This is a genomic window from Mycobacterium pseudokansasii, assembly GCF_900566075.1.
GTDB classification, from domain to species: Bacteria; Actinomycetota; Actinomycetes; order Mycobacteriales; family Mycobacteriaceae; genus Mycobacterium; species Mycobacterium pseudokansasii.
Genome location: NZ_UPHU01000001.1, coordinates 1,095,759 through 1,152,760, shown reverse-complemented (window position 1 = coordinate 1,152,760; position 57,002 = coordinate 1,095,759). Strand labels below are relative to the sequence as shown.

Genomic DNA, 57,002 nt, shown 5'->3' with positions numbered 1-57,002 from the left:
AATGTGGCCGAGCCCTTGGGTGAGGGCATGATGACGATCACCGGCAGGTCGTCTTCGATCAGGGCGATCGGGCCGTGCTTGAGCTCGCCGGCCGCGAAGCCCTCGGCGTGCATGTAAGCCAGTTCCTTGAGCTTGAGCGCACCTTCCAGCGCCACCGGGTAGCCGACATGGCGACCCAGGAACAGCACCGTCGACGACTGCGCGAACCGGTAGGCCAGGTCGGCGACCGGCTTGACTCCGGAGATGACCCGGGCCACCAGATCGGGCATCGCTTCCAGTTCGCGGTACTCGCGTTCGACCTCGTCGGGGTACTTGGTGCCGCGAGCCTGCGCCAAGGCCAGACCGAGGAGGTAGTTGGCGGCGACCTGCGCCAAGAAGGTCTTGGTGGAGGCGACGCCGATCTCCGGGCCCGCGCGGGTGTACAACACCGCATCGCACTCCCGTGGGATCTGGGAGCCGTTGGTGTTGCAGATCGCCAGCACCTTGGCCTTCTGCTCCTTGGCGTGGCGGACCGCTTCCAACGTGTCGGCCGTTTCCCCGGACTGCGAGACCGCTACAACGAGGGTGCTGCGGTCCAAAACCGGGTCGCGGTAACGGAATTCGCTCGCCAGCTCCACTTCCACCGGCAGTCGCGTCCAGTGCTCGATGGCGTATTTGGCGAGTAGCCCGGAGTGATACGCCGTGCCGCAGGCGACCACGAACACCTTATCGATGTCGCGCAGTTCCTGATCGCTCAAGCGTTGTTCATCGAGCACGATCCGGTTGCCGACGAAATGCCCCAGCAGCGTATCGGCCACCGCGGTGGGCTGTTCGGCGATCTCTTTGAGCATGAAGTACTCGTAGCCGCCCTTTTCGGCGGCCGCCAGGTCCCAGTCGATATGAAACTCACGCGCATTCGCATCGTCGGGGTTGCCGTCGAAGTCGGTGATCCGGTAGCCGTCCGCGGTGATCACCACCGCCTGGTCCTGGCCGAGTTCGACCGCGTGACGGGTGTGTTCGATGAACGCGGCCACGTCGGAGCCGACGAACATCTCGCCGTCACCGATACCGAGCACCAACGGAGTCGAGCGGCGGGCAGCGACGATGGTGCCGGGATCGTCGGCGTTGGCGAAGACCAGGGTGAAGTGGCCCTCCAGCCGGCGCAGCACGCACAGCACCGAGGCACCGAAATCGCCGGCGGTGTCGCCCTGGTGATACGCCTGCGACACCAGGTGCACCGCGACCTCGGTGTCGGTGTCGCTGGCAAACTCCACGCCGGCCGTCTCCAGCTCCTGGCGCAGCATGGCGAAGTTTTCGATGATGCCGTTGTGGACGACGGCGATCTTGCCGGCGGCGTCGCGGTGCGGGTGCGCGTTGCGGTCGGTGGGACGACCGTGGGTGGCCCAGCGGGTGTGGCCCAAGCCGGTGGTCCCGGTCAGCTCCGACGGCGCCATGTCGGCCACCGCCGCCTCCAGATTGGCCAGCCGGCCGGCACGGCGGCGCACTGTGAGCTTGCCCTCACCGTCGACCACGGCCATGCCCGAGGAGTCGTAGCCGCGGTACTCCATCCGGCGAAGCGCGTCCAGGACGACCTCGCAGGCAGGACGCGGCCCCACGTAGCCGACAATTCCGCACATAGCAGACCAGGGTAGTGCAGCCGCCACCAAGACGACGGCTGCACGAGGCAGACCGAGGTAGTGCAGCCGCCACCCAGGCGACCCTATTGCCACGACCCCGGTGGACGACTGGACCCATCGTCAGAGTCACCGCTAACGTCGACGGGTGGCCCGCACCCGCACGCTCTTCGCCGCCCTCAACCGCCGTGGTCCCCACCGCGTTCTGCGCGGTGACCTCGCCTTTGCCGGCCTACCGGGGGTGGTGTACACCCCAGAAGCCGGACTCAACCTGCCCGGTATCGCCTTCGGCCACGACTGGCTGACCTCCGCCACCCGCTATTCGGGACTGCTGGAACACCTCGCGTCATGGGGCATCGTGGCCGGAGCTCCCGATACCCAACGGGGCTTGGTGCCGTCGGTGCTGAACCTGGCCTTCGACCTGGGTGTTGCGCTCGACATCGTGGCGGGGGTGCGGCTGGGTCCCGGCCAGATCAGCGTCCACCCCGCCAAGCTGGGGCTGGTCGGACACGGCTTCGGCGGCTCGGCCGCGGTGTTCGCGGCGGCCGGCATGCCCGCCAAACCATCAGCCGTGGCGGCGATCTTTCCGACAGTGACCGCTCCCCCGCCGGAGCAGCCCGCAGCGACACTCAAAGTCCCGGGCCTGATCATGAGCGCACCAGGAGATCCCAAGACGTTGACGTCCAACGCCCTCGAGCTGTCGCAGGTGTGGGACACTGCCACGCTGCGCATCGTCAGCAAAGCCAAGGCCGGTGGCCTGGTCGAGGGCAGGCGGCTGACGAAAGTGGTCGGGCTGGCCGGCGCGGACCGCAGGACGCAGCGTTCAGTTCGGGCGCTGCTCACCGGATATCTGCTGTACACCCTCGACGGCAACAAGGCGTATCGCGAGTTCGCCGATCCCGATGCGCGGCTGCCCAAGACGGACGCGCTGGATCCGGAGGCTCCTCCGGTGACCCCAGAAGAGAAGATCGTCACGCTGTTGAAGTGACGCGCTGCGGTGTGCTGACGCCCGGAGCCGGGTAGTTACGCACTATGCCGACTGTGCAAGTGCTCTACGGCCGCTGGATTACCGAACTCTGGGCCGGCCGCCGAATCGGCACCGAAATCGTGACCGAAGACTTCGTGGGTCATTGGCCAGGCCGCGACATCCATGGACCTGCCGAGCTTGAGCAGATCATCGATGAGACGCGAAACATGTTCGCGGACTTGAACTTTGCCATCGAAATCGGCCAGCTGTGCAACGGTGACTGGGTCGCCGGCCGCTGGGTGGGCACCGGCCACGGCCCGGGCGGGTCGGAGGTCTTCACCGGCAACGACATCTTGCGCCTCAGCGCCGACCGGCAACGGTTCGCGGAGTATTGGACGGGTACCTCGACAGGCTGAGCGCTGCGCCGTGGTAAGTGTCGTTGATGCGCATCGGCATTGCCCTGGACTACTCGGGCGGCTTTCACGACGCCGTCGACCGCGTCGTCGAACTGGAGAAGGCCGGCATCGACATCGCGGTGGTGGCGGAGGCGTATTCCTTTGACGCCGTCAGCCACCTGGGGTACCTGGCGGCCCGGACCACCCGCGTGGAATTGGCCTCCGGGGTACTTCCGATCTATATCCGCACGCCGTCGCTGCTGGCGATGACCGCCGCTGGCCTGGATTTCGTCTCCGACGGCCGCTTCCACCTCGGGATCGGCACGTCCGGACCGCAAGTGATCGAGGGCTTCCATGGCGTCGAATTCGACGCCCCGATAGGCCGTACCCGCGAGGTGGTGGAAATCTGCCGGCAGATCTGGCGCCGGGAGCGGCTGCACTACGCGGGCAAGCACTACCAGATCCCGCTACCCCCCGATCGCGGAACAGGTTTGGGTAAAGCCCTGCAGCTGATCAACCATCCTGTGCGGGAACGCATTCCGATATCGATCGCCGCACTGGGACCAAAGAACGTCGAACTGACCGCGGAGATCGCGGAGGGCTGGCAGCCGGTGTTCTTCTATCCGGAGAAGGCTGACGGGGTCTGGGGGGAAGCGCTGGCTACCGGCGCCGCCAAACGAGATCCTGCGCTGGGACCGCTGGACGTGATGGTCGGTACCTCGCTGGCGATCGGGGAGGATGTCGAGGGGCGGCTCGGGTGGACGAAACCGCAACTGGCCCTCTACATCGGCGGCATGGGCGCCAAAGGCCGCAACTTCTACCACAGCCTGGCCACCCGCTACGGCTTCGGGGCGGTCGCAGACCGGATCCAGGAGCTGTACCTGGCCGGCCGCAAACGAGAGGCGATCGACGCGGTTCCCGACGAGCTGGTGCGCGGGATCGCGCTGATCGGGCCGCGGGGCCACGTCGCCGAGCGACTGGCCGCCTTCGCCGACGCCGGTGTCACCACGCTGTTGGTCAGACCGGTGACCGCCGATTCCGGTGAAGCGGTGCGCTATGTCGAGGAACTGCTACGCCTACGCCCCTCCTGACCCGGTCACTGCCCCGCCTTCGGAAGTTCGTCCGCGGCGATCTCGCAGGGGGTCGACCCATTCGTGGCCGATTGCGATGGCGACCCGTTCACCGGAGCCGAGGCAGGCGGTGGTCCGCCGGTCCGCGGTTCAGTCACCAGCGGCCCGGCAGCCGGAGGTTCAGCGTCCGGCGCCGCACCGACGCCCGGCGGTTCGGCGCCGGACGGTAGTCGCGCGACCGGTGGCATTGCACCCGCGGCGCCAACAGTTCCGGTGCCAGACCCCGGCTCGCCGCCTTCGCCGGCCTCTCTGGCGTCGGCTATCTTTCCCGCCTCGTCTGGTTCGGCATCGTCGGCGACGTCGTCACCCATGGGATCGTCGGGCACGGCCGGACTCTCCGAAACCGCGGGGTCGGCAAGCGGTCCGGTCGCCGTCGCCAGCAGGTCCGCCATCGCATCGACAATTCGGCCGGCGAGTTCACCCAGCCCGCCGTCTTCCGCGAGTCCACCCGAACCGCCGAGCGGAGCCGCCGCACCATCGCCCATCGCGGCTCCCAGTCCCGATGGCGTCGGCGCGGTGGCCGGGGCTGCGGGGGTCGCCGGCGCAACCGCAGTCTGAGCGGGAGCCGGGTCCGACGGCACGGTGTCCAGCACGCCCGTGGCGGGTATAGCTGCCGCTTTCGGCGCGGTCGGCCATGCGGGCCGGGCAGGGCGCCAGCCGGGGCCGAGGTCCCCGGCAATCTCGAAGCACGTCCGCGGCGCGGCGGCCAGCCGGTCGGTGACCATGTCGTAGGACGCCGTCACCCCGGCCAGAGTCGAATTCATCGCGGTCAGCCAGTCGCCGCGAATATCGTTGTCTACGTATGGCATGACCTGGCCGCGAAGCACCTCCTCGGCACCAGCCCGGTCTCCCGCTCCGCTCAGCACTGTGCCGGCCGCGGCCGACCACAGCGACCGCTGTGCGAGAGTGCGATCGTCGATGGCGACGGCCGTCGCCACCTTGGCATCGATCAGCTGCCACAGGTTGTCACGCAGTGACTCGCAGCGTTGCGCGGCCGCGCGCACCTCGGTGGCCAGCGTGGTTGCGCCATCGCAGTGCCGCTGCAGAAAGCGCACGGCGGCGTCGGCTCCGGGTCCCGCCCACGCGGTCGCCAGCTCCAGCACCTGCGCACGCTGTATTCGCAGCGCTTCGCTGATCGCCGTACACGCGGCCCGCAGCTGCGCGCAATCGGAGTCCAGTGCGTGCAGGTCGAGTCCCTCTTCGCTGTCGTACCAGTCGCTGATCTGGGCGGGACGTGATGTCAGGTCCGGGTGGTGGTAGCCAAGCCGGCGGCAGGCCAGCAGGTACGTCTCGGTTCGCTCGACCGCGGGCCGTCCTTCCGCGAGGCGTTCGGCGACGTCTAGGCGATCAGCCACGATCAGGCGATCCGGCCGGCGGCGAACAGATCGGCATCGGCATAACGCTGGGCGCCGGCCCGCAGCGCGACGGCGATCTCGGCGGCAGCACGAGACCATTGCGACAACTCGGCGGCCAGCCGATCCAGGCCCGCACGCAACGCCTCACCGCGCTGCGAGTGCGCCCGGCCGGCGCAAGCACCGCCAAAAGTCAACCGGGACAAAAGGTCTACTGCTACGTCTTCGACGAGGTCGGCCGCGGCGCCAATCTTGTCGGCGACCGCAAGCACCGCCGTCACGTCAATAGCGCTGCCGGCTTCGATAGCGCTGCCAGCGTAGTTTGTTCCATGATCGAGTCTCATGCTTGGTTCGACGCCGAATACGGCGCCCGGGTTCCGCCGAAATTCAGCGCGCAGCGCTCACCGCATCGGCGACGCTGGCCGCCAACCGCCGAGCGACATCCTCGTCGGCCGCCTCCACCATGACGCGAATCATTGGTTCAGTTCCAGAGGGGCGCAACAGGATTCGGCCCGTATCGCCCAGTTCTGCCGCAGCCCTGTCGACGGCCGTCTGGACCGACGGCGCGGCGGCGGTGGCCTTGTCGGCAACCTCGACGTTGATCAGCACCTGGGGCAACGTCTGCATCGCCGATGCCAGGGAGGCGAGCGACGAGCCGGTCTGCACCATGCGGGTCATCAGCCGCAGCCCGGTGACGATGCCATCTCCGGTCGATCCCAGCGCCGGCATCACGATATGGCCGGATTGCTCACCGCCCAGGCTGTAGTCGCCGGCGCGCAATTCCTCGAGGACGTAGCGGTCACCGACGGCGGTGGTGCGCACGGTGACGCCGGCGGCGCGCATGGCCAGGTGCAGGCCGAGGTTGCTCATGACCGTGGTCACCAACGTGTCGGCGGTCAGTTCGCCGGCTTCCCGCATGGCCAGTGCCAGCACCACCATGATGGCGTCGCCGTCGACGAGTTCACCGTTGGCATCGACGGCCAGGCAGCGGTCGGCATCGCCGTCGTGCGCCAGACCCAGGTCGGCACGATGCGCAATGACCGCCGCGCGCAGACAATCCAGGTCCGTCGATCCGCAGGAGTCGTTGATGTTGACTCCGTTGGGTTCGGCGTTGATCGCGATCACTTTGGCCCCGGCGGCGCGATACGCGCGCGGCGCCACGGCCGAGGCGGCGCCGTGCGCACAATCGACGACCACGGTGAGCCCGTCAAGCGGCGTGGTGCTGGCCTTGCTCACCTGACGCAGGTAACGTTCCGCCGCGTCCTCGGCGTCGACGACACGGCCGATCCCGGCGCCGACCGGACGCAGCCCGGGACCGGATGCGACCAGGTTCTCGATCTGATCCTCGGTGTCGTCGTCGAGTTTCTGGCCGCCGGCGCCGAAGATCTTGATGCCGTTGTCGGGCATCGGGTTGTGCGACGCCGAGATCATCACCCCGAAGTCGGCGTCGTAGGCGCCGGTCAGGTACGCCACCGCCGGTGTCGGAAGCACCCCGACCCGCAGCGCGTCCACACCTTGGCTGGTCAGCCCAGCGATCACGGCGGCCTCCAGCATTTCGCCGCTGGCCCGAGGATCACGGCCGACCACGGCAACCCGCCGGCCCGGTTCACCCGAACTCGCCAGGTGCCGCGCGGCGGCGGCGCCCAGCGCCAGGGCCAACTCTGCGGTCAGCTCGCGGTTGGCGACCCCGCGCACACCGTCGGTACCAAATAGTCGACCCATGCGGACAAACCTCTCACAGTTAACGTCTTGCACCCAAAGGTGCCCATTTCTTTCTCGCCGAAACCGTGCCCGCGGGTACGCCGACACGCCGCACACGATGCATAAAAGGCACGGTTGCGGCCAGAAAGTGATGTTCGATCAGCGCTTGCTGTACTGAGGCGCCTTGCGGGCCTTCTTCAGCCCGTACTTCTTGCGCTCGGTGGCACGCGGGTCGCGGGTGAGGAACCCGGCCTTCTTCAGCGGAGGCCGGTCCTCCGGATTGGCCAGAATCAGCGCGCGCGCTATGCCGAGGCGTAATGCCCCCGCCTGGCCCGACGGGCCGCCGCCGTGGAGGTGGGCGAAGATGTCGTAGCTTTCCACCCGGTCAACCGTGACCAGCGGAGCCTTGATGAGCTGCTGGTGCACCTTGTTGGGGAAGTAGTCCTCCAGGGTGCGGCCGTTGAGGTCGAACTTGCCGGTGCCGGGCACCAGACGCACCCGCACCACGGCTTCCTTGCGGCGTCCGACTGTCTGGATGGGCCGTTCGAACACGAACGATTCGCCGTGGACTGGCTGGCTCTCGACGACGGGAGCCTCGCTGATTTCGGTCACTGCGCCACCTGCTTGATCTCGAACGGAACCGGCTGCTGCGCGGTGTGGGGATGCTCCGGCCCGGCGTAGACGCGCAGCTTGCGCTGGATCTGACGGCTCAGCTTGTTCTTGGGCAGCATCCCGACGATCGCCTTTTCCACCACACGATCGGGGTGTTTTTGCATCAGCTCGCCGATGGTGCGCTTGCGCAGGCCGCCGGGATATCCCGAGTGGCGATAAGCCATCTTGTGGCGCAGTTTGTCGCCGCTGATGGCGACCTTGTCGGCGTTGACGATGATGACGAAGTCGCCACCGTCGACATTGGGCGCGAACGTCGGCTTGTGCTTGCCGCGCAGCAGGTTGGCCGCTGCGACGGCAAGGCGGCCAAGCACCACGTCCGTGGCGTCGATGACGTACCACGACCTCGTGGTGTCACCCGCTTTGGGCGCGTATGTAGGCACAGCGCTTACCACACTTTCTCTCGGGCGGATCCCGGTGCGACCCGGGTGCCGGTCAGGCGTCGACGGTGAGCGTCAACGATGGGCTTGTTCTCGGCGACCGACATTGACCCGAGGCCCCGGCGTACCGCACGCCAACGGAGCAGCTTACCGACGGCGATCCCCGCAGGTCAAAATCGCCGCAGGTCAAGCTCTCCGCAGAGCAAACTCGCCGCAGTTCAAACTCGCCGCCGTTCAAAATCACTGTGCGGTCCCGACGGCTCTCCTCCGTCGGGACCGCACAGAGTTCAATGGGGCCTGCTCAACGCCCCCAACTACCGGCTGCCCGGCGGTCGGCTTGCGCCACCTCCTCGGCGCCGTCGCGGACGGCATTTCCCAAGTCGACCAGGATCTCGTTGAGGGCGCTGGCCGCCTGATGCCACCTGAGCTGCTCGAGTTGGTATGCGGCCGCCGCTTCCCGAGTCCAGAGTTGCTGCAACGGCGCGATGCGGGATCTCAGCTCCTCGAGCGCGGCGTTGAAACGCGCCGAGGTGGTGTGGATCTCCTGACGAACGCTGTATTCGATGGCGTCGAAGTTGTACGACAATGCGGTGTCTGTGGTCATATCCGCTGCTGGGTCCTCTCCCGTCACAGGTTCCCGCCGGCTGCGGCGATATGGTGGGCATGGCTTTGACCGGCATCACGCAGCATGGCCTCGTTGTGCCGAATGGTTTCGGCGATCGCGTGCAACACGTGGTACAGCCGCGTCGACTCGGCGTTCCAGCGCTCCACCACGTCTTTGAATCGCGCGGCCGCCATCCCGCCCCAGGTCGACGCCGGCACGCTGCTGATCCGGCCGATGAATGCCTGCAGCATCGCCCGGATTTCCTCGTTGCGCGCGTCCGTCGTGGCCGCGACCGACCGCAGCAGGTCGAAATCGGCATTCAGTGCGTTCGGGCTCACCTGTTCCATCTCCAATTGCTCCCCGGTTCTTGACACCATGTACGACTATCGGCGACGCGATTCGGTTCCGTCCGAATTTCCGCGACTCAGCCGACCACATGCGCGGACCGCACGGCACGTTCACAGACGTCGCGGACGGCGTCCTGCGCACCGCGTCTGCTCTGGCATCCGATGCTCATCCGGACGCCGCCGTCGAGTAACACCGTCCACCACACGTCATGTCCGGCGCGCAGCTCGCGGTAGGTCACCGCGGGCCGGCCGGCGCTGACGCCGGACGGGTTGAAGTCGACGAACACACCGGCTGGTTCGGCGTCGACGGCCCGTCGCAACCGTTCGACGGTCTGCGTCATCGTTTCCCCGGGCACCTGCGATTGGGTGATGTGCAGCGCCACCTCGGGATCTGTCGGCGACGTGAGCTGTACTCGAGCCGAACCCGGCCCGCCGATCACCCGCTGCGTGGGCCAGCCGGCGGGAACAGTGAGCGCGACGCGGCCTTCCACCAGAAACGTCGTCGGCGCCACCGGCACCGCGGTGGCGCCGTGACGCGCCGTTGCGGCCACCGCCAACACCGTCAAGGCGGCGCCGGCGGCCGCCAGTCCCGCGAACCTGCCGGCGCGAGCTCCCCGCTCCACCCACGGGGACCCACCCGAAGACCTCGACGGCTCCTCCGGCACGTTCTTCGCCAGCTGCGACAGTCGAGAATCATCGACCTCGGTGACGGCTTGGCGGCCGCGCAACGCACCCGCGATCGCCCTGGCAAGCGTTGTCGCGCCAGCGACGCTGCCCGGCATGTCGATGACCACCGCGGCCCCGGTGCCCCGGGTCATGCCGGCGACGACCCCGGCGACCTCGCCGGCCACCACCCGAGTCTTCGCCAAGCGCGGCACGGCGGTCATCACGTCGGAGTCGACGACGGCAACCAACCGATCCGCGATCTCCACCACGACGTTCTCCGCGGAGGCCGACGCGGCGGCCTCCGCGGCGGCTCGGGTGAGCAGCCACGACCGCGGCCGCACCACGAGCTCACCGGCAGTCACCGCCCGGGCCGCGCTGGTGACCACACCCACCCGCGCCACCGGCCACCACGACGGATGCACGAGGACCATGCCGTCGCCGTGGTCGCGCGCCAGTCTGCGCAAGGTGGCCGACCACAGCGTCGCGACGGCGACCGGCCGCTCACCGACCAGCGCCACCCGGTCGTCGATCGCATCCAGGGCAGCCGCGCGTACCTCGGCATCGGCGACAACACCTGCGCCACAACACAGTCGGCGGATGGAGTCGGGGCCGGCAGCGATCACCACCGGATGCGTGCTCATGACGGCGGACTCCACGCCACCTGGACCCGTCGCTCGCCACCGGTTCGGCTGATCAGGACACCGCGGCCCGCGGGCAACGGGCCCGGGCGGCTCGAGCCGAACAACGCGCCTTCCTCCGGACGTCCGCTCATCATCAACGCCATGCAACCGAAGTCACGCAGACCCGCCAGCAGTGGCTCGAACATGGCGCGTGCGGCTCCGCCGCTGCGTCGCGCAATCACCAGGTGCAGTCCGAGATCCGTTGCATACGGCAAGTATTCGAGCGCAGCCAGCAGTGGGTTGCCCGCAGCTGTGGCGACCAGGTCGTAGTCGTCAACCACCAGATAGATATCCGGTCCGGCCCACCAGGACCTGGCACGCAACTGCGCCTGGCTCACGTCGGCGGGGGGCATTCGTTGTTGCAGCAGCGATACCACGCCCGGCAGCATTGCCTCCAATGCCGGCACCGACATGGCATAGCCGCCAAGGTGTTCCGACTCGACAACACCGAGCAGGGCGCGCCGAAAGTCGACGATGAAAAGTCGGGCCTGGGCAGGGGTTCTGGCACGGACGACCTCCCGGCACAGCAGGCGGAGCGTGGCCGACTTGCCGCACTCGTTGTCGCCGATAATCACCAGATGAGATTGATGTTCGAAATCGATTGCAGTGGGCCGCAGTTCGCGCTCTTCGAGACCGATCAGGATGCGCTGGTCGCCTGCGATGCGCAGGACGCCGTCGTAGTCCACCCGCGCGGGCAACAACGGTATCGGCGGCGCTACCGCGTCACCGCGGTGGCGACACATATCGACTCCGTTCGGCCCGGGCAGGGCGACCATCATGTGCGAACCGTCGGGCGCAAGCCCACGTCCCGGTCGGTCTCGGGGCACCTGCTGCGCCTGCCTGCGGTCCACTTCGGAATCAGCGGGGTCGCCGAGACGCAGCTCGATCCGGGTGCCGATGTGGTCCTTGAGCGACGGCCTGATCTCCGCCCATCGCGACGCCGACACCACCACGTGAATCCCGAATGAAAGGCCCTGTGCTGCGAGCGCTGTGATCGGCTCCTCCAGGTCTCCGAATTCATGGCGCACCGTTGCCCAGCCGTCGACCACCAGAAAGACGTCAGCGGGCCGACCGCAGCTCCCGTTTTGCTCGCATGCCGATGACTCCCGCGACCGCAGCACCGACTCCAGCTCGGCGACCATGCGCCAGACCAACTCCGGGTCCGAGCGTCCAGCGAGCGCCCCGACATGCGGCAGGTCGCGGATCGCGGCCAGGGCACCGCCGCCAAAGTCCAGGCAGTAGAACTGGACCCGGCCCGCATCGTGGTTGGCTGCCAGTGCGGTGATCAGCGTGCATAAGGCCGTCGACTTGCCCGATCGGGTCGCGCCAACGACCGCGACATGTCCTGCGGCCGCGGACAAGTCGACAGTCAGTGGCGAGCGGGACTGGTGAAAAGGCCGGTCTACGACCCCGATCTGCACCATCAGCTCGCGCCGCGCATCGTCGGCCAACAGGGCATCCAGCGCCGGTGCCTCCTGCAGCGGCGGCAACCAGACTCGGTGCGCGGGTGGACCGTGACCGGCCAATCGGTCCAGCACCGCATGAAACACGCTGCGCGCGGTCCCGGCACTCGCCTCGGCGGCGCCCGTGACCGCTCCGGCATGCTCGGACGTGAACAGCCGCACCTCCTGCGGCAGGGCCGATCGAGCCCCAGCCCCGGGCGGCAGCGGTCCCGAAACGAACGCGGTCTGGAACCGGGTCAGCTCCCCGGTGGCCGTACGCAGCCAGCCGGCGCCCGGAGCGTTGGGCAACTCGTAGGCGTCGAGTGTTCCCAAGACGGCCCGTGAGTCGGCGGGGGACAACGTTTTCAGGCACACCCGGTAGGACAGGTGGGCTTCCAGTCCACGCAGCCTGCCCTCGTCGAGCCGCTGACTGGCGAGCAGCAGATGCATCCCCAGCGAGCGGCCGAGCCGGCCGATCGCGACGAATACCTCGGCGAAATCGGGGTGCTGGCTCAGCAGTTCGGAGAACTCGTCGACGATGATGAAGAGCGTCGGCAGGGCGACCAGTCGGGCGCCGCCGCGGCGCGCATTCTCGTAGGCTGCCACGCTGACGAAGTTGCCGGCCGTCCGCAGCAGCTCTTGCCGACGGTTCATCTCGCCGGCCAGGGCCTCCTGCATCCGGGCGACCAGCGGCGCCTCATCGGACAGATTGGTGATGACAGCGGCCACGTGCGGCGCCCGGGCCAAGTCGAGAAACGTCGCGCCGCCTTTGAAATCGATCAGCAGCAGATTCAGCACCTCGGGGCAATTGCGCGCCATCATGCCCAGCGCCACGGTGCGCAACAATTCCGACTTCCCCGAACCGGTGGCGCCGACACAGAGGCCGTGCGGTCCCATACCGTTTTCGGCGGGTTCCTTGATATCCAGTTCGATCGGGGTACCGTCGGCTCCGGTTCCGATCGGCGCGCGGAGCCGGTCCCGGGTGTTCTGGTTGCGCCACACGGCGGCCGGGTCGAAGGTATCGACCGCACCGATGCCGAGCGATGCGGGCCAATCTGAGCCGGCGGTAGGGCGGTCGCCCCGGTGGCTGGCACTGTACGCCGCCAGCCGGCGCGCGCAAACTAGCGCGTCAACCGGGTCCATCCGGTCGACACGGGCCGGCGTCTCGGCTGCGCCGCCATGCCGGAGCACCACGGCCGCACCATCGCGGCAGCGGCCGACCGCAAGGATCATCGCACCTTTGAACGGGGTACCGGCACGTTCGTCGGTGTCGACGATCACCACAGTCGGCAGCGCCCCGCCGCTGAGCGAGGCGTGTGCAGCCGCCCAAGTGGCATACACCATCCGAGCCGAGCCCAGCGAGTCGACACAACGTTGATGTTGGTTGTGCGGCAACCACTTCACCCAGTCCCAGTGTCCCCGATTCCGGTCGCCGGCCACCGCTGCGATCGACACCTGATCCGGCGGGTGCAGCACCGCGAGTTGACAGACCATCGCGCGGATCAGCGCACGCACCCGGGCCGCGTCGCCCTCGATGGTGATGGCCTCGCATAGCGAGATCACCAGGGGCGCATCGGTAATCGTCGAATGCGCACGGAGAAAGCGGCGTAGCGCGGTCACGGTGACCAGATCGGCTTGCTGCCCGGCCGGCAGCGGCGGAGCCACCAAACGGGTTGCCAGCGACCGGGTTCCACGGCCGACACGCACGCGGCAGAAGTCGGCATCGTCAGCGCGGCGCTCCCACATCCGCGGTCCACCGACCAGGGTGAACAGCACGTCGGGCTCAGGATGCGTCCAATTCAGTGAGGAATGCTGCGCCACAGCGATTTCGGTGGCGGTAGCGCGCAGGCCGGTCAGGTATCGGAGGTAGTCCAGGCGCTCGCCGTCCAGGCCGCCATCGCGGCCGCGACCGAGACCGGTTACCGCGGTGACGACCAGCGACGCCACCGTCATCGCCGGGAACGCCAGAAACACGGGGCTGCGGGTTGCCGACGATCCTGAAAGGAAGGCCACCGCCGTAATGGCCAGCATCACAACCGATACCGCAATCGGCGCAACGCGCACCAGCAGACCCGGTGACGCGGATCGCGGCACCTCTGGTGGCGGTGCGACCACCACTTCGGCTGTCACAGTGCGACGACGCTAGGCAGCGCCGCAACCGGCCGCAAGTCAGCTGTGCACAGCCGGATACGGCGCCGGTCCAATCCGGTTAAGGTGCCGCTGAACCGAACCCGAGGGGAGCCCCGTTGTTTGCAGCCGATCCGGGCCTGCGCCGCGTCGCCGTTCATGCCGGCACCACCGTCGTCGACCTGTCACTACCCGCAGCGTTTCCGGTCGCGGCGTTGATCCCGCCGATCATCGACATCCTGGGCGATCGCATCCCGCAGAACACCGCGACCCGCTACCAGCTGTGCATCCCGGGCGGGGAAATACTGGCATCGACGACGACACTGGCGGAAAGCGATATCCGCGACGGTGCCGTGCTGTTGCTCAGCCGGTTCCTTCCCGAGCCGTCCGTCCAACGCCACGACGACCTGGCCGAGGCGGTGTCGGCGATACTGGGCTCCGCGGCCCACCGTCCCTGCCGCCGCACAGCTCGGCTCACCGGTGCGCTGGCCGCCGGTGTGGTGACCGGTGCCGGGGCCCTGGCGCTGGTTCGGGATGCGTTGCGCGCCAGCGCTCAACATGGCGCGACAGCGGGTGTCGTGGCGGCAGCCGGCGTGATCGCTCTGCTGCTTGCAGGCCTGGCACAGCGGATCCACCGCGACCCGACCGGCGCACTCACGTTGAGCGTGATCGCCACGGTCTTCTTCGCCGTTGCCGGTCTGCTGGCGGTGCCCGGTGCCCCGGGCGTTCCCCACACCATGCTCGCCGCCACCGCTGCGGCCGTCGCGGCGGCGCTGGCGATTCGCGTAACCGGTTGCGGAATAGTAACTTTGACCGCCATAGGAGGCCACGCGACCGTCGTCGCGGTCGCCGCGCTGGCGGGGTTGATGACCGCTGCGCCAGTGTATGTCATCGGTTCGTGGGCCGCGTTGGCATCGTTGGGTCTGCTGGAAGTGTGCGGGCGGATGTCCATTGCGTTGGCGGGCTTGTCGCCGCAGCTGCCACCGGCGATCGACCACGACGACTCCTACGAACTGCCACCAGCCGATGTATTGGCCACCAAATCGATGCGGGCCGACAACTGGCTGACCGGCCTGCTGGCCACCTTCTGTGGCTGTGCCGCCATCGGGGCAATCCTCGCCGCACTGACCACCCAGCGCGCCGTCCCCCTGGCCACGACCACCGCCGCGCTGTTGTTGCTGCGCGCCCGCGCACACCGCCACCGGACCCGATGGCTGCTGCTCGTCATCAGCGGAATCGTCACTGGCACAATAGTGTTTCTCATCGCAGCGGCCGGCTGGATGCAGCACGGAGTCTGGGTCGCCGCGCTGACCGCGACACTGGCTGCTGCGGCGTTGTATCTGGGCTTTGCCGCTCCCGGGATGTCGCTCTCGCCCGTCGCCAAGCGAGGTGTCGAGGCTCTGGAGTTGGCGGCATGGGTCGCCCTGGCGCCGCTGGCCTGCTGGACATGCGGGGTCTTCGGCGCCATTCGGACCCTCGACCTGATATGAACACGACCACCGTGCGCATCACCCATCTGCTGGCGGCAGTGCTGACCACGACGCCGTTGTGCGTGACGCCGCCGGCGCACGCCGTGTCGCCACCGCGGGTAGACGAAAAGTGGCTGCCCGCAGCGGCATCACCGGCGCCGCCACAACCCACCGTGCAACGCGAGGTCTGCACCGCGGCCACAGCAGTATCCGGCCATGCCGCCGCCGCCGCGCAACTCGCGGATCTCGAGTTGCCACATCTCTGGCAGCTCACCCGGGGGGCCGGCCAGCGGGTCGCCGTCATCGACACCGGGGTCGCCCGGCACCGACGACTGCTGCATCTCGTCGGCGGCGGCGACTACGTGTCCACCGGCGACGGCACCCGGGATTGTGACGCACATGGCACCGTCGTCGCCGGAATCATTGCCGGCACAGCGGATTCCAGCGCTGACGGGTTCAGTGGCGTAGCACCCGAGGCCACCGTGATCAGCATCCGGCAGTCCAGCGCCAAATTCGCTGCGGTCACCGACCGCTCCGGCGCCGGGGTCGGTGACGTCGACACGATGGCGCAAGCCGTCCGCACCGCAGCCGATCTCGGCGCGTCGGTGATCAACATCTCGTCGGTCGCCTGCGTCCCGGCCGTACCCTTGCTCGACGACCGCGCTCTGGGCGCCGCGCTGGCGTATGCGGTCGATGTCAAGGATGCCGTCGTGGTGGCCCCGGCGGGCAACAGCGACGGCGGCGCGCAATGTCCGGCCCAGGGGCCCGACGTATCCCGGGACACCGTTACGGTCGCAGTCAGTCCGGCCTGGTATGACGACTACGTACTGACCGTCGGGTCGGTGAACCCGGCCGGTGCACCGTCGTCGTTCACTCTTGCCGGGCCATGGGTGGACGTCGCCGCCAGCGGCGAGGAAGTGACCTCGCTGAGCCCGGTTGGTGGCGGGGTGGTGAATGCCCTCGACGGACAACATGGCTCGGTGCCACTGTCCGGCACGAGTTTTGCCGCGCCGGTCGTCAGCGGGCTGACCGCCTTGATTCGCGCCCGATTTCCGGCGTTGACTGCCCGACAGGTGATGCAGCGGATCACCTCGACCGCCCATCACCCACCCGCCGGATGGAATCCCCTGGTCGGCAACGGCACCGTCGACGCCCTGGCCGCGCTGAGCACGGATTCCCCGCCGCCGGCGCCCGTGGCCAAGCCCGACATGGAAGCCGCGCCGATCACCGCCCCGACGGTGCCGGTGCCTGCCGATCACCGCAGCCGTGACGCGGCTTTGGGCGGGGCCGCCATCGGCCTGGTGGTGCTCGTGGCGGTTCTGGCCTCGTTCGCAGCCACCAGGCCTCGGCTAGGACGGTCCGGCCGCGACGGTGTCGTGGGCGACTGATGCCTGCTGCCTGCCGAGTTCGGGTCCCTGTGGCAGAGCCGCCAATATCGGCCACGGCGCCGGGACCGGCGCCGGCAGCCCGAGGTGACGTGCAGCGTCGTCGTCGCGGATCGCGAACCGCACGCCGGTGTCGGTGACGAGGTAGCGCCAAACCGTCCGGGTTTCCGCGCCGGACAAGCTCCGCACAGCCGCGTAGGCGCTGCGCCCCGGTGGCAGGTAGACCGCGTCCAGTGCGGGCCCGCGACCATCCGCCTGCGCCAGCGTTACCGGGACCGTCGCGGACGGCAACGGCAGGCCACCGCCGGTCAGGAAGGCGAGGTCGGGTCGACCCGACTGCGCGGCCAGCCACGTCACGCACAACGTGGTGTCGCTGTCGTCACGAGGGGTCGCCACCTCATCGGGAAACGTGGACACCGGCAGGATGTTCGCGATCGGAGCGGAGCGGATCGCATCGGGTGCCACGGCGACGATGTGAATGTTGCCGTGCGAGTCGCTGAACCGCAGCAGGTCCGCGGCGACCCGGCCGATCCTTTGGACACCCGTTTTCAGCACCACGTAGAACTCCTCGTTCTCGTCGCGTGTGATGCGCAGCACAGTGCCGACGGGAAATCCCGGTACTCCGGCCGCACTCGGCTCGCCAGCGTGGCTGATCGGCGGAGTCGTGATCGACGGGGCCTCCGGCACGGCGCTGAGCAAAGACTGCGAGACGACCCGCGGAGTCCGGCCCTCCAGCCGGAGCGCCCGCAGCACCGCGGAATCGGCAAGATCCACCACGGCCCGGCGGCCGTGGTACAGCAGATATGCCGGTGCACCGGACCCTACGGTGACCAGAAGCGTCTGCTCAGCGGTCAGCCGGCGAACCGACGTCTCGTCAACAGGACCGACCAGCACCGTGGTTGCCGCTTCCCGATCGGTGTCGCAGACGGTCCACCTCGACTCGGCGGCGGCCAGCCACGGTCCGATCAGCTGTGGTGCGCCCGGAATACCCAGCAGCGGGCCGCGTTTGGTGTGACGCAATTCGGACTCCCGCACCCGCCGGGGGTTGGCGTCCGACGCCGCGATCAACCGTGCCGAGGCCAGGTTCAGCACCGGATGCCAGGTATCGCCCACTCGCACGTACAGCGCCCCGGTGTCGCGGCCCATCACGATGCGCGCGTCACCGAGGCCCGGCTGCGGCCGCACCACGGCGCCCATCGCGCAGACCGCCGCCGCGACGGTCGCCAGCACGCAGCCGACCGCCAACCCCAGCGTGGGCGCCCGCAGTGCCCGATCACCATCCCGATGCAGCAACACACACTCGAGGCGTCGGAGCAGAAAGCGGTAGGCATTGACGTGTCGCCCCGCGCTCGATTGGCCGGGCATTTACTCCCCACCGTCCATGCCCAAACAGTAGGCCTTGAACAGGAGCTTCTTCAGTCACTCATCCACAGCCCGGAGCTTGTCGCAGGTTTTGTAGCGGTCGGCAGCGGGTAAAATCTCGGCGTGAACACGCACCCTATGGGCCTGCTGGCGGGCGCTGTGGCCGCCGCCGGCATGGTCCTCGCCCCGTCCGCCGTTCCGACCGCGATCCCGTCGGCCGCCGCCACCGACTGCCCGGACGCGGAGGTCATCTTCGCCCGGGGTACCAGCGAACCGCCCGGCATCGGCCGGGTCGGCGAAGCGTTCGTCGACTCGCTGCGCCAGCAAACCGGCAAGAACATCGGCGTGTACGCGGTGAACTATGCCGCGAGCCGCCTTCAGCTGCATACCGGTGACGGCGCCAACGACGCCATCGCACACATCAAATCCATGGCCTCGTCATGCCCGGACACCAAGCTGGTTCTCGGCGGTTACTCGCAGGGCGCCGACGTGATCGACATCGTGGCGGGAGTTCCCTTGGCGGGCATCAGTTTTGGCAGCCCGCTGCCCGCCGAATACGCCGACAACATCGCGGCTGTCGCCGTCTTCGGCAATGTGGCCGACCGCTCGGGCGGGTCGTTGACGACGCAGAGTGCGTTGCTGGGCGCCAAGGCGATCGACTTGTGCAATCCCGGCGACCCGATCTGTCATGCGGGCCCGGGTAACGAGTGGAGCGACCACACCGACGGCTACGTCCCCACCTACACCACCCAGGCGGCGAGCTTTGTCGCGGCCAGGCTCGCGGCCGCCTCCACGGCACCGGTACTGCAGTTGCCCGGCCCGGTTCCGCAGGCGCCCGGCCCGGCTCCGCAGGCGCCCGGCCCGGCTCCGCAGGCGCCCGGACCTGCGGCCGGGGTACCCGGATCGGTGGTGGGAGCACCCGGGTCGGTCGTGCAGGTTCACTGACGCCGTCAACGCATGTGCAATAAGCCCGTAAGATCGCGTCATGCGGCTTATCATCACGGGCAGAGCAAGACTCATCACCCGCCTGGTGGCCGCCGCACTGACGGCGGCCGCGTTGTCAGTTGCCTGGCCGTTGCCGCCCAGGGCTTCCGCGTCCTGCCCGGACGTCGAGGTGGTGTTCGCCCGGGGCACCAGCGAGCCGCCGGGACTGGGCCGCGTCGGCAACGCCATGGTCGCCTCGTTACGCCAGCAGACCGGCAGGAACATCGGGGCATACGGGGTGAACTACCCCGCCAGCAAAGACTTCCTGGCAGCCGCGGACGGCGCCAACGACGCCAGCGACCACGTGCAACAAATGGCGAACGGGTGCCCCGACACGAAATTGGTGCTCGGTGGGTACTCCCAGGGCGCCGCGGTCATCGACATCGTGACCGCCGCACCACTGGCCGCCCTGGGCTTCACTCAGCCGCTACCGGCCGAAGCGGCAGATCACGTCGCCGCGGTCACCCTGTTCGGTAACCCGTCTGGGCGCGCGGGCGGGCTCATGAGCGCGCTGAGCCCGCATTTCGAGGGCAAAATCCTCAACCTGTGCAACGAGGGCGACCCTATCTGCTCCGACGGTAACCAATGGAAAGCGCACACCGGCTACGTACCGGGACTGACCAACCAAGCAGCGAATTTCGTCGTGGGAAAGATCTGACTCGGCGGCCGAGTCACCGGAACCGCCAGACCAATCCCGCCGACCTTGTGAGGCTACTGAGCAACCGCTTCGATATCGCTGTGCCGGACCGCTTTCGGCTGGCACGCTCCCGAAAACCGGGGTTACGATCACGCCGGGTCGCAACGACGTTCACCGAACGCGTAGCCGCAGGAGTTCGCTTTCCCACTTTCCACGAAGGCAACTGCGTGGGCACACCATGGAATGCTGATCGCTAATTACCGTCAAATGCGCTGAGGAGGGCTAATGTCGGGCACCGAAGTCTACATCAAGCCTTCAGCGCCAAGTGATTTCGATCACATCACGGCTATCGGGGAGACGCTCGAAGACTACACGCTGCGCTTCGCACCTCGCGGCTACCGCCGATGGTCCCCAGCGGTGGTGGGAATCTCGGCCCTCGGCGGAATCGCCTACCTGGCCGACTTCGCGATCGGCGCCAATGTCGGTATCACCTGGGGTACCGCGAACGCCCTCTGGGGTATCGGGATTTTCGCCGTCGTGGTGTTCACCACCGGGCTGCCCCTGGCCTACTACGCGGCGCGCTACAACATCGACTTGGACCTGATCACCCGCGGTAGCGGTTTCGGCTACTACGGTTCGGTGGTCACCAACGTGATCTTTGCCACCTTCACGTTCATCTTCTTTGCGCTCGAGGGCTCGATCATGGCGCAGGGCCTCAATCTGGGACTGCATGTCCCGCTGTGGCTGGGATACGCAATCTCGACGTTGATGATCTTCCCGCTGGTGATGTACGGCATGAAAGTCCTGTCGCAGCTACAACTTTGGACCACCCCGCTGTGGCTGCTGCTGATGGTCGCCCCGTTCGGCTACCTGGTCGTCAGCCACCCGGAATCCATCGGAGAGTTCTTCTCCTACGCCGGGAAGGGCGGTGGCGGCGGCGTCACCGCCGGCTCGGTTCTCTTGGCAGCCGGTGTATGCCTGTCGCTGATCGCCCAGATCGCCGAGCAGATCGACTATTTGCGCTTCATGCCGCCACGAACGCCGGATAACTCGCGTCGGTGGTGGACCTGGACGCTGCTGGCCGGGCCCGGCTGGGTTGTCTTCGGTGCGCTGAAGCAAATCATCGGGTTGTTCCTGGCGGTGTATCTGATTTCCCACATGGCCGGCGCCACGGCGATCGCCAATCTTCCGGTGCACCAATTCATGCAGATCTACCGCAACGTCATGCCGGGCTGGCTGGCGCTGACGCTCGCCGTGATCCTGGTGGTCCTCAGTCAGGTCAAGATCAACGTCACCAACGCCTATTCGGGCTCGCTGGCGTGGACCAATTCGTTTACCCGCGTCACCAAGCACTACCCCGGCCGCATCGTGTTCCTCGCCGTGAACCTCGCAATTGCATTGATCCTGATGGAAGCCAACATGTTCGACTTCCTCAACACGATCCTCGGGTTCTACGCCAACTGCGGCATGGCATGGGTGGTGACCGTGGCCTCCGACATCGTCTTCAACAAGTACTTGCTGCGACTCTCGCCGAAGACCCCAGAATTCCGCCGCGGCATGTTGTATGCCATCAACCCGGTCGGCTTCGGCTCACTGCTGCTGGCTGCAGGGCTCTCGATCGTCGCGTTCTTCGGTGGCCTCGGCGAGACGCTGCGGCCCTACTCACCGCTGGTCGCAATCGTTATCGCGGTGGTGATGCCACCGATCCTGGCGATCGCCACTCGCGGCAGGTATTACCTTCGGCGCGGGCACGACGGCATCGACCTGCCCATGTACGACGAACATGGCAACCCCTCGGCCGAGCAACTCAACTGTCATGTCTGCCGCCATGATTTCGAGCGGCCCGACATGCTGGCCTGTCATACACACACCGCACACGTCTGCTCGTTGTGCGTGTCCACGGACAAGCGAGCCGAGCATGTGCTGAGAGCGTCGATGCAGTAGTTAACCGTTACACTTCTTGCTATAGTGTATAGTTGCAGTAGGATATGTTTGCTATTCCGTGGTGACCGGGCATTCCCACTGATCCTGACGACGGCGATGTCGCAGCAAGCTGACTTTACCGCTGTCCAGGAGGGTCGATGGCTTTTGAGATCCACCCGTCAGGGGGCGATGCCATCGGCGTCGCATCCCTCCCACCAGCGCCAATGCTCATCGACTTCGGCGCATTGCCGCCAGAGAGCAACTCCGGCCGCATGTACACCGGTCCGGGCTCGGGCCCGCTGATCGCCGCTGCGGGAGCCTGGGAAGCGCTGGCCGCAGATATCGGCGCGGCGGCCAGTGGCTACCGCACCGTCATCGCGGAATTGACGAGCTTGCGGTGGTTGGGCCCGGCATCGGCCGCCATGGTGGCCGCGGTCACGCCGTACGTGACGTGGTTGTGCGCGACGGCGGCACGAGCCGAGCAGGCGGGCATGCAAGCCCGGGCGGCCGCCGCCGCCTACGAAACCGCTTTCGCCATGACGGTGCCGCCACCGTTGATCGCCGCCAACCGAGTTCGGTTGATGGTGCTGCTGGCCACCAACTTCTTCGGCCAGAACACGCCCTTGATCGCGGTCGCCGAGGCGGAATATGCCGAGTTCTGGGCCCAAGACGCCACCGCGATGTACGCCTACGCCAGTTCCTCGGCAACCGCTTCGGTGTTAACGCCCTTTACTGCGCCGCCAAACACCGCCAGCCCAGGCGGCCCGGCCGAGCAGGCCCTTTCGGTCGGCAAAGCCGCAGCCCAGCAAGGCCTTTCAGAGTTGAAGCGGCCGTGGTTCCCCATCATCCCGACCCAGGACTGGAACGCGTTGATCAACACCTGGGGATTGACCTATTTCGGGGCCGGGATCGTTCAGCTGGTCACCTTGTTCGCCCAGCAGCTCATTCCCGAATCCGCGGCCGCCACAACGCCCATCGCCGGCGGAGCCGCGCCGGCGTCGGCTTTGGTGCCCTCGCAGCTGGCCGTCGCCCGTCCGGTGTCGGCCGTATTCGGCCAGGCGGACAGGTTGGGCTCGCTGTCGGTGCCGCCGAGTTGGGCAACGCCGCCGAATCCGGCAAAGGCCGGGGCGGCCGAGATTTCGCACACCGTCAGCACCGGCGGCCGTACGAATGCGCCCCGGGGCCTATTCCCGAATGTGCCGACGGGGAACGACCGCCGGGGCACGACCTTCGCCCGGCGCAGATACGGGATACGCCTGACGGTGATGTCCCGCCCGCCGGGCGCTGGATAGCGGAAACCCCTGAGCCACTGCCGTATTGAGGAGGAACAGAGATGTCAGTTGCAGCTACCCAGGTAAGGTGTTGATAACGATGGATTTCGGGGCATTACCGCCGGAGATCAACTCCATTCGTCTATATTCCGGGCCCGGTTCGACACCAATGGTGGCCACCGCGTCGGCGTGGAGCGGATTGGCCGCCGAGTTGACCTCGGCCGCCAATGAATACCAGACAGTGATCGCCGCACTGCACAGCGAAGGATGGGTGGGCCCATCGGCTGTGACGATGGCCGGTGCTGTCGCGCCATACGTGGCATGGATGCATGCCACCGCAGCGGCGGCTGAACAAGCCGCCGGCAAAGCACGTTTGGCGGTCGCAGCCTATGAGGCCGCGTTCGCCGCCGTGGTGCCGCCGCCGCAGATCGCGGCCAACCGCGCTCAACTGTCGACGCTGATCTCGACCAACGTCGTCGGCCAGAACACCGCCGCGATCGCTGCCACCGAAACTCAATACGGCGAGATGTGGGCACAAGACGCCGCCGCCATGTACGCCTACGCCGCTGCCTCGGCCACGGCGTCGGCGGTAACGCCGTTTGTTTCGCCGCCGCAGACCACCAGTCCCGCCGCGTCGGCCACTCAGGCCGCAGCGGTCACCAGTGCCGTCGCCACCGCGGCCGGTGCCACGCAGAGCACCCTGTCGAGCTTGCTTTCGGAGCTGCCCGGCGTGCTGGAAGGCCTCGCCTCGCCCTTGGCCTCTGCCGTCTCAGCGACAGCGGGTCCGATCGAGCGGTTCTTGGAGTGGTGGGCGCCGTTTGCGAACTTCCTCTATGACACCGCTGGGTTGCCGTTCTTCGGCGCCGGGATCGCCAGCTTCTTTGCGTCGACCGCAAAGACGATGGGTCTGATCGCCCCGGCGGCTGCCGCGCCGGAGGCTGCCGCGGCCGCGGCCGGTGCGGCCGGACTGGTGGGAGGCGGGCCGGTGTCGGCGAGTCTGGCCCAGGCCAGCGCCGTCGGCAAACTGTCGGTACCACCCACCTGGGCCGGAGCCAGCCCGGTAGCGACCCCGACCAGCACGTCGATGTTCGTCAGCGATGTGATCGAACCGGCGGACGTCGGGTCATCCGGAAACGTGGTCGGCGGCATGCCCATCGCCGGTTCGAGCCGGGGGTCGGCGGGTGTCGGTCCCCGATACGGATTCCGCCCCACCGTGGTGACCCGCCCGCCGTCGGCGGGCTAGCGCGAGCGCAGGTCCCGGGTGGTCGACGCCCGTAAGGCCAGCTGGTCGTCGGGCGGATAGTCCACCTGGACGAGCGTCAGGCCATGCGCCGGGGCGGCTGCGAAGTCGCTGGAACGGCCAGTCGCAGTGAGTAATTCGCGGCACCAGGAGGTGCTGCGACGGTGATCGCCGACGGCCAGCAAAGCCCCGACCAGGGATCGCACCATAGACCAGCAGAATGCGTCGGCGGTGACATGGGCGGTGACCAGGACGCCGTCACGTGCCCAGTCAAGCCGCTGCAAGTCGCGGATGGTGGTGGCACCGTCGCGATGACGACAGAACGCGGCGAAATCGTGTAATCCCAACAGATCTCGCGACGCAACCGCCATCGCCTCCACATCAAGATCCCGCGGCCAGGCGGTGACGTAGCGCGCCAGCTGCGGCACCACCCCATAGGGCGCCGTCGACAGCCGGTAGACATAATGCCGACGCAGCGCGGAAAATCTGGCATCGAAATCCGCTGGGGCGCGGGCTATATCGAGAACTCGGATATCTGAAGGCAGGAAGCGGCCCAGCCGTCTCAGCAGGGGCCGGAATTCGGGTTGGCCGGGGCGGGCCGAATACGAATAGGCGTTGGGCAATGCGTCGATGGGCACATCGGCATGGGCTACTTGTCCGCTGGCATGGACCCCGGCATCGGTCCGTCCGGCCGCGCGCAGCCGTATCGGCGTGCGAAATATCGTCGTCAGCGCCGCGTCGAGCACGCCGGCGACCGTACGCTGCCCCGGCTGCGTCGCCCAGCCTGCGAAGTCGGTTCCGTCGTAGGCGATGTCGAGCCGCAGCCGGACGTCCGCACTAATCCTTCGTGGCTCCTTCGGCGTCCTCGGTGGCCGCCTCGGCCTCTTCGGTGGCCTCTTCGGTGGCCTCGTCGGCAGGCTCGGCCCCTCCGGCCACTTCGTCGGCAGCCTCTTCGGCGACCTCTTCGGCGGTCGTTCCGACCGCGGCTTCAGGCTCGACCGCCGCCTGCGGCGCCGCCGCGGCCGCCACCGGGGTGTCTCCACCGACGGCGGCCGTCTTCGACGCCTTCACCCGCCGTGCCCGATCCGCCTCGGCCGTCACCGTCTTCTCCCGCACCAGCTCGATCACGGCCATCGGAGCGTTGTCGCCCTTACGCGGCTCGACCTTGATGATGCGGGTGTAGCCGCCATCGCGGTCGGAGAAGAACGGCCCGATCTCGGCGAACAGCGTGTGCACCACATCCTTGTCGCGGATTTTCTTGAGCACCTCGCGCCGATTGTGCAGCGTGCCCTTCTTGGCGTGGGTGATCAGCTTCTCCGCGTACGGGCGCAACGCCCGAGCCTTGGGCTCGGTGGTTGTGATCCGGCCGTGCTCGAACAGGGACGTGGCCAGGTTGGCCAGGATCGCCTTCTGGTGCGACGATGACCCGCCGAGTCGTGGGCCCTTGGTGGGCTTGGGCATTGCTGACGCTCCTGTCTAGATCGCGCTGAGTCCAATTGTCCGGCTCCTCAGCGGGCCGCTAGCGGCCCGCATCGTCACCGGCGCCATTCAGAGCTGTTCGGTTTCGGCGTAGTCCTGGTCGTCGTAGGAACCCTCCGTGGACCAGGTGCCGGTGGCCACGTCGTAGCCCGCGACCTCCGACGGGTCGAAGGTGGGCGGACTGTCCTTGAGCGACAGACCCAGCTGATGCAGCTTGACCTTCACTTCGTCGATGGACTTCTGACCGAAGTTGCGGATGTCAAGTAGGTCGGATTCGGTGCGCGAGACCAATTCGCCGACGGTGTGCACGCCCTCGCGCTTGAGGCAGTTGTAGGACCGTACGGTCAGATCCAGGTCGTCGATCGGCAGCGCGAACGAGGCGATGTGGTCCGCCTCGGCCGGCGACGGCCCGATCTCGATGCCTTCGGCCTCGACATTGAGCTCGCGTGCCAGACCGAACAACTCGACCAGCGTCTTGCCCGCCGACGCCAACGCGTCGCGGGGAGTGATCGAACTCTTGGTCTCCACGTCGAGAATCAGCTTGTCGAAGTCGGTACGCTGCTCGACCCGGGTGGCTTCCACCTTGTAGGTGACCTTGAGCACCGGCGAATAGATGGAATCGACTGGGATACGGCCGATTTCGGCACCAGAGGCCCGGTTTTGGACTGCCGGGACGTAGCCGCGGCCACGCTCGACGACGAGTTCCACTTCCAGCTTGCCCTTGTCGTTCAACGTGGCGATGTGCATGCCGGGGTTGTGCACCGTGACACCGGCCGGGGGCACGATGTCGCCGGCGGTGACCTCGCCGGGACCCTGCTTGCGCAGGTACATGGTGACCGGTTCGTCCTCCTCGGAGGACACGACCAGGCTCTTGAGGTTCAGGATGATGTCGGTGACGTCTTCTTTGACCCCGGGCACCGTGGTGAACTCGTGCAGCACGCCGTCGATGCGAATGCTGGTGACGGCCGCACCCGGGATAGATGACAACAGGGTGCGTCGCAGCGAATTGCCAAGGGTATAGCCGAATCCGGGCTCCAGCGGTTCGATGGTGAACTGGGACCGGTTGTCGGTGAGGACTTCCTCCGACAGGGTGGGACGCTGAGAGATCAGCATGGTGTTTTCTTCTTCTTCCTTTCGACGTCCGCCATATGACGTCTTTGGGGGGTACTCGGGGGCTGGTCTCCTGGGAGCCCCCGAGGGTGGGGTACTCGGGGGCGGTTCTCTTTCGAGCCCCCGAGGGGTTACTTCGAGTAGAACTCGACGATCAGCTGCTCGGTCAGGGGGACGTCGATCTGGGCGCGTTCGGGTAGTTGGTGGATCAGGATGCGTTGCCGCTCCCCCACAACCTGCAGCCAGCTCGGGATCGGCCGGTCACCCGCGGTCTCCCGGGCGATCTGGAACGGCACCGTGTTCAACGACGTGTCCCGCACGTCGATGATGTCGTACTGCGACACCCGGTAGCTCGGGACGTTGACATGCACGCCGTTGACGCTGAAGTGCCCGTGGCTGACCAACTGGCGGGCCATCCGGCGGGTGCGCGCCAGGCCGGCGCGGTAGACCACGTTGTCCAGCCGGCTCTCCAGGATTCTCAGCAGTTCCTCACCGGTCTTGCCGGGCTGCCGCACCGCCTCTTCGTAGTAGCGGCGGAACTGCTTTTCCATTACGCCGTAGGTGAAGCGGGCCTTCTGCTTCTCCTGCAGCTGCAGCAGATATTCGCTTTCCTTGATCCGGGCGCGGCCGTGCTGGCCGGGCGGGTACGGACGCTTTTCGAAGGCCTGGTCGCCGCCGACGAGGTCGGTGCGCAGCCGGCGCGATTTACGAGTGACGGGTCCGGTGTAACGAGCCATGGTTGTCTGCTAGACCCTTCTGCGCTTGGGTGGGCGGACGCCGTTGTGCGGCTGGGGGGTGACATCGGAAATCGCGCCGACCTCCAAGCCGGCGGCCTGCAATGAGCGGATCGCAGTCTCACGGCCTGAGCCCGGCCCCTTGACGAACACGTCGACCTTGCGGACCCCGTGCTCCTGTGCCTTGCGCGCGGCGTTCTCCGCGGCCAGCTGCGCGGCGAACGGCGTCGACTTCCGAGAACCCTTGAACCCGACATGACCCGACGACGCCCAGGCGATGACATTGCCCTGGGGATCGGTGATCGTCACGATCGTGTTGTTGAAGGTGCTCTTGATGTGGGCGGCGCCGTGCGGGACGTTCTTCTTTTCCCGCCTCCGGGTCTTCTGTCCCTTTTGACCCTTCTTGGCGGCGCCGCTTGCTGTTTTCTTGGCGGGTGGCATCGGTTACCTGGCCTTCTTCTTGCCTGCGATGGTGCGCTTGGGACCTTTACGGGTCCGTGCGTTCGTCTTGGTCCGCTGGCCACGCACCGGCAGCCCACGGCGATGCCGCAGACCCTGGTAGCAGCCGATTTCGATCTTGCGGCGAATGTCGGCCTGCACCTCGCGGCGCAGGTCACCCTCGACCTTCAGGTTCGCTTCGATGTAGTCACGCAGATGGGTGAGCTGGTCGTCGGTGAGATCCCTGGTACGCAGGTCCCGGTCGATGCCGGTGGCGGCCAGAATTTCGTTGGAGCGGGTACGGCCGATGCCGTAGATGTAGGTCAGGGCGACCTCCATCCGCTTGTCGCGCGGCAGGTCGACGCCGACTAATCGAGCCATAGGTGGCGTTTCCTCTTTCTCGGCGGAGGTGTGGTCCCAGTCCGTTCCCGCCAAACTTGCGGGGCCCGGCCTCCGTCCGGGCGTGGATGAGCTGGCCCATCTCTACAAATGCCAGCCGCTCATTGGTGCTGGGAGGTCTGCATTCAGTTGTCTGGTGTGCTCGGCCGGGTCCGGCGGACGCCTTGACTAGCCCTGCCGCTGCTTGTGGCGTGGATCGGAGCAGATCACCATGACCCGCCCGTGCCGACGGATCACCCTGCACTTGTCACAGATCGGCTTGACGCTCGGGTTCACCTTCACGGCAGTCTCGGTCCTGTTCTCTGGGTCTTTGGTCTCAATGCCAGTGCGGCTACTTGTACCGGTACACGATGCGGCCCCGGGACAGGTCGTAGGGAGACAACTCCACCACCACGCGGTCCTCGGGCAGGATGCGGATGTAGTGCTGCCGCATCTTGCCGCTGATGTGGGCGAGCACCTTGTGGCCGTTTTCCAGCTCAATGCGAAACATGGCATTGGGCAGGGGCTCTACCACGCGACCCTCGACCTCGATGGCGCCGTCCTTCTTGGCCATTGCGTTCTGGCGATCCTCACTTCTTGTCAGTGCACCGGGTTCGGCGCAGCACCTGCCCGACTACAAACGTGAGCCGGTGGTGGAAATTCCGCGAAGCGTTCCGAGAAATTTCGGGACTGGGCAGGCCAGAAGCCGGCACGGGCGCCGCACCGTTGGTCCACAATACTCGCATTGCCGCGTCCGACGCAAAACCCGACCGGAATCGACCGGAATCGACCCGAATCGACCGGAATCGACCCGAATCGACCGGAATAGCGTGCCCGGACCGGCGGGTTGGACCAACCGTGACCGATTCTGCTCCCAGTGCCCCCAACGCTCCCGAGGATCAAACCAGCTCTGCGGCCGGCAACCCGGACCTCGGCCGGTTCGGATCCTTCGGACGCGGTGTAACCCCCCAGCAAGCCAAAGAAATCGAAGCCCTGGGCTACGGGGCCGTCTGGGTGGGCGGTTCGCCGCCCGCGGAGCTGGCCTGGGTGGAACCGATTCTCGAGGCGACGACCACCCTGCACGTGGCCACCGGCATCGTCAACATCTGGTCAGCGGCCGCGAAGCCGGTCGCCGAGTCGTTCCAGCGGATCGACAGGGCCTACCCGGGCCGTTTCCTGCTGGGTATCGGCGTCGGCCACCCCGAGGCGACCGCCGAGTACCGCAAGCCTTACGACGCCCTGGTGCAGTACCTGGACCAGCTGGACGAGTATGGCGTGCCGGCCGACCGACGCGTGGTGGCGGCCCTGGGTCCCCGGGTGCTCAAGCTGTCGGCCGAACGCAGCGCCGGGGCCCACCCCTACCTGACCACTCCCGAGCACACCGCGCACGCCCGCGAACTGATCGGCCCGTCGGCGTTTCTGGCGCCCGAACACAAGGTGGTGCTGACCACAGACTCCGAGCAGGCCCGTTCGGTGGGCCGCAAGGCCCTCGATATCTATTTCAACCTCGCCAATTACCGCAACAACTGGAAGCGGCTGGGCTTCAGCGACGACGACATCGCCCGGCCTGGCAGCGACCGCCTGGTCGACGCAGTGGTCGCCCACGGCACCCCGGAGGCGATCGCGGCACGGCTCAAGCAGCACCTCGACGCCGGCGCCGACCATGTCCCCGTTCAGGTCCTGACCAAAGCGGAGAACCTGATCCCGGCGCTCGCCGAATTGGCCGGTCCACTCGGGCTCACACCGTCGTGAAACGGGTATAACCGGCTCGTGACGGACGCAGTTCCCGTCAAGCCCGGCCTGGGTCAGTTCGGTATCCGGCCATACCTGGGCCGATGTCTCCACGAACACTGCGGCTGGGAGACCGACGAGACGATATTGCCGGCACCCACCGAACTGGCCGGGACGCCGGGTCGACCCGTTAGGGTTTGGCCATGCGGCTGCTAGTCACCGGTGGAGCTGGCTTCATCGGCGCCAACTTCGTCCACAGCACCGTGCGCGAACGTCCCGAGGTCCAGGTCACAGTCCTCGATGCGTTTACTTACGCGGGCCGGCGTGATTCGCTGGCCGACGTCGCGGACGCGATCACACTGGTCGAAGGCGACATCACCGATAACGAGCTGGTGTCCCGGCTGGTGGACCATTCGGATGCGGTCGTGCATTTTGCCGCCGAAACCCACGTCGACAACGCGCTGGACGACCCCGAACCGTTCCTGCACACCAACGTGATCGGGACGTACACAATCTTGGAAGCGGTCCGGCGCCACGACGTCCGGCTGCACCACATATCCACCGACGAGGTCTACGGCGACTTGCCGCTCAACGACCCGCAGCGGTTTACCGAGTCCACACCGTATAACCCGTCGAGTCCGTACTCGGCGTCCAAGGCGGCCGGTGACATGCTGGTGCGGGCCTGGGTGCGGTCCTACGGCGTACGCGCCACCATCTCCAACTGCTCCAACAACTACGGGCCGTATCAGCACGTCGAGAAGTTCATTCCGCGCCAGATCACCAATGTGCTCACCGGGCGCCGACCCAAGCTCTACGGCAGCGGGGCCAACGTCCGCGACTGGATTCACGTCGACGACCACAACAGCGCGGTATGGCGAATTCTCGAAAAGGGCCAGATCGGCCGGACCTACCTCATCAGCGCCGAGGGCGAGCGCGACAATCTGACCGTGTTGCGCACCCTGCTGCGGATGATGGGCCGCGCCCCCGACGATTTCGACCACGTCACCGACCGAGTCGGTCACGACCTGCGTTACGCCATCGACCCATCCCCGCTCTACGACGAATTAGCTTGGGCGCCAAAGCACACCGATTTCGAAGAGGGATTGCGCACCACCATCGACTGGTATCGCGACAACGAAGCGTGGTGGCGACCGCTGAAAGACGCCGCGGAGGCCCGCTACGAGCAGCGCGGTCAGTGACATGAAGGTACGTGAACTCGACATCCCCGGCGCCTGGGAGATCAGCCCTACCATCCACGGCGATTCGCGCGGATTGTTCTTCGAATGGCTTACCGAGCGCGGCTTCAGCACCTTCGCGGGTCATCGTTTGGACGTCCGGCAAGCCAATTGCTCGGTATCGGCAGCCGGCGTCCTGCGCGGCCTGCATTTCGCCGAGCTGCCGCCGGGCCAGGCCAAATATGTGACCTGCGTGTCCGGCTCGGTATTCGATGTCGTCGTCGATATCCGTTTGGGTTCACCGACATTCGGACGATGGGACTCGGTAGTGCTCGACGACGTGGCCCGCCGGTCGGTTTACATTTCCGAAGGCTTGGCGCATGGTTTCCTTGCGCTCCAAGATAATTCGACCGTGATGTATCTGTGCTCGGCGGAGTACAACCCGCAGCGCGAGCACACCATCTGCGCGACGGATCCATCGCTGGCCATCGACTGGCCGTTGGTCGACGGTGTGGCGGCCAGCCTGTCCGACCGCGACGCAGCTGCCCCCAGTCTCGACGAGGTACGCGCCACGGGCGTTCTGCCGACCTGGGCAGCGACCCAGAAATTCATCGACGCGCTGCGCGGCGAGTAAAACGCATCTGTACGCCGGCTACGCCGCCATACATACTGCTTCAGAAGATCTGCCGGTATGGCAGGTGCAGACCTATCCGAAGGAGAACTTGGTGAAGCGTGAGTTGTTGATCGCCGTCGGGGCGGCGACCATCGTCGCGGGTGTGGCGGGATGCTCCAACGACAACAAGTCCGGACCATCATCCAGCTCCACCACGTCTCCGAGCGCCGCCTCGAGTTCGACGTCGGCGCCCGCATCGAGCAGCACCCCGGCCGCGTCGGGAGAAACCAAGGTCATCATCGGCGGCCAGCCGCAAAACGTCAGTGGCCCGGTGGTGTGCTCGACGAATGCCGGAAGGTTCTCCATCGCCGTCGGAGACATGGCAACGGGAATCATCGTCGGCTTGGAGCCGGACGGGTCGGTGGTCCACAGCGCCGGCTTGGGTACCGTCGACGGCGTGGTCATGAGCTTCACCGAGGGTGTGCCCGACGAGAACGCCAGCGCCACCAAGACCGGCAACAGCTACCACATCACCGGTGTGGCCAGCGGCGTCGACAACGCCGGTCAGCAGGTCCACAAGCCGTTCGAGGTCGACGTCACCTGCCCCTAGCAGGCGCATCGGCTACCTCGATGCCGTCACCGCTCCGAAGCCGGGTGAAGGATGGCGAATAACAGCACATCCGCCTGGTCCGCGACGTAAATTTACCTGCAGCGCAACCTCCAGGCCGCAGCGCGATCCGCCAGTTGTCGTTGTCTGGAGCTGCCGCGCCGAGCACGAAGCGCGACGACAGGCTGGAACGGATGACACTAGGGGAACAATTCGACCCGCGAAAAAACGCGCTGAATGCATTTCGGCTCGCCCTGGCGATCGCGGTGATCCTGTGGCACTCCTTCCCACTCACCGGCCGCGACGTGGGTGTCCCGGCGGTTCGTCAACTTCTCAGCTCGGTGCATGTCGACGGATTCTTCGCGATATCGGGATTCCTGATCACGTCGAGTTGGCTACGCAACCCCAAGGTCCGCGACTACCTGGTCGCCCGAGGACTTCGGATACTGCCCGCCTTCTACATCTGTTTGATCATCACCGCCTTTGTCATCGCACCGCTCGGTGTGGCGATTCAAGGTGGCCCGGCCGCGAGACTGCTTTTTTCGGCCGCGCCGATCGAGTACATCGTCAAGAACGGTGCGGTATGGGTATTCAAGGCCGACATCGGGGGAACACCGAGCGGGATCCCATTCCCGGGTTCGTGGAACGGCTCGTTGTGGACGCTTGGATGGGAACTGGTGTGCTACCTGGCCGTGGTGATACTTGGCGTCACCGGACTCCTCGGTCGGATGTGGCTGCTGCCCGCGGCGACAGCACTGGCAGTGTTGTGGTCGGCGGTGGTGGCGCCGACGACCTGGGAAGTCCCGAGGCCCGAACAGAATGCCGCACGCTTTGCCGTCATGTTTTTCGCCGGCGCGCTGATCTACCAATGCCGGAACGTGATACCCGCACGGTGGTCGCTGGTCGCGGTGAGTGTGGTCGTCGTCCTCGCCTGCGGGTTGCTGCCCAACTATCGGGTGATCGCCGCGGTTCCGCTTGCCTACGCCATCATCGTTTCGGGTGCGCTGATCAGCAACAGACACTTTTCCTTGCGTACGGATCTGTCATATGGCGTGTACATCTTCGCGTTCCCGATTCAGCGGTTGCTGGTTATCGGCGGGCTGGACAGCATGAACCCATTTGCGTTGTGGGGCATTGCGACCCTGGCCACGCTGCCGATAGCCGCGCTGAGCTGGTTCCTGGTGGAAAAGCCTGCGCTGTCTTGCAAAACCCGCTTAATGAAGGGGAAATCCGCTGCTCGCAGCCGGCCGCAGTACCGCGCTGATGCCCAGGCTGCGTTGCCGTAACGCGGATGTCCTGGCGTTTGCCGGATGTGAATTAGCCGCTAGCCGTTAGCTTCCGGGCGGCTTCGGGCAGCAGAAGAGGCCGCAGTTGCCCGGCGGCTTGCACACTCGTCGCCTCCCGCAAAGCGGGATGTCTGCGTTTCCCCAAGCTACGACCGCCGCAACGACCTTCGGCGGGCGGCGACGACGGCGACCCACAGCGCCACCGTCGCCAGTTCAGCTCCGGCACTAACCCCCGCGTGCGGTGCGGGATCCCAGCCACGTTCGGAAAAGCCGAAAGTCCCGACGGTCCGCGACAGGGCGAAAGCGGTCAACGAGCCCCCCGCCGCCGCGGCCGCTACCCAGCACAACCACCCAGGACCGCCGAACAGAATCAACACCGCGACTGCGAACGAGACGCCGGCCCCGACGAGAAACGCGGCGCCGATCACCGGGATGTGTTGGTATCCACGGACATACAGGTAGGCATGGCTGACGGCGCTGACGGCCACCGACACCGCGAAGCCGAAACGAAGCATCTTCTCCGTCGACGTCATTGCAGTGTTCGCTCTTTCAAGGCCAGCTGGTGCTCACCGTGGGTATAGCTCACCTCGCGGATGCCGAGCGCGTCACCGAGCCGACCGGCGGGCAGCGTAACCGGCCTGGGAGCCGACCCATCACCCGGACGTGGCAGCGGGTAGGCGGTCGTCGTACCGCTGCAAAACGTCACATTGCCTTCGACCTGGGAAAGAGTTGGTGCACATGACCATTGAGGCAGGTAACGGATGAGAACCGGCGTAGATAGTGCAGCGCCTGAGCGGCGTCGTCGGTGCCCCAGCCCCAGTCCGGGTACATCGCGAACAATGGGATGTGGCTGACCACGATGATCGGGGTATCACTGGACAGCCGCGCGACATCTCTTTCGATGAACTCCAGTTGCTCGACCCCCAGATGCCCGAGCTTGTTCATATTCAGCGTATTCACCAGGGCGATCACATGGACACCCGCGACGTCGAAGCTGTACCAGCCACCGCCGCGGGTTCCCGCGCCGAAGACGCTGCGGTAATTTTGCCCGGCATCGTCGACCGAGTCGTGCTCGCCGGGGACGGTAAAGACATGTGATGTCTTCAGGCCGCTCACCATCTGCTTCACCTGATCGAACTGGTCGAGAGTGGACAGGTGGGTGAGGTCGCCGGTGTGGATGACGAAATCCGTTGTGTAGCCGGCGGTGCCGACATCGCCGACAACCCCGGGGTCGCGTCCGCGCGGTAGCCGAACGTCGGCGCCGGTTGGCTAACGGGCCGCGAACCCGCGCACCCGGCCAGCGCCACGCTCAAAGCCACTGCGGTGACGTGATATCTGAGTAGCACCGGCGACATGGCACCTCCGTGATCGAGTGGTTGGGCCGAGCCCGTCGATGGTCACCAATGGATACGGCGGCGGGTTACGCCGGTCAGCCGGATTGGTCGTGGCGCACCGGCGCGAAGACCTCGATGAAACCGTCGGCTTCGCGAACCATCACTGCGGACACCGGCTTTGGTGCGATCGGCAATTGATGGGTGAGCACTTGCCCGGTCGGCGCGAACGATGTCGAGTGACACGGGCAGCGCAGCCGATCATCGGGTGCGTCGAACCACAGCCGGCATCCCTGATGGGTGCACACTCCGGATACGGCTTGGGGTTTGCCGTCGACGCGGCGGACGAACCCACTGATCGAGCCGAGATCGAACGGGCGCATGCGGTCGTCAGGACCCTCGGCACTGGCCGCGACTCGCTGCCAGCTTCCGTCGTTGGGGGTGAACCGTCCGGCGACGGCCGCGGGTCCGCCTGCCCGATCGCCGATTACGGCTCGATCGATGGCAACCGCGGCCACCGCGGCGGCGGCAGCGGCCGAGGTGCCGACGATGACGTGACGGCGCGTGGCGCTGTGCTGCGGTGCCGAATCCGTTGCGGCGCCTGCCATCTGCTCCGTAAGGCGTTGGTGCAGGTCGGCAAGGAAGTCCTCGCGCGGAGCGTCGGTTACCTCAGCTCCAGGCCGCGACCCGCGCAACTCGATTGCCGTGCGGATCTGCGCCGCTTCGAACTCGTCGGGCCGGAATGGCTTGGGCCGGCGGCCCTGGAGGAGCTCGTCGATGTAGCGGCGTACGTTGCGCGCGGTCATCGCCGGCCCTCTTCGTTGACCTGTGCCGCCAATCGCAGGGCGCGATGCTGCAGCACTTTGGCGTTGGCGACGCTTATCCCGAGTTCCGCGGCCGACTGTTTGATCGAATTCCCCTGCAGAAAACGCAATTCCAGGATTTGGCGATAGCGGTCAGGCAGGCCGTCGAGCACGTGGGCGACACGCTGCGGGGCGGTGCTGATCGCTTCCTCGCTATCGGGCGGTTGTTCGATGTCCTCGATCGAGGTTATCTCGCGGCCCAGCGTCTCTCGCCAGTGCGCGGCCAATACCGTGCGCGCGGTGGCACGCAGGTACGCGCGCACCTCCGCCACGCTCGCGGTGAGGCGCAGCGGTCGCAGCGCGGCGAGGAAGACCTCGGCGGTGAGGTCCTCGGCATCCCGGCCCACGTTGTCCTGGTACACGGCTTCCCAGTGGGGGTAGCCGTCGTCGGGCACCGCGCGCAGCGGCCGCGGGTTGACGGGCTCATACTGTGCCGTCACGTCCCTCCTTCACCGACCAATATCAGCCGGGGTTACAGCCAGGAGACAATGCCCCGCCAACCGCGGCACCGGATCGCCGGACGCCAGACGAAGCCCGTGTCGAACCGATCGTGGGCCGGTCTCGTCGTAACCCATATGGGTAACGGCCGTCACGCACAGGATGGTTCGAGCTCGCGGACCACGGTGGCCGGAACAGTCGACGCCACCGGATCGCCCATCCGCGAACTGACCATCGAACTCCGGGACGTAGCCCGCCGGTACCGGGCCGGCGGTCAAACCGTGCGCGCACTTGACCACATCAGCCTGGACTTGGCAGGCGGGCGGTTCGTGTCGGTCGTCGGGCCGTCGGGTGCGGGAAAGAGCACGTTGTTGCATGTGCTGGGCGCGTTGGACTCCCCAGACTCCGGGTCGATCATCTTCGACGGCGAGGAGATCGGCTGCCTCCGCGATGAGCAGCAGTCGCAATTCCGGCATCGTTGTGTGGGGTTTGTGTTTCAGTTCTTCAACCTGTTGCCGACGTTGTCGGCGTGGGAGAACGTGGCGGTGCCCAAGCTGCTCGACGGTGTCCGACTGGGTAGGGCCAGAGCCGAAGCGGTTCACCTGTTGGACCGGGTGGGGCTGGGTAACCGCGCCGAGCACCGGCCGTCGGAACTGTCCGGGGGCCAGATGCAGCGGGTTGCGGTGGCGCGGGCGTTGATGATGGACCCGCCGCTGATTCTTGCCGACGAGCCGACCGGGAACCTCGACTCCACCACGGGCGCTTCGATTTTGGCGCTGCTGGCCGAGGTGGCGCACGAACCGGGCCGAGGTCGGCTGGTGGTGATGGTGACCCACAATTCGGAGGCCGCGGCGACGACAGATCGGGTGATCACCCTGCAGGACGGCAGAGTCTGCTGCGACGCAGCGGTGGTGCCATGGTGAAACCGGGCTCGGCAATACCGGCTGCGGCGAGCCGGCTACGACTGTTCAGCCTGCGCGAGCTTGCCGTGCATCGCCGGCGCACCAGCGCCGTCATCGCCGTCATAGCAGTGGCGGCGATGTATCTGGTCGCGGTATTCGGAATCTTCGGTTCAATCACCGGATCGGTCAACCGGTTGGCCGACGGGGTCGCCGGCCTTGCCGCGCTCGAGGTGTCGGGCATTACCGACGCCGGTTTTCCCGACACGATCGCCGCCGACGTCGCGGCGGTCCCCGGTGTCGGCACCGCGGCGCCGATGATCCGGATGTCGGCGTCCACGGTGTCGGGTCCGGTACTGCTTTTCGGAGCCGACGCACGCTGCGCCGAGCTCAGCGGTGTCCTGAAAGATGCCTTCAAAAGTTTTGGGGCACAACCGTTGGACGTGCCGTCGACGACGCCCGGCGGAGTTCAGGTCGGGCCCGGTACCGGCTACGCGAAAGGCGACACGTTCCGGCTGGGCTCGGGCTCGGTCACCGTCGTCGAGGTGCTCGGAAGCCGGCGACTCGCCGAGCTCAACGGCGGCCATTATGTCCTGGCGCCAGTTGCCTTGGCGCAGCGCGTTACCGGGCGCCAAGGCCGGCTGGACTCGATACTGATCACGACCCAACCGGGTGCCGATCTGGCCGCGGTGCGCGCCGGTGTCGTCGCCGCGGTGAACGGCCGCGCGGTTGTGGCCTACCCGAGCATGCGGGCGACCCGGGCCGGCGACGGTGTGAAGCTGATGAACTACATGGCCCTGATGGGCGCAGGGGTTGCCTTGCTGGTCGGCGCATTCCTGATCTACACCACGATGACCATGGCGATTACCCAGCGGCGGCCGGTGATCTCGCTGTTGCGTGCGATCGGCGGCCGCCGCGTCACCATAGTCGGCGACCTACTCGCCGAGGCCGCGTTTCTCGGGCTGATCGGCGGAGCTATCGGAGCGTGCAGCGGAATAGTCTTGGGCCGCATGGCGATTGGCCGGCTTCCACCGGCAATGACCCAGGGACTGGAGGCCCGCGTCGAGTACTGGCTGCCCGGCTACGCGCTACCGGTCGCGCTGGCGACGACGATGCTCATCAGCGTGGCCGCGTCTGCGATGGCTGCCCGGCAGGTGTACCGGGTCTCGCCGATCGAGGCTTTGGCGCCGGTCGGGGTTTCGTCGGCAGATGTCGTGCCGCGCTGGCTGCGGGTCGCGAGCGGCTCTGCAGCCGTGGCGATGTTCGCGGCGTCCACCGTGGTCGTGGTCGACCACCGCGGCAGGTACGCCTTGGCCCCGATGCTTGCCCTGTTCGGCGCCGAGATCGCGCTGGGGTTTGCGCTCACCGCGCCCGTAGTCGGGGCCGTCGCCGCGACGGCACGAAGGTTCGGACCGGTGGGCGCGCTCGCGGCGGCGACCATCCAACGAGCGCCGCGGCGCGTGTGGGCGACCGTCATGACCGTGTTGATCGCGGTTGTCACCACGACGGTGATCACCGGCGCCAACTCCGACATGATCTCGTCCGCGCGGGAAATCTTCGCTCCGGTGGCCGACGTCGACGTGTGGGTGAGCGCAGATCCACCGGACAGATACCCTACCGGCCCACTGCCGCAAGGCCTTTCCGAACAGGTCGCCGCGGTGCCCGGCGTCGCCCGTGTTACCGAGGGAGCGGCTGCGTTTGCCGTGGTGGGCGGTACCCGGGTGCTGCTCGACGGGTTTTCCCCCGGAACCGCCGATTCGCTCTACCGCGCGCTGGATTTTCGGGTGCGCGACGAGGTGCTGGCCGGGCGGGGTGTGGTGCTCACCCGGAATCTGGGTGCGGCTCTGCGGGTGCGGGTCGGAGATGAGCTGCCGTTGGACACCCCGCACGGACGGCAACGGCCAACCGTGTTGGCGCTGGTACCGTACTTCTCCACCGTCATCGGCACGGTGGGGATGAGCCTCGATCAGATGCGGTCCTGGTTCGACCGGCCGGCGGCGACCACGCTCCAGATCACCGCGGCCCCGGGCGTTGATCGACATCGCTTGTCGGACACTGTGCGACGCGTGGTGCCGCCACCCGGCTACGTTTACGACGGTCGCGCGGCGCTGGCGGGCGCCGAAGCCCCACTGCATCAGAGTATGTTCATCGCCGACGCCGTCTGGATCATCGTGGTCTTCGTGGCCGCGGTGGCGCTGCTCAACACTTTGACACTGTCGGTGCTGGAACGGCGCCGGGAGATCGGGGTGCTGCGGGCAATGGGCTGCAGTCGGCGCTTCACGGCGCAGATGGTGTTGGCCGAGGCGGCGGGCATCGGTGTTGTCGGTGGGGTCGCGGGGCTTGCGTTCGGACTGACCGACCAGTGGCTGTACAGCCTCGTCAGCGCAGACGTCATGAATTTCGGGGTTGGCTTCCGGCCGGGCCCCATGGCACCCGTGTTGACGATCGGCGCGGTGGCGGTCAGCCTGCTTGGCTCGTTGCCACCCGCAGTGCGCGCCTCGCGGCTGAACATCATCGAAGCAGTCGGACTCGAATAGTCAGAAACCAAGGGGAAGAAGTGCCGTAAACAAAGGCGCCAAAGGATCCGTGACAGGAAGGGCGAGCGAACTGTTCAAGAAAGGCAAGACCGGGCTTTGAAAGGTGTTTATCGTCTGCCCGGGGGCGCCCAGACCTAATGTGGGCTCAAACCCGGAAGTCAATGTATTGGTGAAGAGTGGACTCGAAATAACGAGTCCGACGAAATCATTGTCGTCAGGGTCAGCAAGAGCCGTGCTGGTGAACAAGCCGAAATTGGTGGTTTGACTCATCAAATCGGGGTCGCCGGCCACGGGATTGGTGACCGGGCTGAGACCCAGGGTCGCGGCGAGCCGGCTTGCCAGATCGTGCAGCGATTGCAGCCATGGCTCCAGCTGCGCTGCTGCCGCCGCTGCGCCGGCATGATAGCCCGCCATCGCGGACACATCCTGCGCCCACATCTCCTCGTACTCGGCCTCGACGGCCGCGATCGACGGCGCGTTCTGCCCAAAGAAATTCGACAATATCAACTGCGCCAACCCGTTCCGGTTGGCCGCCACAGCCAGCGGATGAATCGTCGCCGTCCGCGCGGCCTCGAACGCGTCGACCACCGCCTGCGCCTGCACGGCCGCCCCCGTCGCCCGACCCGCCGCCGCGCTCAGCATCTCCGTATAGGGGGCCGCCGCGGCCGCCATCGCCGCGGACGCCGGACCCTGCCACGCCTGGCCCAACAGCCCCGCCGTCACCGACGAAAATGACGCCGCCGCACCGGCCAGTTCGTCTGCCAATCCATTCCAGGCCGCGGCGGCCGCGACCATTGGGGCCGAACCGGCACCAGAAAACAGCCGTGCCGAATTGACCTCCGGCGGTAACAGCGAGAAATTCATGATCACCGACCCCCTTTTTGTCGACACGTATTTCGGCGGCTGCCCCCACGCCAAGAAATTAGACCTTGATTTTATACCCCGGCAAGCGAAATGTTCAAGATGCCGACAAAATAAATGTGCGGCATTATTCGTCGGCCAGGGTGGCGAATCCTTGCAGATGAGGTGTGCAGGGCGGCGGCACCAGGGTCCGGGGAATGCTGCGCAGTCCGCTGGTGTCGAATCCGGCCGCGGCAATGGCGTCGATCGTTCGGCGGTTCGGCTCGCAGCCGCACGCCAACCGAGACCAGGGCATTGCGATCAGGTCCTGAAACCGGCCCATCGTGCCGTCACCGCGGACGTGCTCGAGCACCACCAACCTGCCCGCCGGTACCAGCACCCGCCGGATTTCGGCGAGCGTGGCGGCCACGTCGTCGACTGAGCACAGCACCAGGCCGATGTGTACCGAGTCGAAACTGTTGTCCGGGAAGGGAATCGACTCGCCAACCCCGTCGACGACGTCAACCGCGATGTGGTGGCGGCGCGCTAGCGCGGCAGCCATCCGCCGAAACGCCGCCACCGGCTCCACGGCGGCGACCGACGTCACCGCGGGCGGAATAAACCGCAAATCGGTTCCGGGACCGACACCGACCATCAGCAATCGGCCGACCGCGTGGCTCATCGCCTCTCGTCGATACCGGTTGTAAAACGTCCGGTCGAAGAGCGGCATCCCGAACCGATACACGTACGGAAACAACGAATTACCGTGCGTCAGCTACCACCTTGGTCCAGTCGGAACGGCGGATACTCGTCTCGCATCAACGAAACGTACACCGCAACCCGGTATCGCCACCGGACGATGCCCATCAGCAGGTCGAACATGCCCCGATGAATTACCCCGGTGCACAACAACCACACCGCCGAGACCACGCACAGCACCTGCAGCAGCGGCTCCATCGCCCAGCACAGCAGTATCTGCGGAAGCCCCAACAGCCACCACTTCACCAGCACACGCCACTTCCCCAGCCGCTGCGGATAATCCACCTCGAGATCCCCCGGGTACGCGGGCCGAGACGCAAGCGTGAAGGGTGGGTATTTGTCGGTGCTGTTCATCGGAAACCGGTAGTTCATGACCCGCCAGGACCAGCGCAGCACCCCGACGTTGAAGTCGAAGATGGGGCGCGGATACCGTCCGGTGAAGAGGATCGCGACGCCGGCCACGACCGTCAGCACCGGATAGACCGCATACAGCACTATCAAGACCGGGTAGTGGGGGACGGCCAGTACGCACCATTTGAACAGCCACAGCCAGCGCGAGGGCGCATCGATCGCACCTCGTACCCGTACCGGGTCGGCCGCGTTCATCGCACCGCACACGACGCGGCGGCCGCGACGGCGCCGAGTTCCTTGGTGATCTGCATGGACATCCGATGGTGGCTCGTCCTACTCAAAAACGTTGTCAACGCCCAGGTGTGGAGACTGTCGGAGATCATTGCCGCCGGCCTGAGCACGGATTCACGATGCGACACCGGTAGCGACGCCACCCGCGACACCGCCATCAGCTTGCGGCGTCTGGTCTTTTCGTACCAGCGCAGCGCGGCGGACACATCGCCGCGGTCGAGGTCCCACAGCGCTTTGCGCAACACCATCGTGTCGAGCAGCGCCTGATTAGCCCCCTGCGCGAGAGTGGGCGGCATCGTATGCGCGGCGTCGCCGAGCAATGTCACCGCGCCACGGCCCGGAGGCGGGATGGGATGGCGAAAATGCGGGTAGGGCGAATGGACAAGGTCGTCATCGGTCAGCGCGGCCAATACTCGATCGACCGAGCCGGACCATCCGGCGAATGTGGCCCGGATCATCTCGGTCGGACGTCGCGGCCTGACGAAGTCGTACGACCACGGCAGGTCGAACCACCACTGCACATCGCAGCCGCCGGCAGGCCACAGGCCGGTGTTTCCGCGGTCGCCGATGATGACCTGCGCGACGTGCTTGTCGGCGAGATCTGGCAAGCTGACCAGCCCCTGCCAGCTACACCAACCGGTCGGCTGCGCATGCTGCGCGCCGACGATGTCTCTCACCGTCGAGTGCAGTCCGTCGGCGCCGATCAGCAGATCCGCTTCGGCCGAGCTGCCGTCATGGAATGCGGCGCGCACGCCGTCGTGCCCACCGGTCACGCCCACTACGCAGGAGTTGTAGCAGATCCGTTCGGCCGGAAAGCCCTTCAGCAGCCGCTCCACCAGGACTCGGCGTGGGACCATCCGAACCGGCGCGCCCAGCCGGCGCACCATCGCGCTCACGTCCAAGGTGGCCAGCGGGCGACCCGTGGACGTCAGTATCCTTACGGCGGAAAGCAATTGGCCGGCGCCGTCCATGTCGACGCCCAGCTGTCCCAACACCGTAGCGCCGTTGGACCAGATGGTGACGGCGCCGCCACCTGGCTGCGCATCCGGCCGCCGTTCGAACACGGTCACGTCATGCCCGTCGCACAATAGCCCCCGCGCGATGGAGAGACCGCCGACACCGGCCCCGACGACAACGATGCGAAGCTTCACCGAACCCCCCTCGCCTGACTTCGTCGGCGGCGTCCAAGAGTCATCAGCGTGCGTCCGTTCAACCGGTGTAAAGCCCTCATCCCGAGTGACGAAGCCGCATCCAGTTCGGTTCACCCGCGGTTGGGCACGACGCATATGCCGGCAGATGGCCGAACAGGGCGTGGACACGCTGTCGCAAGACCAGGGTGATTCGGTGGAAGCGCCACGTGCCCACTCCCGCGAACCCTCGTTTGCGCACCCCCGACCACAGTTACTAGGATATGCAAGTATCAACGTTTCCGCCCCAACCAACCTGGACAGCCATGACCACACATATTCCGCATTTCATCGACGGCCAGCGCACCGCCGGCCGGTCCACCCGTACCGCCGACGTCTTCGACCCCAACACCGGTCAGGTCCAGGCAACAGTGCCGATGGCCTCGCCAGCCGACGTCGACGCCGCGGTGGCATCCGCTGTCGAGGCCCAAAAAGGCTGGGCCGCATGGAATCCGCAACGCCGCGCTCGAGTGCTGATGCGGTTCATCGAGTTGGTCAACGACAACAACGACGAACTGGCCGAACTACTCTCACTCGAGCACGGCAAGACGCTGGCCGACGCCGCAGGCGACATTCAGCGCGGCATCGAGGTGATCGAGTTCTGCCTCGGGATCCCGCATCTGCTCAAGGGTGAGTACACCGAGGGCGCCGGACCGGGCATCGACGTCTACTCGCTGCGACAGCCACTCGGCGTGGTCGCGGGCATCACCCCGTTCAACTTCCCGGCGATGATCCCGCTGTGGAAGGCCGGCCCCGCCCTTGCCTGCGGAAACGCGTTCCTGCTCAAGCCGAGTGAGCGCGACCCGTCGGTCCCGGTACGGCTGGCCGAACTGTTCGCCGAAGCCGGCCTGCCCCCCGGGGTATTCCAGGTCGTGCACGGCGACAAGGAAGCCGTCGACGCCATCCTCAACCACCCTGACATCAAGGCAGTCGGCTTCGTCGGCAGCTCCGACATCGCCCAGTACATCTACGCCGGCGCCGCCGCCACCGGCAAGCGCTCGCAATGCTTCGGGGGCGCCAAAAACCACATGATCGTGATGCCCGACGCGGATCTCGACCAGGCGGTCGACGCGCTGATCGGCGCCGGCTACGGCAGCGCCGGCGAACGCTGCATGGCGATCAGTGTCGCGGTCCCGGTCGGTGAGCAGACCGCGGAACGGTTGCGCGCCAGGCTGATCGAGCGGATCAACAACCTGCGGGTCGGCCACAGCCTGGACCCCAAGGCCGACTACGGCCCGCTGGTCACCGAGGCCGCGCTGACCCGGGTGCGCGACTACATCAACCAGGGCGTCCAGGCCGGCGCCGAGATCGTCATCGACGGCCGCGAACGGGCCAGCGACGACCTGACTTTCGGTGACGCCAACCTGGAAGGCGGCTTCTTCATCGGGCCGACGCTGTTCGACCACGTCACCCCGGACATGTCGATCTACACCGACGAGATCTTCGGGCCGGTGCTGTGCATGGTCCGCGCCCACAACTACGAGGAAGCCCTGCGCCTGCCCTCGGAGCACGAGTACGGCAACGGCGTTGCGATCTTCACCCGCGACGGTGATACCGCACGCGATTTCGTCTCGCGGGTTCAGGTGGGCATGGTCGGCGTCAACGTTCCCATCCCGGTACCGGTGGCCTATCACACCTTCGGCGGCTGGAAACGCTCCGGGTTCGGCGATCTCAACCAGCACGGCCCGACGTCGATCCAGTTCTACACCAAGGTCAAAACCGTCACCTCGCGCTGGCCGTCCGGCATCAAGGATGGCGCCGAGTTCGTCATCCCGACGATGCAGTAGGCGGTAGGCGCCGATGTTTACCCTCAACGACGACGAGCGGGTGATCACCGAGACGGCGGCTGCCTTCGCCGAAAAGCGGTTGGCCCCATACGCTCTGGAATGGGACACCAGCAACCACTTCCCGGTGGACGTGCTGCGTGAGGCCGCCGAACTCGGGATGGCCGCCATCTACTGCCGTGACGACGTGGGCGGCAGCGGGCTGCGCCGGCTCGACGGGGTGCGCATCTTCGAGCAGTTGGCCATCGCCGACCCGGTCACCGCCGCCTTCCTGTCCATCCACAACATGTGCGCCTGGATGATCGACAGCTTCGGCACCGCCGAGCAGCGCAAGGACTGGGTGCCACGGCTGGCCGCCATGGACGTCATCGCCAGTTACTGCCTGACCGAGCCCGGGGCCGGATCGGACGCCAGTGCGCTGAGCACCCGAGCGGTCAAGCACGGTTCCGACTATGTGCTCGACGGCGTCAAGCAGTTCATTTCCGGCGCGGGAGCCTCGGATGTGTACGTGGTGATGGCCCGCACGGGTGCGGACAGCCCGCGCGGCATATCTGCCTTCGTGATCGGAAAGGGAACTGCTGGACTGAGTTTCGGCGCCCTGGAAGAGAAGATGGGCTGGCATGCCCAACCGACCGCCCAGGTGATCCTGGACGGGGTCCGGGTGCCCGCCGACGCCATGCTGGGCGGCGCCGACGGCGAGGGGGCCGGCTTCGGCATTGCGATGAACGGTCTCAACGGCGGCCGGCTCAACATCGCGGCGTGTTCACTGGGCGGCGCGCAGGCAGCCTTCGACAAGGCCGGCGCCTATGTTCGGGAGCGACACGCGTTCGGGGCCAGCCTGCTCGACGAACCCACCGTCCGGTTCACCCTGGCCGACATGGCCACCGGGCTGGAAACGTCGCGAATGCTGTTGTGGCGGGCCGCGAGTGCGCTCGACGACGACGCCGCCGACAAGGTCGAGCTGTGCGCCATGGCCAAGCGCTATGTCACCGACACCTGCTTCGAAGTCGCCGACAAGGCGCTGCAACTGCACGGCGGGTACGGCTACCTGCGCGAGTACGGTCTGGAGAAGATCGTCCGCGACCTGCGGGTGCATCGCATTCTGGAAGGAACCAACGAAATCATGCGGGTGGTCATCGGCCGGGCCGAAGCCGCGCGGTTCCGCACCACCGTTTAGGCTCCACCACGTGACACACGTGACAGAGACGATCGCGTTCTTGGGACTGGGCAACATGGGGGCGCCCATGTCTGCGAATCTGGTTGCCGCCGGCCACATTGTGCGCGGGTACGACCCGGCGCCCGCAGCGGCGACAGCGGCGGCATCAAGCGGCTGCGCGGTGGTCGACAGCGCAGCCAGCGCGGTTTCCGAGGCCGACGTGGTGATCACCATGCTTCCCACCGGTGACGTGGTCAAGCGCTGCTACGCCGAGGTGCTGCCCGCCGCGCGACCGGGTGCACTTTTCATCGACAGCTCAACGATCTCGGTCAGCGATGCCCGCGAGGTGCATGCGCTGGCCGCATCGCACGGCCTGGCCCAACTCGACGCGCCGGTTTCCGGCGGTGTCAAGGGTGCCGCGGCCGGGACGCTGGCGTTCATGGTCGGCGGCGACGCGGACGTTTTGGAGCGGGCCCGCCCGGTGCTGGAACCCATGGCGGGCAAGATCATTCACTGCGGTGCGGCCGGCGCGGGCCAGGCCGCCAAGTTGTGCAACAACATGGTCCTGGCTGTGCAGCAGATCGCGATCGGCGAGGCGTTCGTGCTGGCCGAGAAGCTCGGGCTGTCGGCCCAGTCGCTGTTCGACGTCATCACCGGCGCGACCGGCAACTGCTGGGCGGTGCACACCAACTGCCCGGTGCCGGGCCCGGTTCCCACATCGCCGGCCAACAACGACTTCAAGCCGGGCTTCGCGACGGCGTTGATGAACAAGGACCTGGGCCTGGCGATGGACGCGGTGACCGCCACCGGATCCCCCGCGCCGCTGGGCCGGCACGCCGCCGAGATCTATGCCGAGTTCATCGCGTCCGACGTCGACCACGGCGCCTTGGACTTCAGTGCGGTGATCGAAATGCTGCGAACCGGCTAGCTCACCGGACCTTTCGGCCCAGGAACGCGGCCAGCCGATCTGCGGGCGCACGCTCCGGTGAGCACGGCTGCTCCTCGGCGAAAGGCTTTCCCGGCCCGCGGAACTGCGGCCCCACGAACGCGCGCACGGCGGCGAGCTGTTCGGTCGCCAATTCGGGGTCAAGATCGGTGGGTTGACCGGTGGCGGCCGCCAGATCCCACGCGTGGGTCAGCACATCGCTGGTGCGGATCCCGACGAAGACCTGGCCGGGCAGCTCCCCGAACGGCAGCTTGAAGGCGGTGGACATCCCGTCGGACGCGGCGAAGACCTCCTGGGCGGCGGCGGCCGCGGTCCGGTGAGCGGCCAGCATGTCGTCGGGCCGTGCGGGCGGCTCAACCGGGTGTTGCGCCCATTGCCCGACGTGCTCGTTGCCGCTGATGACATGCTCGATCAGGTCCCGCACGGTCCACTCCGAGCAGGGTGTCGGAGCGCCGTGCTGTTCGGGGCTGACGTTGGCGAGGACGCCGGCGAACGCATCCTGCGCTCGCTGGTGAGCAACTAGTGGGTCCACTGACGTGCCTTTCTCTCGGTTCACTCGGTGAAATCTCCGGCGTTGCGCCGCAACGTTTCGATGGAGGACACCAGCGCCGCCGATTCGTCAGCGTCCATTCCGATGTCGGCGAACACCTGCTCGTTGAGAGTCAGGGTGGCGTCCTCGACGGTGGCGCGCCCCAACTCGGTGATCTGCACCAGCGTGGTCCGCCCGTCGGTGGGGTGCGGCACCCGTTGTACCAGCCCGTCGGCTTCCAGCCGGCGGATCGCGTGCGTGACGCTGGTGACATGAACCTGAAGGCGGTCGGAGGCCTTGGTGATCGGCAACGCTCCGGTGCGGCTGAACGCCAATAGCCGCAGCAACTCGAACCGCGAGAAACTGAGATCGTAGGGGCGCAGCGCCGTTTCGACGCGGGCCAGCAGAATCTGGTGTGCACGCATCACCGACGTCACCGCGACCATGCCCGGCACCACGTCACCCCACCCGGCCTTCTCCCAGTTGGCCCGGGCCACAGCGATCGGGTCAGGTTTCTCCGGTCGTGATGCAGCCACGCCCTTTCTTACCGCACTGGCGGGGCCATCGGGTCAACACACGACATTCACGCCGCAGATTTTCCGACCGCGGACAACACCGCCAGAGTTGACGCGCGGCTGCCCACGGTTATCCGCGCACCGCCGTCCGGGTACAGCCGGACCTGCAGCCCGGCCCGGGTGAAAACTTCATCCCAGCGCCGACCCCTCGACGGCAGGTACATGAAGTTGGCGTGCGCGTCGGTGGTGAATATCCCCATCGCGCTCAATTGCCGCCGAAGATAGCGCCGTTCGGCTGTGATCAGCCGAATCCGGTGCGCCAACTGGTCTTCGGCCTCATAAGAAGCGGCGACCGCGAGTAAGCCGGTGCCGGCCATGCCGAACGGAAGCTGCTGGGCCCACATCGCTGCGGCCAGTTCCGCCGCCGCCAGGCCGTAACCGATCCGCAGCCCGGCCAGCCCGTAGGCCTTGGAAAAGGTCCGCACCACCAGCACATTGGGGAACCGAGAAAGCAACGCCGAAGCGTCGATTCGATACTTCGGCGCAGCGAATTCGACGTACGCCTCGTCGAGCAGCACCACGGTGTCCGGCGGCACCCGGCTCAGGAATCTCACCACCGCCGGCGCCTGCTCCAGCGTGCCGGTGGGATTGTGGGGCCGGCACAGCGCCACCACTCGGGAGTGGGCGGCGGCGTCGGCCAGCGCCCCCAGATCGTGATGGCCGTATTCGTCGAGCGGGACGGTCACCACCGTCAATCCCGCCAGCTGCGCGACGATCGGATATCCGTCGAAGGTCGGCGCGGCCATCGCTATCACCTCGCCGGGCACGGTCACCGCGCGGAGGGCCTGCATCACCACGCCGGTCGCACCGGCACCGAGTACCACCTGTTCGACGGGCATGCCGATGTGGGCGGCAATCAATTCGCGCAGGCGCTGCGGCAGAAACTCCGGATACCTGTTCACCGCGTCGATCGAGCGAATCAGCGCCGAGCGCACCGCGGGCAGCGGCGGGAACGGATTCTCGTTGAGCGACAACGCACACGGGTCGATCGCATTCGGGGTCGCGACGGTGAGCATCAGGGCCGCCCGCCCCAGCGCATCGCCGCCGCCCCGGCGAAATCGCCGGCGTGGGCGAACCCGGCCATCACGACCACGGCGCTGGTAGCCACCCGCCCGGTCGTGATCGCCCGATCCAGGTTGACCGGAATCCCCGCGCCGAACAGGTTTCCGCACGCGTCGAAGGTGTCGAAGTGCCGTTCGGCAGGCAATTCGAGTGCTTCTCGCCAGTTGCGCAGAAACACCCGGTTCGGCTGGTTGGTGACTAGTAGGTCAATATCATTGGCGGGCAGGCCAATCCGATCGCAGACCGCCAGCGCCACTTCCGGGACCTGCCGGTTGCCGCGGGCCAGCACCTTGGTTATCTTGCTCTCGGTGAATCCGATACAGAGCTCGCCGGTTCCGGGCTGCCACCACTTGCGCGGCGGATCGGGGGCAAGCGTCATCTCGCCGGCGTATTCGCCGTAGGTGCGGCACTCGATGCCCACAATCGGCGACCGGTCGGACAGCGTGACCAAGCCCACCGCGGCCCCGTCACCGGGCACCGCCGCCTGTGCCTTGCGGCGGACGCCGGGTTGATCGAACACCTGGCCCGCCGAATTCTGCGCAATGGCGATCAGCGCCGTGCGCCCGGCGCCGGAGGTCAGCAGTTGGCGAGCCAGGTTGAGCGCCAGCACAAATGCCGCGCACCCACCGTTGTGCAAGTCCAGTACCCACGAGGGCCGCATGCCCAGACGGTGAGCGATCCCGCCACCGGCGCCGTAGAACGGCACATCCGGCGCCTGAGTATGCGTGATCAGCACGTCGACGGTCTCGATCACCTCCTCGCCGTGGCGTTCGATCAACCCTCGTGTCGCACGCTCCACCATGTCGACGGCGGTCTCGTCCGGCGCGACGTGATGGCGGAACGCCGGCGCACGAAACATCAGGCTGTCACGCAGGTCATCGGATTCGGCGAATTGCGCATAGTAATCCGCGCCGATCGGCTCGCCGGGCAGATAGCTGGAAACGTCAATGAGACTGACGGATTGGCTCACCATGGGTTTCACCTCATCCAGACGGGGACGACGGATAAGCCGTTGCGGTGCCGGTATTCCGCGATAGCTTTGAGGTTCTTCAGTTCCAGCAGATGGCCGGGACCGAACATGTCCCAGAAATCCCCCACCCAGACCGATCGGTCGGCCGGAGCGGTCTCCGGGTAGGGGTTGTGGTCGTAGAACGGGTGATGGCAATTCGTCCACAGCACAACCGAACCCGGCCGGTCCAGCACCACCTGCGCGTCGACGACGCGCATCAGGTAGACCATCCACAGATGTTTGCCCTGATCCCAGGCGCAGTGGTAATCCACCGCCCGGGCCTGCTCGTTGGCGATGGTGCGGGTGTAGATCTTGGTCTGCGAACCGAGCCGATCGTAGGCCAGCCACAGGCCCGGCTCGTCGGTAGGTGTGAAGCCGCGCAGGCTGTACGTCCACTCCTCGAGGCTGCGGGTGTCGGCCATATAGGCGAACAGCTCGTCAGGGGGACAATCGATGAAATCGTTGACGGTACAGTACTCCCCGAAAACCTGCTCATGCGGATACACCGACCGCATCATCTCCATGATGATTGGGGTGGCCTTCTCCCGCGGGCTGGTTTCGATACGGATCAGCCCGTCGATGGGTGCCACGGTGCCGGTATGGGTGAAGATATCGTCAAGCGCTGGCAGCGACATGGGTACGGTTCTCCTTCGCGGTGGTTCCAATGAGAAACGGTGCAAACGGCGGAATTTCGTCGGCGGCGCATTCGACGCTGATCACCGCCGGCCCGTCAGCGTCCACGGTGGTGCGCACCGCCGTCGCGAAATGCTCGACATCGGTGACGTCGACAGACGTCAGGCCCGGAAACATCGCCGCCAGGCCCGAGCCCAGGCGGCTGCGGCGAAATCGGTTGTAACTGTATAGATCTCCGTAGAACAACTGCTCGCGGGTCACACACATGGCGTGGGCATTGTTGTTGAACAAGACGAACGTCACCGGAAGCCGGTACTGAACGGCGGTGTGCACCTCCATGCCGTGCATGAAAAACGCCCCGTCCCCGGCGATCACCACGGTGCGTCCGGGGGGACGTCCGGTGTTGGCGCGTCCCAAAGCCATTCCGATGCCGGCCCCGAAACTGTAGCCCATGCCGCCCATGCCGAGCGCGACAGCGAACCTGCCGCCCCGGCGGGCCGGCAGGTAGTGGATCGCGGCCGCGCCGGTGTTGCCGGCGTCGACCACGATGTCGGTGCCGTCGGGCAGCTCATCGTTGAGCACCGCCATGGCATCGCGGTATCGCACACCCGCCCCCGTCCAGGACGGCGGCAGCAGCTCGGCGCGCCGCACCACGTCCGGCACACGCAGCCCGGTAGGCCGCCCGGATCCCGAGAGCGCCTCGGTGAGGATCCGTAGCGAGCCGCGCAGGTCGTCGGTGTGCAGATGGGTACACGGAAGATAGGGCGGCGCCGAACCGATCGACACCGTTCGCACCGCGGCAAGTGCGTCTTCCAGGCCGGCGCGGGCGGTCACGGGCAATCGGGTGCCGACGACGAGGCACACCGCGCTGCCGGCCACCGCTTCGGCCACGCTCGGGTGGCCCATGACTCCGGTCACCCCCAGCACCGACGACGATCCAAGGCCCGGTGTCCCGGCGACATCCATAGCCTCCGGTACGGTCGCCACTCGGGCGCGCAACACCGCTCGCAGTTGTTCGAGCTCCGGCCGGCAGTTGTCGCGCGCGACCTGCTCGCCGACGATGATCGTGACCGGGCCGTTCGCGCGGCGCAGTGTCCGCGCGATGGGATACGGGTTGCCGATGGGCCGCACCTGCGCCGGCTGACGGCTCTGGTCGTCCTCAATCGCCACGTATCCCTGCTGAATGTCCTTGGGCAGCAACAACACAGCCGGACCGCCGGCGCGCGCCGCGGCGATGGCACGCGGCAGGGCCGAGACAATCTCGGCCGGCGCGAGCACCCGCTGACACGATAGCGACACCGCGGAGAACACCGCTTCGGCATCCAGCGATCCGTTGCACCCGCTGGTGTCCTGAAAGGCGCCCCGGCCATCCAGGGCGGTGGCGGATTGGCCGACCAGGGCAAGCACCGGAACCCGGCTTGCCAGCGCCTCCCCCAATCCCGCGACGAGATTGAGGGCGCCGCCGCCGGAAGTCGTTGCCACAACGCCTAACCCAGATCCCATCCCGGCTCCGCTGCGGCTGTAGCCGTCGGCCATTGCGGCGGCGGAGAATTCGTGCTTGGCCAGGACGGCGCACAGCGACGGGTGGAAATGCGCGGCGTCGTAGAGATCTTCGATGTTGGCTCCGTCCACACCGAAGACGTGGTCTACTCCGATTGCCGCGAGGTGGTCCACGATGTGGTCGACCACCCGGTGCTTCCTGGGCATGTCGGTAACACGACCCGCGGCGAAGTTCAGTTCACCGCGGGCCGCGAGAATTCAGAGCGAACGCTGCAGCAGCACCTCGCCGGTATCGGCGGAAACCACTTGCACGGCGGCGATTCGATCGATTGGAGTCGAGATGCTGCCGGCCGGTGTGGCAGTGTGACCGGGTTCGGCCACCCACGTCGCCAGCCGGGTTTGGCTGCCGTCACGACCCACCACGACCAGCGCCAGCGTGTCGTGGGGCGCATCCGGCGGAGCCAGGCAAACACACCGCAGGTTGATGAACGTCCCCCAGTGCTCGGGGCGAACCGACACCGTCGAAGCCAGGAGTTTGGTCCCGACCTGTGCCATCGGCTGCGCCGACACGACCGGCGGCTGCGGTGATCCGGAATTGCCCTGGACACCAAACAGCACAGCGATTCCCAACACCACGGCGGCGGCGGCCGACGCCACCCACGTCGTCAGCCTGGCGCGGCGACGGCGCCAGCGCACCGTTGCCAGCAACGACGGCAACAACTGCGGCGAGAGCCGCGGCGCAGCCGGCGGATCTCCCGCGGCGGGGCCGCATTCGTTCATCGCCGCCACCTCGTCGCGGTCGAGCTGCGAAAGCAATGCGGGCACACCGGAGAGTTCGGCGACGGCCTGGCGGCAGGCGGGACACCCGCTCATATGCGCTTCGTATTCGCGGCGGTCGGTCGCCGACAAAGACCCCAATACGTAAGCGGCGTCCCACATCCCATAGGGGTGGTTGTGACCGGTCGTCAGGCTATACCCCTCGTTGTCACCGGGCGGGCCAAGCCCCCTAAGCGACGTGACCATGTCATCCATCTCCTGTCACCCCCAAGTATTCGGAACGGACGGCCGCCCGGATGGGCCGTGAACAGTCCCTCGAATCAGGCCTGCCGTCATCGCGTCACCCCAAGTTCCTGCAGACCGAGCCGCAGTGCCCGCACCGCGTAGTGAAGTCGCGACTTGACGGTGCCTTCGGCGATTCCGAGGTCGCCGGCAATCTGCGCGGTGGTCCATCCACGATAGTAGGACCGCTCGATCACGGCCCGGTGCTCATCGGAGAGGTGAGCCATCGCCTCGGCGATCAGCAACCGGTCCAGCGCCGCGTTCACCTCGTCGGGCACGGACTGCTCGGGCGCGCCCGATTCGTCGGTGGAGCCGACGACATTGCGTGACCGTGCACTACGCCGGTCGTCGATGATCATGTTGCGCGCGACGGTGAACAACCACGCGCGCGCCGACCGCTCGGTATCACCTATCACTTCCGGGTGCTGCCATGCCCGCAACAACGTCTCCTGGACGACGTCCTCGGCCTGGCTGGCGTCGCCGGTCAACCGCAACGCATAACGCCACAACACCGCGGCATGCTCGTCGTAGAGCGCCTTCATCAGCGCGGCCTCGGTAGCCCCGGATGCCGCCCGACCACCGGCCACCCGACCCACTCGATCACCTCCCGCTTCTGACACGAGTCGAGTAGGTGTTTGGTTCAGCCGTCTAACCAAAGGTCAGGATTCGGGGCCCGTCCTCGGTTACCGCAACTGTGTGCTCCCAGTGTGCCGCACGCGATCCGTCGGCAGTAGTGACTGTCCAGTTGTCGTCGAGCACCACGGTCCTGCCGGTGCCAAGGGTCAGCATCGGTTCGATGGCCAGCACCGAGCCCGCGACCAGCATCGGCCCGCGCCCGGGAGCGCCCTCGTTGGGCAAGAACGGATCCAGGTGCATCTGCCGGCCGATCCCGTGGCCGCCGTACCCGTCGACGATTCCGAACGAGCGACCGTAGCGGGTCTCGGCGCTACGGGTGCCCCGCTCGATGGCGTGCGAGACGTCGGTCAGCCGATTACCGGCCACCATCGCCTTGATGCCGGCCTCCAGTGATTCCCGGGTCGCTTCCGACAGGGCTTCGTCGGCCGGACTGAGCGGTCCGACCCCGAAGGTTATTGCCGCGTCGCCGTGCCAGCCGTCCAGGACCGCGCCGCAGTCGACCGAAACCAGGTCGCCGGCGGCCAGGATTTCGGCGGCGGACGGAATGCCGTGGACCACGCGGTCATTGACCGAGACGCAGATCGACGCCGGGTAGCCGTGATAGCCCAGGAACGACGGGGTAGCGCCGGCCTCGCGGATCACCGTCTCGGCGATGTCGTCGAGGGTCCGGCTGGACACCCCGGCGACCGCCGCCGCGCGGACGGCTCGCAGGGCCGCAGCCACGACGGAGCCCGCGGCGGCCATCGCGTCAAGCTCGCCGGCACTGCGTTGTGGCACGACTTTGCGGCCCCGCAACCGTGCCAGGGCACGCATGACTACTTCCCCAGGGCCTGCAACGCGCGAGCGAACACTTCGTCCATGGTGCCAACCGCGTCGACGGTCTTCAATTGGCTGCTGTAGTACTCGAGCAGCGGGGCGGTCTCGTCGCGGTAAACCTTCATCCGGTTGAGGATCACGTCGTCGGTGTCGTCGGCGCGGCCACGGCCTTTGAGCCGCTCCAGCAACACCTCCTCCGACACCCGGAACTCCAGCACGGCATCGATGTCAGTCCCCCGGCGTTCGAGCATCTCGTGCAGCGCCTGGGCCTGTTCCACCGAGCGTGGGTATCCGTCCAGGATGAAACCGTTGGCCGCGTCGGGGTTGTTCAATCGATCGTCGACGAGTTGGTTGGTCAGATCGGACGGCACCAGGTCACCGGCGCTCAGGTACCGCTTGGCCTCGACGCCCAGCTTGGTGCCGTCTTCGATGTTTCGCCGGAACAGCTCGCCGGTGGAGATCTGCGGGATCCCCAACTTCTCGGCCAGCTTTTGGGCTTGCGTCCCCTTGCCCGCCCCGGGCGGTCCCAGCAAAACGACTCTCACTTGAGGAACCCTTCGTAGTTGCGCTGCATGAGCTGACTCTCGATCTGTTTGACCGTATCCAAACCGACACCGATCATGATCAGGACCGCGGTACCCCCGAAGGGTAGGTTCTGAACTCCGCCACTGGCGCCGATCTGGAGGAACAGATTCGGCAACACCGCGATCACGCCGAGGTAGATCGAACCCGGCAGGGTAATCCGGCTCAGCACATAACGCAGGTAATCAGCGGTCGGGCGGCCCGGACGAATGCCGGGAATGAAGCCGCCGAACTTTTTCATCTCATCGGCACGCTCGTCGGGATTGAACGTGATCGACACATAGAAATAGGTGAAGAAGATGATCAGGCCGAAGTAGATGGCGATATAGCCCAGGTTGCTGGGGTCGGACAGGTAGGTGGCGACGAACTTGTCCCACCAGCCGCGGCCTAGACCCCCGGTGCCACTGCGGACCAGCTGGGTGATCAAGTGCGGAATGTAGATCAGCGACGAAGCGAAGATCACCGGGATGACGCCGGCCTGGTTGACCTTGAGCGGCAGATACGTCGACGTTCCGCCGTACATCCGCCGGCCCACCATCCGTTTGGCGTATTGCACCGGGATGCGGCGCTGGCCCTGCTCGACGAAAACCACGCCGACGATGATGATCAGCGTGGCCACGCAGACCGCGGCGAAGACCGCGCCGCCGCGGCTTTCCAGGATGTCGTGTCCTTCGGGATAAATGCGGGCGGCAATGCCGACGAAGATCAGCAACGACATGCCGTTGCCGATGCCGCGTTCGGTGATCAACTCGCCCATCCACATCACCAGCGCCGCGCCACTGGTCATCACCAGCACGATGACGACCAGGGTGAAAATGCTGTCGTCGGCGATGATTTTCTCGCGGCAGCCTTGCAGCAGCTGGTCGTTGGCTGCCAGCGCCACGATGCTGGTGGCCTGCAGAATGGCCAGCGCGATCGCCAGATAACGGGTGTACTGCGTCATCTTGGCCTGACCGGACTGGCCTTCCTTACGCAGTTCCTCAAATCTGGGAATGACGACGGTCAGCAGCTGCACGATGATGCTGGCCGTGATGTAGGGCATCACTCCGACCGCAAACACCGTGAGCTTGAGCAGCGCACCGCCGGAGAACAGGTTGATCAGTGAATAGATCTGGCCGGCTTCGCCGCTGCTGGCCTGTTTGATGCACTGCTGGACGTGCGGGAAGTCGACGCCCGGAGACGGCAGCGAGGCGCCGACCCGGTAGAGCACCACAATGCCCAGCGTGAACAGGATCTTCCGTCTCAGGTCGACTGTACGCAGCGATGAGATGAAAGCCGAAAGCACTACTTCCTCCTGCGCGGCGGGGTCATCCTGCATTACGCG

The 57,002-nt window shown here is 66.7% G+C and carries 56 protein-coding genes and 2 pseudogenes (1 of these 58 only partly in view); 20 read left to right on the top strand and 38 right to left on the bottom strand.

The window, feature by feature from the left end; all coding sequences use genetic code 11:
- Positions 1-1,616: the 5' portion of a glutamine--fructose-6-phosphate transaminase (isomerizing) gene (gene glmS, locus EET10_RS05370; RefSeq protein WP_036398315.1), read on the bottom strand. The gene continues 253 nt to the left of window position 1, outside the view; only the first 1,616 of its 1,869 coding nucleotides appear in the window; its start codon is at positions 1,614-1,616; its stop codon lies beyond the left edge, outside the window.
- Positions 1,617-1,761: 145 nt separating this feature from the next.
- Here glmS and EET10_RS05365 point away from each other — a divergent pair, with 145 nt between their 5' ends.
- Genes EET10_RS05365 through EET10_RS05355 form a run of 3 tightly spaced genes read left to right on the top strand, consistent with a single transcriptional unit; the run spans position 1,762 to position 4,066 of the window.
- Entirely contained in the window at positions 1,762-2,601 is an 840-nt protein-coding gene (locus EET10_RS05365) for a dienelactone hydrolase family protein (RefSeq protein ID WP_063467671.1), read from the top strand.
- 44 nt (positions 2,602-2,645) lie between these two features.
- Positions 2,646-2,996 (top strand): nuclear transport factor 2 family protein, encoded by a 351-nt coding sequence (locus EET10_RS05360; RefSeq protein WP_063467670.1) that lies wholly within the window; start codon positions 2,646-2,648, stop codon positions 2,994-2,996.
- Between the two features lie 26 nt (positions 2,997-3,022).
- Entirely contained in the window at positions 3,023-4,066 is a 1,044-nt protein-coding gene (locus tag EET10_RS05355) for an LLM class F420-dependent oxidoreductase (protein ID WP_063467686.1), read from the top strand.
- 5 nt (positions 4,067-4,071) lie between these two features.
- Here EET10_RS05355 and EET10_RS05350 read toward each other — a convergent pair whose 3' ends face one another.
- The 9 genes from EET10_RS05350 to eccCa form a co-directional block, all read right to left on the bottom strand.
- A complete protein-coding gene (locus EET10_RS05350) occupies positions 4,072-5,460 on the bottom strand; it encodes a hypothetical protein (protein WP_122501954.1) in 1,389 nt (462 codons plus the stop codon).
- 2 nt (positions 5,461-5,462) lie between these two features.
- Positions 5,463-5,801, bottom strand: a complete 339-nt coding sequence (locus tag EET10_RS05345; protein ID WP_036398323.1) for a hypothetical protein — start codon at positions 5,799-5,801, stop codon at positions 5,463-5,465.
- Between the two features lie 43 nt (positions 5,802-5,844).
- A complete protein-coding gene (gene glmM, locus EET10_RS05340) occupies positions 5,845-7,179 on the bottom strand; it encodes a phosphoglucosamine mutase (RefSeq protein WP_036398325.1) in 1,335 nt (444 codons plus the stop codon).
- A 138-nt stretch (positions 7,180-7,317) separates the two neighbouring features.
- Positions 7,318-7,770, bottom strand: a complete 453-nt coding sequence (rpsI, locus tag EET10_RS05335; protein ID WP_036398327.1) for a 30S ribosomal protein S9 — start codon at positions 7,768-7,770, stop codon at positions 7,318-7,320.
- Positions 7,767-8,210 carry a 50S ribosomal protein L13 gene (gene rplM, locus EET10_RS05330; protein ID WP_036398329.1) on the bottom strand — a complete coding sequence of 148 codons (444 nt, stop codon included), beginning with the start codon at positions 8,208-8,210 and terminating at the stop codon, positions 7,767-7,769. Before rplM ends, rpsI begins: the two co-directional genes overlap by 4 nt.
- A 298-nt stretch (positions 8,211-8,508) precedes the next feature.
- Positions 8,509-8,811: a WXG100 family type VII secretion target gene (locus EET10_RS05325; RefSeq protein ID WP_036398331.1), complete on the bottom strand. Its 303-nt coding sequence runs from the start codon at positions 8,809-8,811 to the stop codon at positions 8,509-8,511.
- A gap of 23 nt (positions 8,812-8,834) precedes the next feature.
- Positions 8,835-9,158 carry a WXG100 family type VII secretion target gene (locus EET10_RS05320; protein WP_122447176.1) on the bottom strand — a complete coding sequence of 108 codons (324 nt, stop codon included), beginning with the start codon at positions 9,156-9,158 and terminating at the stop codon, positions 8,835-8,837.
- A 77-nt stretch (positions 9,159-9,235) separates the two neighbouring features.
- Positions 9,236-10,465, bottom strand: a complete 1,230-nt coding sequence (locus EET10_RS05315) for a type VII secretion-associated protein (RefSeq protein ID WP_122502745.1) — start codon at positions 10,463-10,465, stop codon at positions 9,236-9,238.
- Positions 10,462-14,076 carry a type VII secretion protein EccCa gene (eccCa, locus tag EET10_RS05310; protein ID WP_122501953.1) on the bottom strand — a complete coding sequence of 1,205 codons (3,615 nt, stop codon included), beginning with the start codon at positions 14,074-14,076 and terminating at the stop codon, positions 10,462-10,464. The genes EET10_RS05315 and eccCa overlap by 4 nt, the downstream gene beginning before the upstream one ends.
- A 116-nt stretch (positions 14,077-14,192) precedes the next feature.
- On the opposite strand from eccCa, the gene eccD reads away from it, so the two are divergent.
- Positions 14,193-15,563 carry a type VII secretion integral membrane protein EccD gene (gene eccD, locus EET10_RS05305; RefSeq protein WP_122501952.1) on the top strand — a complete coding sequence of 457 codons (1,371 nt, stop codon included), beginning with the start codon at positions 14,193-14,195 and terminating at the stop codon, positions 15,561-15,563.
- The gene (gene mycP / locus EET10_RS05300) at positions 15,560-16,930 is read left to right on the top strand and encodes a type VII secretion-associated serine protease mycosin (protein ID WP_122501951.1); all 1,371 of its coding nucleotides are present in this window, start codon (positions 15,560-15,562) and stop codon (positions 16,928-16,930) included. Before eccD ends, mycP begins: the two co-directional genes overlap by 4 nt.
- Here mycP and eccB read toward each other — a convergent pair.
- Positions 16,892-18,292: a type VII secretion protein EccB gene (gene eccB, locus EET10_RS05295; protein WP_036398337.1), complete on the bottom strand. Its 1,401-nt coding sequence runs from the start codon at positions 18,290-18,292 to the stop codon at positions 16,892-16,894. The genes mycP and eccB overlap by 39 nt on opposite strands.
- Before the next feature lie 135 nt (positions 18,293-18,427).
- Here eccB and EET10_RS05290 point away from each other — a divergent pair, with 135 nt between their 5' ends.
- The 5 genes from EET10_RS05290 (at position 18,428) to EET10_RS05270 (ending at position 24,347) form a co-directional block, all read left to right on the top strand.
- The gene (locus EET10_RS05290; protein ID WP_174719730.1) at positions 18,428-19,234 is read left to right on the top strand and encodes a cutinase family protein; all 807 of its coding nucleotides are present in this window, start codon (positions 18,428-18,430) and stop codon (positions 19,232-19,234) included.
- Between the two features lie 40 nt (positions 19,235-19,274).
- Positions 19,275-19,931, top strand: a complete 657-nt coding sequence (locus tag EET10_RS05285) for a cutinase family protein (RefSeq protein WP_036398339.1) — start codon at positions 19,275-19,277, stop codon at positions 19,929-19,931.
- A gap of 264 nt (positions 19,932-20,195) precedes the next feature.
- Positions 20,196-21,854: a purine-cytosine permease family protein gene (locus tag EET10_RS05280; RefSeq protein ID WP_036398341.1), complete on the top strand. Its 1,659-nt coding sequence runs from the start codon at positions 20,196-20,198 to the stop codon at positions 21,852-21,854.
- A 209-nt stretch (positions 21,855-22,063) separates the two neighbouring features.
- Positions 22,064-23,125, top strand: a complete 1,062-nt coding sequence (locus tag EET10_RS05275; protein WP_167480248.1) for a PPE family protein — start codon at positions 22,064-22,066, stop codon at positions 23,123-23,125.
- 79 nt (positions 23,126-23,204) lie between these two features.
- Positions 23,205-24,347, top strand: coding sequence for a PPE family protein (locus EET10_RS05270; protein ID WP_099188027.1), 1,143 nt, complete (start codon positions 23,205-23,207; stop codon positions 24,345-24,347).
- Here the strand turns inward: EET10_RS05270 and truA are convergent.
- From truA to infA, 8 genes are all read right to left on the bottom strand, one after another.
- Positions 24,344-25,291, bottom strand: coding sequence for a tRNA pseudouridine(38-40) synthase TruA (gene truA, locus EET10_RS05265; protein ID WP_423793569.1), 948 nt, complete (start codon positions 25,289-25,291; stop codon positions 24,344-24,346). The two genes, EET10_RS05270 and truA, sit on opposite strands and share 4 nt — an antisense overlap.
- Positions 25,182-25,805 (bottom strand): 50S ribosomal protein L17, encoded by a 624-nt coding sequence (gene rplQ / locus EET10_RS05260; RefSeq protein ID WP_036390979.1) that lies wholly within the window; start codon positions 25,803-25,805, stop codon positions 25,182-25,184. The genes truA and rplQ overlap by 110 nt, the downstream gene beginning before the upstream one ends.
- A gap of 87 nt (positions 25,806-25,892) precedes the next feature.
- Positions 25,893-26,936: a DNA-directed RNA polymerase subunit alpha gene (locus EET10_RS05255; protein ID WP_023371070.1), complete on the bottom strand. Its 1,044-nt coding sequence runs from the start codon at positions 26,934-26,936 to the stop codon at positions 25,893-25,895.
- Between the two features lie 128 nt (positions 26,937-27,064).
- Positions 27,065-27,670, bottom strand: coding sequence for a 30S ribosomal protein S4 (gene rpsD, locus EET10_RS05250; protein ID WP_023371068.1), 606 nt, complete (start codon positions 27,668-27,670; stop codon positions 27,065-27,067).
- 9 nt (positions 27,671-27,679) lie between these two features.
- Positions 27,680-28,108 carry a 30S ribosomal protein S11 gene (gene rpsK / locus EET10_RS05245; protein ID WP_023371066.1) on the bottom strand — a complete coding sequence of 143 codons (429 nt, stop codon included), beginning with the start codon at positions 28,106-28,108 and terminating at the stop codon, positions 27,680-27,682.
- Positions 28,109-28,111: 3 nt separating this feature from the next.
- Positions 28,112-28,486 carry a 30S ribosomal protein S13 gene (gene rpsM / locus EET10_RS05240; RefSeq protein WP_036390976.1) on the bottom strand — a complete coding sequence of 125 codons (375 nt, stop codon included), beginning with the start codon at positions 28,484-28,486 and terminating at the stop codon, positions 28,112-28,114.
- A 186-nt stretch (positions 28,487-28,672) separates the two neighbouring features.
- Entirely contained in the window at positions 28,673-28,786 is a 114-nt protein-coding gene (rpmJ, locus tag EET10_RS05235; protein ID WP_003879483.1) for a 50S ribosomal protein L36, read from the bottom strand.
- 49 nt (positions 28,787-28,835) lie between these two features.
- Positions 28,836-29,057 (bottom strand): translation initiation factor IF-1, encoded by a 222-nt coding sequence (gene infA, locus EET10_RS05230; RefSeq protein WP_003418601.1) that lies wholly within the window; start codon positions 29,055-29,057, stop codon positions 28,836-28,838.
- Between the two features lie 284 nt (positions 29,058-29,341).
- Here infA and EET10_RS05225 point away from each other — a divergent pair, with 284 nt between their 5' ends.
- From EET10_RS05225 to EET10_RS05205, 5 genes are all read left to right on the top strand, one after another.
- Positions 29,342-30,235, top strand: coding sequence for an LLM class F420-dependent oxidoreductase (locus EET10_RS05225; RefSeq protein WP_063467659.1), 894 nt, complete (start codon positions 29,342-29,344; stop codon positions 30,233-30,235).
- Positions 30,236-30,417: 182 nt separating this feature from the next.
- Positions 30,418-31,413: a dTDP-glucose 4,6-dehydratase gene (gene rfbB, locus EET10_RS05220; protein WP_036390972.1), complete on the top strand. Its 996-nt coding sequence runs from the start codon at positions 30,418-30,420 to the stop codon at positions 31,411-31,413.
- A gap of 1 nt (position 31,414) precedes the next feature.
- Positions 31,415-32,023, top strand: coding sequence for a dTDP-4-dehydrorhamnose 3,5-epimerase (gene rfbC / locus EET10_RS05215; protein ID WP_036390970.1), 609 nt, complete (start codon positions 31,415-31,417; stop codon positions 32,021-32,023).
- A gap of 91 nt (positions 32,024-32,114) precedes the next feature.
- Positions 32,115-32,612 carry a lipoprotein LpqH gene (locus EET10_RS05210; protein WP_036391533.1) on the top strand — a complete coding sequence of 166 codons (498 nt, stop codon included), beginning with the start codon at positions 32,115-32,117 and terminating at the stop codon, positions 32,610-32,612.
- A 191-nt stretch (positions 32,613-32,803) separates the two neighbouring features.
- Positions 32,804-33,895: an acyltransferase family protein gene (locus EET10_RS05205; RefSeq protein WP_122501950.1), complete on the top strand. Its 1,092-nt coding sequence runs from the start codon at positions 32,804-32,806 to the stop codon at positions 33,893-33,895.
- Between the two features lie 146 nt (positions 33,896-34,041).
- Here the strand turns inward: EET10_RS05205 and EET10_RS05200 are convergent, their stop codons facing one another.
- The 4 genes and pseudogenes from EET10_RS05200 to EET10_RS05185 form a co-directional block, all read right to left on the bottom strand.
- Positions 34,042-34,428, bottom strand: coding sequence for a hypothetical protein (locus EET10_RS05200; RefSeq protein ID WP_080692160.1), 387 nt, complete (start codon positions 34,426-34,428; stop codon positions 34,042-34,044).
- Positions 34,425-35,098, bottom strand: a pseudogene (locus tag EET10_RS05195) (metallophosphoesterase family protein); the annotation flags it as partial. The gene EET10_RS05200 and the pseudogene EET10_RS05195, both read right to left, overlap by 4 nt.
- 226 nt (positions 35,099-35,324) lie before the next feature.
- Positions 35,325-36,032, bottom strand: coding sequence for a Rieske (2Fe-2S) protein (locus tag EET10_RS05190; RefSeq protein WP_122501949.1), 708 nt, complete (start codon positions 36,030-36,032; stop codon positions 35,325-35,327).
- Complete coding sequence (locus EET10_RS05185) at positions 36,029-36,529, bottom strand: RNA polymerase sigma factor (RefSeq protein ID WP_122501948.1); 501 nt, start codon at positions 36,527-36,529, stop codon at positions 36,029-36,031. The genes EET10_RS05190 and EET10_RS05185 overlap by 4 nt, the downstream gene beginning before the upstream one ends.
- Before the next feature lie 225 nt (positions 36,530-36,754).
- Here EET10_RS05185 and EET10_RS05180 point away from each other — a divergent pair, with 225 nt between their 5' ends.
- Positions 36,755-37,450 (top strand): ABC transporter ATP-binding protein, encoded by a 696-nt coding sequence (locus tag EET10_RS05180; protein ID WP_036391528.1) that lies wholly within the window; start codon positions 36,755-36,757, stop codon positions 37,448-37,450.
- Positions 37,444-39,963, top strand: a complete 2,520-nt coding sequence (locus EET10_RS05175) for an FtsX-like permease family protein (RefSeq protein WP_425461683.1) — start codon at positions 37,444-37,446, stop codon at positions 39,961-39,963. Before EET10_RS05180 ends, EET10_RS05175 begins: the two co-directional genes overlap by 7 nt.
- A 347-nt stretch (positions 39,964-40,310) precedes the next feature.
- On the opposite strand, the pseudogene EET10_RS30525 reads toward EET10_RS05175, so the two are convergent.
- The 4 genes and pseudogenes from EET10_RS30525 to EET10_RS05155 form a co-directional block, all read right to left on the bottom strand.
- Positions 40,311-40,827 (bottom strand): annotated as a pseudogene (locus tag EET10_RS30525) (PPE family protein); the annotation flags it as partial.
- A gap of 124 nt (positions 40,828-40,951) precedes the next feature.
- Positions 40,952-41,533, bottom strand: coding sequence for a class I SAM-dependent methyltransferase (locus EET10_RS05165; RefSeq protein WP_080692159.1), 582 nt, complete (start codon positions 41,531-41,533; stop codon positions 40,952-40,954).
- Positions 41,534-41,574: 41 nt separating this feature from the next.
- Positions 41,575-42,168: a DUF4389 domain-containing protein gene (locus EET10_RS05160; protein ID WP_036391520.1), complete on the bottom strand. Its 594-nt coding sequence runs from the start codon at positions 42,166-42,168 to the stop codon at positions 41,575-41,577.
- Positions 42,165-43,355, bottom strand: coding sequence for an FAD-dependent oxidoreductase (locus EET10_RS05155; RefSeq protein ID WP_246013603.1), 1,191 nt, complete (start codon positions 43,353-43,355; stop codon positions 42,165-42,167). Before EET10_RS05155 ends, EET10_RS05160 begins: the two co-directional genes overlap by 4 nt.
- A 302-nt stretch (positions 43,356-43,657) precedes the next feature.
- Between EET10_RS05155 and EET10_RS05150 the strand changes: the two genes are divergently transcribed.
- From EET10_RS05150 to mmsB, 3 genes are read left to right on the top strand one after another with little or no spacing between them, the layout of a single operon-like run.
- Positions 43,658-45,178, top strand: coding sequence for a CoA-acylating methylmalonate-semialdehyde dehydrogenase (locus EET10_RS05150; protein WP_036390959.1), 1,521 nt, complete (start codon positions 43,658-43,660; stop codon positions 45,176-45,178).
- Between the two features lie 13 nt (positions 45,179-45,191).
- Positions 45,192-46,352, top strand: coding sequence for an acyl-CoA dehydrogenase family protein (locus EET10_RS05145; RefSeq protein ID WP_122501946.1), 1,161 nt, complete (start codon positions 45,192-45,194; stop codon positions 46,350-46,352).
- A 19-nt stretch (positions 46,353-46,371) separates the two neighbouring features.
- Positions 46,372-47,259 carry a 3-hydroxyisobutyrate dehydrogenase gene (mmsB, locus tag EET10_RS05140; RefSeq protein ID WP_036390955.1) on the top strand — a complete coding sequence of 296 codons (888 nt, stop codon included), beginning with the start codon at positions 46,372-46,374 and terminating at the stop codon, positions 47,257-47,259.
- Position 47,260: 1 nt separating this feature from the next.
- Here mmsB and EET10_RS05135 read toward each other — a convergent pair whose 3' ends face one another.
- From EET10_RS05135 to secY, 11 genes are all read right to left on the bottom strand, one after another.
- The gene (locus tag EET10_RS05135) at positions 47,261-47,809 is read right to left on the bottom strand and encodes a TIGR03086 family metal-binding protein (protein WP_036391515.1); all 549 of its coding nucleotides are present in this window, start codon (positions 47,807-47,809) and stop codon (positions 47,261-47,263) included.
- 20 nt (positions 47,810-47,829) lie between these two features.
- Entirely contained in the window at positions 47,830-48,342 is a 513-nt protein-coding gene (locus EET10_RS05130) for a MarR family winged helix-turn-helix transcriptional regulator (RefSeq protein WP_036390953.1), read from the bottom strand.
- A 47-nt stretch (positions 48,343-48,389) separates the two neighbouring features.
- On the bottom strand, positions 48,390-49,397 hold the full coding sequence (locus EET10_RS05125; RefSeq protein WP_036390951.1) for a pyridoxal phosphate-dependent aminotransferase: 1,008 nt from the start codon (positions 49,395-49,397) through the stop codon (positions 48,390-48,392).
- Positions 49,397-50,416: a 3-oxoacyl-ACP synthase III family protein gene (locus EET10_RS05120; RefSeq protein WP_036391512.1), complete on the bottom strand. Its 1,020-nt coding sequence runs from the start codon at positions 50,414-50,416 to the stop codon at positions 49,397-49,399. Before EET10_RS05120 ends, EET10_RS05125 begins: the two co-directional genes overlap by 1 nt.
- A 5-nt stretch (positions 50,417-50,421) precedes the next feature.
- Positions 50,422-51,087 (bottom strand): hypothetical protein, encoded by a 666-nt coding sequence (locus EET10_RS05115; RefSeq protein WP_036390949.1) that lies wholly within the window; start codon positions 51,085-51,087, stop codon positions 50,422-50,424.
- Positions 51,068-52,792: a thiamine pyrophosphate-binding protein gene (locus EET10_RS05110; RefSeq protein ID WP_036390947.1), complete on the bottom strand. Its 1,725-nt coding sequence runs from the start codon at positions 52,790-52,792 to the stop codon at positions 51,068-51,070. Before EET10_RS05110 ends, EET10_RS05115 begins: the two co-directional genes overlap by 20 nt.
- A gap of 51 nt (positions 52,793-52,843) precedes the next feature.
- Complete coding sequence (locus EET10_RS05105; protein ID WP_063467654.1) at positions 52,844-53,617, bottom strand: anti-sigma factor family protein; 774 nt, start codon at positions 53,615-53,617, stop codon at positions 52,844-52,846.
- A 77-nt stretch (positions 53,618-53,694) separates the two neighbouring features.
- Entirely contained in the window at positions 53,695-54,240 is a 546-nt protein-coding gene (locus EET10_RS05100; RefSeq protein ID WP_036390942.1) for a sigma-70 family RNA polymerase sigma factor, read from the bottom strand.
- 52 nt (positions 54,241-54,292) lie between these two features.
- A complete protein-coding gene (gene map, locus EET10_RS05095; RefSeq protein WP_036390940.1) occupies positions 54,293-55,093 on the bottom strand; it encodes a type I methionyl aminopeptidase in 801 nt (266 codons plus the stop codon).
- A gap of 2 nt (positions 55,094-55,095) precedes the next feature.
- Positions 55,096-55,641, bottom strand: a complete 546-nt coding sequence (locus EET10_RS05090; RefSeq protein WP_036390938.1) for an adenylate kinase — start codon at positions 55,639-55,641, stop codon at positions 55,096-55,098.
- The gene (gene secY, locus EET10_RS05085; protein ID WP_036390935.1) at positions 55,638-56,963 is read right to left on the bottom strand and encodes a preprotein translocase subunit SecY; all 1,326 of its coding nucleotides are present in this window, start codon (positions 56,961-56,963) and stop codon (positions 55,638-55,640) included. The genes EET10_RS05090 and secY overlap by 4 nt, the downstream gene beginning before the upstream one ends.
- Between the last annotated feature and the right edge of the window lie 39 nt (positions 56,964-57,002).

What these genes read in the sequence shown, in the direction of transcription:
- rplQ (WP_036390979.1), bottom strand. Translation starts at nt 25,805, where the DNA reads ATGCCCAAGCCCACCAAGGGCCCACGACTCGGCGGGTCATCGTCGCAC.
- glmM (WP_036398325.1), bottom strand. Translation starts at nt 7,179, where the DNA reads ATGGGTCGACTATTTGGTACCGACGGTGTGCGCGGGGTCGCCAACCGC.
- EET10_RS05175 (WP_425461683.1), top strand. Translation starts at nt 37,444, where the DNA reads ATGGTGAAACCGGGCTCGGCAATACCGGCTGCGGCGAGCCGGCTACGA.
- infA (WP_003418601.1), bottom strand. Translation starts at nt 29,057, where the DNA reads ATGGCCAAGAAGGACGGCGCCATCGAGGTCGAGGGTCGCGTGGTAGAG.
- EET10_RS05360 (WP_063467670.1), top strand. Translation starts at nt 2,646, where the DNA reads ATGCCGACTGTGCAAGTGCTCTACGGCCGCTGGATTACCGAACTCTGG.
- map (WP_036390940.1), bottom strand. Translation starts at nt 55,093, where the DNA reads ATGCGTGCCCTGGCACGGTTGCGGGGCCGCAAAGTCGTGCCACAACGC.
- EET10_RS05270 (WP_099188027.1), top strand. Translation starts at nt 23,205, where the DNA reads ATGGATTTCGGGGCATTACCGCCGGAGATCAACTCCATTCGTCTATAT.
- rfbC (WP_036390970.1), top strand. Translation starts at nt 31,415, where the DNA reads ATGAAGGTACGTGAACTCGACATCCCCGGCGCCTGGGAGATCAGCCCT.
- EET10_RS05315 (WP_122502745.1), bottom strand. Translation starts at nt 10,465, where the DNA reads ATGAGCACGCATCCGGTGGTGATCGCTGCCGGCCCCGACTCCATCCGC.
- EET10_RS05255 (WP_023371070.1), bottom strand. Translation starts at nt 26,936, where the DNA reads ATGCTGATCTCTCAGCGTCCCACCCTGTCGGAGGAAGTCCTCACCGAC.
- eccB (WP_036398337.1), bottom strand. Translation starts at nt 18,292, where the DNA reads ATGCCCGGCCAATCGAGCGCGGGGCGACACGTCAATGCCTACCGCTTT.
- EET10_RS05205 (WP_122501950.1), top strand. Translation starts at nt 32,804, where the DNA reads ATGACACTAGGGGAACAATTCGACCCGCGAAAAAACGCGCTGAATGCA.
- rfbB (WP_036390972.1), top strand. Translation starts at nt 30,418, where the DNA reads ATGCGGCTGCTAGTCACCGGTGGAGCTGGCTTCATCGGCGCCAACTTC.
- EET10_RS05190 (WP_122501949.1), bottom strand. Translation starts at nt 36,032, where the DNA reads ATGACCGCGCGCAACGTACGCCGCTACATCGACGAGCTCCTCCAGGGC.
- rpsD (WP_023371068.1), bottom strand. Translation starts at nt 27,670, where the DNA reads ATGGCTCGTTACACCGGACCCGTCACTCGTAAATCGCGCCGGCTGCGC.
- EET10_RS05200 (WP_080692160.1), bottom strand. Translation starts at nt 34,428, where the DNA reads ATGACGTCGACGGAGAAGATGCTTCGTTTCGGCTTCGCGGTGTCGGTG.
- EET10_RS05165 (WP_080692159.1), bottom strand. Translation starts at nt 41,533, where the DNA reads ATGCCGCTCTTCGACCGGACGTTTTACAACCGGTATCGACGAGAGGCG.
- EET10_RS05160 (WP_036391520.1), bottom strand. Translation starts at nt 42,168, where the DNA reads ATGAACGCGGCCGACCCGGTACGGGTACGAGGTGCGATCGATGCGCCC.
- EET10_RS05145 (WP_122501946.1), top strand. Translation starts at nt 45,192, where the DNA reads ATGTTTACCCTCAACGACGACGAGCGGGTGATCACCGAGACGGCGGCT.
- EET10_RS05105 (WP_063467654.1), bottom strand. Translation starts at nt 53,617, where the DNA reads ATGGATGACATGGTCACGTCGCTTAGGGGGCTTGGCCCGCCCGGTGAC.
- EET10_RS05325 (WP_036398331.1), bottom strand. Translation starts at nt 8,811, where the DNA reads ATGACCACAGACACCGCATTGTCGTACAACTTCGACGCCATCGAATAC.
- EET10_RS05290 (WP_174719730.1), top strand. Translation starts at nt 18,428, where the DNA reads ATGGGCCTGCTGGCGGGCGCTGTGGCCGCCGCCGGCATGGTCCTCGCC.
- EET10_RS05120 (WP_036391512.1), bottom strand. Translation starts at nt 50,416, where the DNA reads ATGGTGAGCCAATCCGTCAGTCTCATTGACGTTTCCAGCTATCTGCCC.
- EET10_RS05115 (WP_036390949.1), bottom strand. Translation starts at nt 51,087, where the DNA reads ATGTCGCTGCCAGCGCTTGACGATATCTTCACCCATACCGGCACCGTG.
- EET10_RS05280 (WP_036398341.1), top strand. Translation starts at nt 20,196, where the DNA reads ATGTCGGGCACCGAAGTCTACATCAAGCCTTCAGCGCCAAGTGATTTC.
- EET10_RS05150 (WP_036390959.1), top strand. Translation starts at nt 43,658, where the DNA reads ATGACCACACATATTCCGCATTTCATCGACGGCCAGCGCACCGCCGGC.
- EET10_RS05110 (WP_036390947.1), bottom strand. Translation starts at nt 52,792, where the DNA reads ATGCCCAGGAAGCACCGGGTGGTCGACCACATCGTGGACCACCTCGCG.
- EET10_RS05355 (WP_063467686.1), top strand. Translation starts at nt 3,023, where the DNA reads ATGCGCATCGGCATTGCCCTGGACTACTCGGGCGGCTTTCACGACGCC.
- EET10_RS05285 (WP_036398339.1), top strand. Translation starts at nt 19,275, where the DNA reads ATGCGGCTTATCATCACGGGCAGAGCAAGACTCATCACCCGCCTGGTG.
- rpsK (WP_023371066.1), bottom strand. Translation starts at nt 28,108, where the DNA reads ATGCCACCCGCCAAGAAAACAGCAAGCGGCGCCGCCAAGAAGGGTCAA.
- rpsM (WP_036390976.1), bottom strand. Translation starts at nt 28,486, where the DNA reads ATGGCTCGATTAGTCGGCGTCGACCTGCCGCGCGACAAGCGGATGGAG.
- EET10_RS05345 (WP_036398323.1), bottom strand. Translation starts at nt 5,801, where the DNA reads ATGAGACTCGATCATGGAACAAACTACGCTGGCAGCGCTATCGAAGCC.
- mycP (WP_122501951.1), top strand. Translation starts at nt 15,560, where the DNA reads ATGAACACGACCACCGTGCGCATCACCCATCTGCTGGCGGCAGTGCTG.
- EET10_RS05320 (WP_122447176.1), bottom strand. Translation starts at nt 9,158, where the DNA reads ATGGAACAGGTGAGCCCGAACGCACTGAATGCCGATTTCGACCTGCTG.
- EET10_RS05125 (WP_036390951.1), bottom strand. Translation starts at nt 49,397, where the DNA reads ATGCTCACCGTCGCGACCCCGAATGCGATCGACCCGTGTGCGTTGTCG.